Annotated in this window: 43 protein-coding genes and 3 pseudogenes (2 of these 46 cut by a window edge); 14 read left to right on the top strand and 32 right to left on the bottom strand. The window is 72.7% G+C overall.

The genetic code is table 11. The annotated features are described in order from the left end of the window. The 16 genes and pseudogenes from ACIQHQ_RS35555 to ACIQHQ_RS35480 all read right to left on the bottom strand — a co-directional run. Positions 1-1,096, bottom strand: partial view of an ABC transporter substrate-binding protein gene (locus tag ACIQHQ_RS35555; protein ID WP_402620370.1) — the 5' portion only. It extends 179 nt beyond the left edge of the window; only the first 1,096 of its 1,275 coding nucleotides appear in the window; the start codon lies at positions 1,094-1,096; the stop codon falls past the left edge of the window. Further along, positions 1,093-2,220, bottom strand: coding sequence for a branched-chain amino acid ABC transporter permease (locus tag ACIQHQ_RS35550; protein WP_402620368.1), 1,128 nt, complete (start codon positions 2,218-2,220; stop codon positions 1,093-1,095). Before ACIQHQ_RS35550 ends, ACIQHQ_RS35555 begins: the two co-directional genes overlap by 4 nt. Next, positions 2,213-3,112 (bottom strand): branched-chain amino acid ABC transporter permease, encoded by a 900-nt coding sequence (locus tag ACIQHQ_RS35545; protein WP_402620365.1) that lies wholly within the window; start codon positions 3,110-3,112, stop codon positions 2,213-2,215. The genes ACIQHQ_RS35550 and ACIQHQ_RS35545 overlap by 8 nt, the downstream gene beginning before the upstream one ends. Beyond that, on the bottom strand, positions 3,109-3,909 hold the full coding sequence (locus ACIQHQ_RS35540) for an ABC transporter ATP-binding protein (RefSeq protein ID WP_402620362.1): 801 nt from the start codon (positions 3,907-3,909) through the stop codon (positions 3,109-3,111). The genes ACIQHQ_RS35545 and ACIQHQ_RS35540 overlap by 4 nt, the downstream gene beginning before the upstream one ends. Next, positions 3,906-4,727 carry an ABC transporter ATP-binding protein gene (locus ACIQHQ_RS35535; protein ID WP_402620359.1) on the bottom strand — a complete coding sequence of 274 codons (822 nt, stop codon included), beginning with the start codon at positions 4,725-4,727 and terminating at the stop codon, positions 3,906-3,908. Before ACIQHQ_RS35535 ends, ACIQHQ_RS35540 begins: the two co-directional genes overlap by 4 nt. Before the next feature lie 275 nt (positions 4,728-5,002). Then, positions 5,003-6,271, bottom strand: a complete 1,269-nt coding sequence (locus ACIQHQ_RS35530; protein ID WP_402620356.1) for a PucR family transcriptional regulator — start codon at positions 6,269-6,271, stop codon at positions 5,003-5,005. A 181-nt stretch (positions 6,272-6,452) separates the two neighbouring features. Further along, a pseudogene (locus ACIQHQ_RS35525) lies at positions 6,453-8,063 on the bottom strand (LuxR C-terminal-related transcriptional regulator); the annotation flags it as partial. Between the two features lie 218 nt (positions 8,064-8,281). Further along, positions 8,282-9,211, bottom strand: a complete 930-nt coding sequence (locus ACIQHQ_RS35520) for an alpha/beta hydrolase (protein ID WP_402620353.1) — start codon at positions 9,209-9,211, stop codon at positions 8,282-8,284. A gap of 919 nt (positions 9,212-10,130) precedes the next feature. Then, entirely contained in the window at positions 10,131-10,682 is a 552-nt protein-coding gene (locus ACIQHQ_RS35515; RefSeq protein WP_402620350.1) for a snapalysin family zinc-dependent metalloprotease, read from the bottom strand. A 315-nt stretch (positions 10,683-10,997) separates the two neighbouring features. Continuing rightward, positions 10,998-11,228, bottom strand: coding sequence for a hypothetical protein (locus tag ACIQHQ_RS35510; protein WP_402620347.1), 231 nt, complete (start codon positions 11,226-11,228; stop codon positions 10,998-11,000). Between the two features lie 63 nt (positions 11,229-11,291). After that, complete coding sequence (locus ACIQHQ_RS35505; protein ID WP_402620345.1) at positions 11,292-12,635, bottom strand: M1 family metallopeptidase; 1,344 nt, start codon at positions 12,633-12,635, stop codon at positions 11,292-11,294. Positions 12,636-12,712: 77 nt separating this feature from the next. Continuing rightward, positions 12,713-16,579: a Pls/PosA family non-ribosomal peptide synthetase gene (locus ACIQHQ_RS35500; RefSeq protein WP_402620342.1), complete on the bottom strand. Its 3,867-nt coding sequence runs from the start codon at positions 16,577-16,579 to the stop codon at positions 12,713-12,715. A 490-nt stretch (positions 16,580-17,069) separates the two neighbouring features. After that, positions 17,070-18,554 (bottom strand): cytochrome P450, encoded by a 1,485-nt coding sequence (locus tag ACIQHQ_RS35495; protein ID WP_402620339.1) that lies wholly within the window; start codon positions 18,552-18,554, stop codon positions 17,070-17,072. 210 nt (positions 18,555-18,764) lie between these two features. Then, positions 18,765-19,769 carry a trypsin-like serine peptidase gene (locus tag ACIQHQ_RS35490; RefSeq protein ID WP_402620336.1) on the bottom strand — a complete coding sequence of 335 codons (1,005 nt, stop codon included), beginning with the start codon at positions 19,767-19,769 and terminating at the stop codon, positions 18,765-18,767. Positions 19,770-20,004: 235 nt separating this feature from the next. Next, a complete protein-coding gene (locus ACIQHQ_RS35485) occupies positions 20,005-20,490 on the bottom strand; it encodes an SRPBCC family protein (protein WP_402620334.1) in 486 nt (161 codons plus the stop codon). 564 nt (positions 20,491-21,054) lie between these two features. Beyond that, a complete protein-coding gene (locus ACIQHQ_RS35480) occupies positions 21,055-21,342 on the bottom strand; it encodes a zinc-ribbon domain-containing protein (protein WP_402620331.1) in 288 nt (95 codons plus the stop codon). Between the two features lie 254 nt (positions 21,343-21,596). Here ACIQHQ_RS35480 and ACIQHQ_RS35475 point away from each other — a divergent pair. Beyond that, positions 21,597-21,989, top strand: a pseudogene (locus tag ACIQHQ_RS35475) (DUF5949 family protein); the annotation flags it as partial. A gap of 54 nt (positions 21,990-22,043) precedes the next feature. Here the strand turns inward: ACIQHQ_RS35475 and pgm are convergent. Together pgm and ACIQHQ_RS35465 are read right to left on the bottom strand one after the other, a co-directional pair. Further along, a complete protein-coding gene (gene pgm, locus ACIQHQ_RS35470; RefSeq protein ID WP_402620329.1) occupies positions 22,044-23,684 on the bottom strand; it encodes a phosphoglucomutase (alpha-D-glucose-1,6-bisphosphate-dependent) in 1,641 nt (546 codons plus the stop codon). Positions 23,685-23,909: 225 nt separating this feature from the next. Then, positions 23,910-24,338 (bottom strand): hypothetical protein, encoded by a 429-nt coding sequence (locus ACIQHQ_RS35465; RefSeq protein ID WP_402620326.1) that lies wholly within the window; start codon positions 24,336-24,338, stop codon positions 23,910-23,912. 138 nt (positions 24,339-24,476) lie between these two features. Between ACIQHQ_RS35465 and ACIQHQ_RS35460 the strand changes: the two genes are divergently transcribed. Both ACIQHQ_RS35460 and ACIQHQ_RS35455 read left to right on the top strand, forming a co-directional pair. After that, positions 24,477-24,626 carry a hypothetical protein gene (locus tag ACIQHQ_RS35460; RefSeq protein ID WP_167345921.1) on the top strand — a complete coding sequence of 50 codons (150 nt, stop codon included), beginning with the start codon at positions 24,477-24,479 and terminating at the stop codon, positions 24,624-24,626. Between the two features lie 106 nt (positions 24,627-24,732). Next, positions 24,733-25,599, top strand: a complete 867-nt coding sequence (locus ACIQHQ_RS35455; protein ID WP_402620323.1) for a hypothetical protein — start codon at positions 24,733-24,735, stop codon at positions 25,597-25,599. Between the two features lie 7 nt (positions 25,600-25,606). Here ACIQHQ_RS35455 and ACIQHQ_RS35450 read toward each other — a convergent pair whose 3' ends face one another. Continuing rightward, positions 25,607-26,557, bottom strand: a complete 951-nt coding sequence (locus ACIQHQ_RS35450) for a DUF1731 domain-containing protein (RefSeq protein WP_402620320.1) — start codon at positions 26,555-26,557, stop codon at positions 25,607-25,609. Positions 26,558-26,673: 116 nt separating this feature from the next. Between ACIQHQ_RS35450 and ACIQHQ_RS35445 the strand changes: the two genes are divergently transcribed. Continuing rightward, positions 26,674-27,000: an antibiotic biosynthesis monooxygenase gene (locus tag ACIQHQ_RS35445; protein WP_033311730.1), complete on the top strand. Its 327-nt coding sequence runs from the start codon at positions 26,674-26,676 to the stop codon at positions 26,998-27,000. A gap of 73 nt (positions 27,001-27,073) precedes the next feature. On the opposite strand, the gene ACIQHQ_RS35440 is transcribed toward ACIQHQ_RS35445, so the two are convergent. Continuing rightward, on the bottom strand, positions 27,074-28,426 hold the full coding sequence (locus ACIQHQ_RS35440; protein ID WP_402620316.1) for a diacylglycerol/lipid kinase family protein: 1,353 nt from the start codon (positions 28,424-28,426) through the stop codon (positions 27,074-27,076). 1,238 nt (positions 28,427-29,664) lie between these two features. Between ACIQHQ_RS35440 and ACIQHQ_RS35435 the strand changes: the two genes are divergently transcribed. Continuing rightward, complete coding sequence (locus tag ACIQHQ_RS35435) at positions 29,665-30,768, top strand: GNAT family N-acetyltransferase (protein WP_402620393.1); 1,104 nt, start codon at positions 29,665-29,667, stop codon at positions 30,766-30,768. Positions 30,769-30,842: 74 nt separating this feature from the next. On the opposite strand, the gene ACIQHQ_RS35430 is transcribed toward ACIQHQ_RS35435, so the two are convergent. Beyond that, positions 30,843-31,430 (bottom strand): hypothetical protein, encoded by a 588-nt coding sequence (locus tag ACIQHQ_RS35430; protein ID WP_402620313.1) that lies wholly within the window; start codon positions 31,428-31,430, stop codon positions 30,843-30,845. Between the two features lie 148 nt (positions 31,431-31,578). Here ACIQHQ_RS35430 and ACIQHQ_RS35425 point away from each other — a divergent pair, with 148 nt between their 5' ends. Both ACIQHQ_RS35425 and ACIQHQ_RS35420 read left to right on the top strand, forming a co-directional pair. Then, positions 31,579-34,152: a SpoIIE family protein phosphatase gene (locus tag ACIQHQ_RS35425; RefSeq protein ID WP_402620310.1), complete on the top strand. Its 2,574-nt coding sequence runs from the start codon at positions 31,579-31,581 to the stop codon at positions 34,150-34,152. Between the two features lie 113 nt (positions 34,153-34,265). Then, positions 34,266-34,961: a GAF and ANTAR domain-containing protein gene (locus ACIQHQ_RS35420; RefSeq protein ID WP_402620307.1), complete on the top strand. Its 696-nt coding sequence runs from the start codon at positions 34,266-34,268 to the stop codon at positions 34,959-34,961. A gap of 24 nt (positions 34,962-34,985) precedes the next feature. Here the strand turns inward: ACIQHQ_RS35420 and ACIQHQ_RS35415 are convergent, their stop codons facing one another. Together ACIQHQ_RS35415 and ACIQHQ_RS35410 are read right to left on the bottom strand one after the other, a co-directional pair. After that, the gene (locus ACIQHQ_RS35415) at positions 34,986-37,118 is read right to left on the bottom strand and encodes a SpoIIE family protein phosphatase (RefSeq protein WP_402620304.1); all 2,133 of its coding nucleotides are present in this window, start codon (positions 37,116-37,118) and stop codon (positions 34,986-34,988) included. Between the two features lie 1,219 nt (positions 37,119-38,337). Continuing rightward, positions 38,338-38,520: a hypothetical protein gene (locus tag ACIQHQ_RS35410; protein ID WP_402620301.1), complete on the bottom strand. Its 183-nt coding sequence runs from the start codon at positions 38,518-38,520 to the stop codon at positions 38,338-38,340. 271 nt (positions 38,521-38,791) lie between these two features. On the opposite strand from ACIQHQ_RS35410, the pseudogene ACIQHQ_RS35405 reads away from it, so the two are divergent. The 3 genes and pseudogenes from ACIQHQ_RS35405 to ACIQHQ_RS35395 all read left to right on the top strand — a co-directional run. Continuing rightward, positions 38,792-38,923 (top strand): annotated as a pseudogene (locus tag ACIQHQ_RS35405) (chitosanase); the annotation flags it as partial. Positions 38,924-39,011: 88 nt separating this feature from the next. Next, the gene (locus ACIQHQ_RS35400) at positions 39,012-39,986 is read left to right on the top strand and encodes a DMT family transporter (RefSeq protein WP_402620298.1); all 975 of its coding nucleotides are present in this window, start codon (positions 39,012-39,014) and stop codon (positions 39,984-39,986) included. 60 nt (positions 39,987-40,046) lie between these two features. After that, positions 40,047-42,308, top strand: coding sequence for an MMPL family transporter (locus ACIQHQ_RS35395; protein WP_402620295.1), 2,262 nt, complete (start codon positions 40,047-40,049; stop codon positions 42,306-42,308). Positions 42,309-42,313: 5 nt separating this feature from the next. On the opposite strand, the gene ACIQHQ_RS35390 is transcribed toward ACIQHQ_RS35395, so the two are convergent. From ACIQHQ_RS35390 to ACIQHQ_RS35375, 4 genes are all read right to left on the bottom strand, one after another. Further along, positions 42,314-43,078 carry a sulfite exporter TauE/SafE family protein gene (locus ACIQHQ_RS35390; protein WP_402620293.1) on the bottom strand — a complete coding sequence of 255 codons (765 nt, stop codon included), beginning with the start codon at positions 43,076-43,078 and terminating at the stop codon, positions 42,314-42,316. A gap of 176 nt (positions 43,079-43,254) precedes the next feature. Beyond that, positions 43,255-45,315: a DUF1996 domain-containing protein gene (locus ACIQHQ_RS35385; RefSeq protein ID WP_402620290.1), complete on the bottom strand. Its 2,061-nt coding sequence runs from the start codon at positions 45,313-45,315 to the stop codon at positions 43,255-43,257. Between the two features lie 252 nt (positions 45,316-45,567). After that, on the bottom strand, positions 45,568-46,248 hold the full coding sequence (locus ACIQHQ_RS35380) for a lytic polysaccharide monooxygenase (protein WP_402620287.1): 681 nt from the start codon (positions 46,246-46,248) through the stop codon (positions 45,568-45,570). 222 nt (positions 46,249-46,470) lie between these two features. Continuing rightward, positions 46,471-47,103 carry a GNAT family N-acetyltransferase gene (locus ACIQHQ_RS35375; protein WP_402620284.1) on the bottom strand — a complete coding sequence of 211 codons (633 nt, stop codon included), beginning with the start codon at positions 47,101-47,103 and terminating at the stop codon, positions 46,471-46,473. Positions 47,104-47,215: 112 nt separating this feature from the next. Here ACIQHQ_RS35375 and ACIQHQ_RS35370 point away from each other — a divergent pair, with 112 nt between their 5' ends. Beyond that, positions 47,216-48,397 (top strand): YhjD/YihY/BrkB family envelope integrity protein, encoded by a 1,182-nt coding sequence (locus tag ACIQHQ_RS35370; RefSeq protein WP_402620281.1) that lies wholly within the window; start codon positions 47,216-47,218, stop codon positions 48,395-48,397. Positions 48,398-48,412: 15 nt separating this feature from the next. Here ACIQHQ_RS35370 and ACIQHQ_RS35365 read toward each other — a convergent pair whose 3' ends face one another. The 3 genes from ACIQHQ_RS35365 to ACIQHQ_RS35355 all read right to left on the bottom strand — a co-directional run bounded on the left by ACIQHQ_RS35365 (position 48,413) and on the right by ACIQHQ_RS35355 (position 49,807). Beyond that, positions 48,413-48,865, bottom strand: a complete 453-nt coding sequence (locus ACIQHQ_RS35365; protein ID WP_402620279.1) for a flavodoxin family protein — start codon at positions 48,863-48,865, stop codon at positions 48,413-48,415. 70 nt (positions 48,866-48,935) lie between these two features. After that, complete coding sequence (locus ACIQHQ_RS35360) at positions 48,936-49,367, bottom strand: DUF3618 domain-containing protein (protein ID WP_390988525.1); 432 nt, start codon at positions 49,365-49,367, stop codon at positions 48,936-48,938. Next, a complete protein-coding gene (locus ACIQHQ_RS35355) occupies positions 49,364-49,807 on the bottom strand; it encodes a phage holin family protein (protein ID WP_402620275.1) in 444 nt (147 codons plus the stop codon). The genes ACIQHQ_RS35360 and ACIQHQ_RS35355 overlap by 4 nt, the downstream gene beginning before the upstream one ends. Positions 49,808-49,955: 148 nt before the next feature. On the opposite strand from ACIQHQ_RS35355, the gene ACIQHQ_RS35350 reads away from it, so the two are divergent. Next, complete coding sequence (locus ACIQHQ_RS35350) at positions 49,956-50,405, top strand: SRPBCC family protein (RefSeq protein ID WP_381036160.1); 450 nt, start codon at positions 49,956-49,958, stop codon at positions 50,403-50,405. A gap of 60 nt (positions 50,406-50,465) precedes the next feature. Here ACIQHQ_RS35350 and ACIQHQ_RS35345 read toward each other — a convergent pair whose 3' ends face one another. Further along, on the bottom strand, positions 50,466-54,797 hold the full coding sequence (locus ACIQHQ_RS35345) for a cation-translocating P-type ATPase (protein WP_402620271.1): 4,332 nt from the start codon (positions 54,795-54,797) through the stop codon (positions 50,466-50,468). A 16-nt stretch (positions 54,798-54,813) separates the two neighbouring features. Continuing rightward, positions 54,814-55,407 carry a hypothetical protein gene (locus ACIQHQ_RS35340; protein ID WP_402620269.1) on the bottom strand — a complete coding sequence of 198 codons (594 nt, stop codon included), beginning with the start codon at positions 55,405-55,407 and terminating at the stop codon, positions 54,814-54,816. 725 nt (positions 55,408-56,132) lie between these two features. Between ACIQHQ_RS35340 and ACIQHQ_RS35335 the strand changes: the two genes are divergently transcribed. Beyond that, a complete protein-coding gene (locus ACIQHQ_RS35335) occupies positions 56,133-56,810 on the top strand; it encodes a nucleotidyltransferase family protein (protein ID WP_402620267.1) in 678 nt (225 codons plus the stop codon). A gap of 10 nt (positions 56,811-56,820) precedes the next feature. Beyond that, positions 56,821-56,995: the 5' portion of a BON domain-containing protein gene (locus ACIQHQ_RS35330; RefSeq protein ID WP_402620264.1), read on the top strand. Its footprint extends 113 nt past the window's final position; the window shows 175 of its 288 coding nt (coding positions 1-175); its start codon is at positions 56,821-56,823; its stop codon lies off the right edge, out of view.

The raw sequence follows: 56,995 nt of genomic DNA, 5'->3' as shown, positions 1-56,995 counted from the left end.
AGCGGTGGGCCTTGACCACGTCCTCGCGGGTGAGGCTGCCGTTCTCGCAGGCCTTCTTCAGGTCGGTGCCCATCAACTGAGCGGCGTTGTAGCCGGACAGCACGCCGGAGTCGACAAGGGAGTCCGGGTACTTCTTCTTGTAGGAGGCGACCATCTTGCGCACCCCGGCCAGGTCGGAGCTCACCGCGGGCGCGGCGCTGACCACGTTCAGCATGGCCGCGAGGGCGGGTGCGGCCGGTGTCTTCATGAGCTGAGGGGCGTAGCCGGGGGCGCTGCTGACGACGGGCACCTTCAGACCGCGGGAGGCCGCGACGCCGACCAGCGACGCGGTCTGGGCCGGCCCTGCGCTGATCAGGATGGCCTTCACGCCTTCCTTGCGCAGTGCGGAGACCTGCGCGGACAGGTCGGTGTCGGTCGCCTTGATCTTCTGGCCGACGACCTTCACGCCGGCTTTCTTCGCGGCCCACCGGGAGCCTTCGAGGGCGTTGGCGCCGTAGTCGCCCTCGAAATAGACGTGGCCGATGGTGTCGCCCTTGGCCAGGCCCTTGGTGCGGGTGAGGAAGTCGACCGCGGCGATCATGTCGATGTCGTAGGTGGTGCCCAGGACCTGGACCGCGTCCCGGTCCAGCAGGGAGGCGGCCCATGCCTGTGGGAAGGTGAGCACCTTGTCGCGCTCGATGTCGTCGAGCAGGGCGGCCATCACGGGTGAGCCGATGACCTGAGGCAGCGCCACGACGTCCGCGGAGAGGTCGGCGTAGGCGGTGACGGCCTTCTGGACGTCGTAGCCATGGTCCTTGACGACGATCTCGATGCGCCGGTCGCAGATGCCGCCGCGGGCGTTGACCTCGTCCGCCCACATCTGCTGGGCCTGCACGATGCTCTTGCCGAGGGTGGCGTAGGGGCCGGTGAGATCTGTGAGGGCGCCGAGTCTGATGACCTTGTCGGTCACTCCGGGCCCGGTCTTGACGCCGTCGGCGCCGTCGCCGGTGCTGCCGGAGGAGTCAGCCTTGGAACTGCATCCGGTGACCGCGAGCAGCAGGGCCGCCAGGGCAGTGGCCAGAAGCGTGCTGGTGCGTGGTGCGGTGTGGTGCTTCACGGGGTGGGCTCCTTGGCTCGTGCGGCGGGCGCGTACGGTCGGGACGGAGAGGTGGTGTTCGCCCGTGGTGAGGCGGTCCGGCGGGCGCGCAGCCGGCGGACCAGGCCGTGCAGTCCGTCGGGCGCGAACAGCAGGATCAGGACGATCGCCGCTCCGTAGAGGTAGCGGGCGGCCTCGGTGGGGCCGACCGTGCCGTCGGTGGTGCCGGGGGCGGCCACGAGGGGCAGTTGGTCGGCATAACGGGTCATCAGCAGGGGCAGCGCGGTGACGAAGACGGCGCCGGCGGTGGCTCCGGCCACCGACCCCAGCCCACCGATGACGATCATGGCGAGGTAGTCGACGGACAGCACCAGGCCGAAGTAGTCGGGCACCACGCGGCGGAAGGACAGGGCGAGCATCACCCCTGCCAGCCCGGCGTACATCGACGAGACGACGAAGGCCGCCGAGCGGTAGCGGGAGACGTCCACGCCCATCACCGCGGCCGCGGTCTCGCTGTCGCGCAGCGCCACCAGGGCGCGTCCGGGACGGCCCCGGAGCAGTCCGCGGGCGGTGAACCAGGTGAGCGCGAACAGTGCCAGCCCCAGGTACCACAGCCGTTCCTCGGCGCCGAACGGCACACCCAGCAGGGTCAGTTCGGAATCCGCGGAGAAGGAGAAGCCGCCCAGCTCCAGCGGTGGCACCGAGCGGCCGTTGAAACCGCCGGTGACGGAGTCCGCCGTGAGCAGGACGTGATGCCCGAGGAAGACCAGGGCCAGGGTGGCGACGCCCAGGTAGATGCCGCGCACCCGGCCGGCGACGGGGCTGAAGAGTCCGCCGGCCGCCCCGGCGAGCAGGACCGCGAGCACGGCGGCAACGGCGCTCGGGAGGCCGGGTCCGGGCTCACCGGCCAGCCACACGTAGCCGTAGGCGCCCACGGCGAGGAAGAAGGCGTGGCCGAGGGAGAGCTGGCCCGCCGTTCCGGACAGCAGGCCGAGGCCGACGGCGCCGACGGCGGCCGCCATCGAGAACAGTCCGATGCGCAGCCAGAACGCGTCGAGGTAGAAGGGCAGGGCGCACAGGACGGTGACGGCCGCGAGGGTCGGGACCAGGCGGATCGCACGGGTGCGGGAGAGTCGCTCAGACACGGACCGCCGCCTTCGCGCCGAACAGGCCGGTGGGCCTGACCAGTAGCACCAGCACCATCACCGCGTAGGGGGCGACGTCACCGAACCCCTCACCCAGGACGTGCAGATCGGACTGGTAGCCCGCCACGAGCGCCTCGGTCATGCCGATCAGCAGGCTGCCCGCGAGGGCGCCGGGCGGCGAGGCCATCCCGCCGAGGATCGCCGCCGGGAACGCCTTCAGGGCGATCTGCCCGGTGGTGCGCTCCAGTCCGGGTGCGGGGAACGCGGCGAGGAAGACCGCCGCCAGGGCGGCCAGCGCTCCGGCGAGGCACCAGGCGAGCATGCGTATGCGCACCAGTCGCACGCCCATCAGGGAGGCCGCCTCCACGTCCTCGGCCGCGGCACGCAGCGACAGGCCCCACGAGGTGTGGCGGAACAGGGCGAAGACGCCTGCGATGACCACGCCGGAGACCACGATCGCGGCGATCCGGCTGTCCGCGACGGTCACCGGCCCGAGCCCGCTGACCGAATCGCCCCAGGGGTCACCGAGTGAGAGCAGGTCGCCGCCGATACGCCGCGACAGGTCGGTGAGGATGAGGATGTCGACGCCGATGGTGACGATGGTCTGCACGTGGGCGGTGTGCGGGTCCGCTCCCCCGCCGGCCTGGAGCAGGAAGCGGTCCATGGCACCGGCCACGGCCGCCGTGATGAGCACCGCCAGCGCGAGGGCACCGGCGAAGCCGAGGGCGTCGTGGAGTACGGCGGTGAGGTAGCCGCCGAGCAGCAGCAGGGAGCCGTGGGCGAAGTTCATGACGCCGGAGGCCTTGAAGATGATGACGAAGCCGAGGGCGACCAGGGCGTAGACCGCGCCGAGGGCGAGGCCGTTGAAGACGTTGTCCAGGAGGGTGGTCATGCCGCGTCCTCCTGCTCGGCGCCGGTACCGAGGTAGGCGCGCAGCACCTCGGGGTCGCGGCGGACCTCGTCCGGGGTGCCGTGGGCGATGACACGGCCGAAGTCGAGCACCGTGACCTCGTCGGCGAGCCGCATGACCAGGCCCATGTCGTGCTCCACGAGGACGACCGACAGGCCGAGTTCGGCTCGGACGGTGTGCACGACCTCCACCATGCGGACGCGTTCGGCCGCGTTCATGCCGGCGACCGGCTCGTCGAGCAGCAGGACGCTCGGCTCCAGGCACAGGGCGCGGGCGAACTCCACGCGCTTGCGGTCGCCGTAGGGGAGCAGGGCCACCGGGCTGTCGAAGTGCGCTGCCAGACCGGTCAGTTCGGCGATCTCGCGAGCCCGGTCGAGGTGTGCGCGTTGTTCGCGCCGGGCGTGCGGCAGGCGCAGCGCGCTGGCGGTGAACCCGGCTCGGGTCAGGGCGTGGCGGCCGAGCATGAGGTTGTCGGCGACCGTGCCCTGAGTGGTGACGATGTTCTGGAAGGTGCGGGCGACGCCGAGGGCGGCGATGCGGTGCGGTGCGAGCCGGGTGAGGTCGGCGTCGCCGAGTCGTACGGTGCCCGTGGCCGGGCGGCACAGCCCCGACAGCACGTTGAAGCAGGTGGACTTGCCTGCTCCGTTGGGCCCGATGAGTGCGTGGACGGAGCCCGGGGAGACGGTGAAGGACACCGTGTCGAGAGCGGTGAGTCCCGCGAAGCGGACGGTCACGTCCGTCACGGCCAGTTCGGGCGGTGCGGTGGTGCGGACGGTCATGCGGCTCCCTGCCCCTCGGTGGTTCCGGCTCTCGGCGCGGACTCGGCGCCCTCTTCGGTGGTCTCGCCCAGGTAGAGCCGCTTCACGGCGTCGGTGCGGGCAAGTTCGTCCGCGGGCCCGGAGAGCCGGACCTCGCCGACCTCCAGGACGTGGGCGGTGTCGGCGAGGGACAGCGCCATGCCCGCGTTCTGCTCGACGAGCAGGACGGCGGTGCCCTGGGCGTTGATCTCGCGGACGACCTCGGCGATCCGGTAGACCATCTGGGGGGCGAGGCCCAGGGAGGGCTCGTCGAGCAGGAGGAGGCGTGGCGCGGCCATGAGGGCCCGGCCGATGGCGAGCATCTGCTGTTCGCCGCCGGACAGCAGCCCCGCCGCCTGCCGGGTACGTTCGGCGAGGCGCGGAAACAGGGCGAAGACCCGGTCGCGGACCTCGGCGACCTGGTCCGGTCGGCGTCGTCCGAGGCCGAGGCCGCCGGAGCGTAGGTTCTCGTCGACGGTGAGTCCGGCGAAGACCCGGCGTCCCTCGGGGACCTGCACGACTCCCGCGCGTACCGCGGCCACCGGGTCGCGGCCGTCGAGTCGCGTGGCGCCGTAGCGGATGCGGCCTGCCGTGATCGCGCCGTGGTGCAGGCGCAAGGTGCCCGACACCGCCCGCAGCAGAGTCGTCTTGCCCGCGCCGTTGGCGCCGAGCAGGGCGACGACCGTGCCGTGTGGGACGGTCAGGGACACGGAACGAAGGGCGGACAGGGCGCGGCCGTAGGTCACGTCGAGGCCCTCGACGTGCAGGGCGGGCTCTTCGTCCGGTGGTGCTTCGGGCATCACGGCTCCTCGGATCCGTGCCGTCGGGCACGGATGCTTCGGGGGAAGGGCAGCTCACGACAGCACGTGCGCGGGCGGGCGGTACAGGCGTTCGGGCCGGGTGGCTGCGCGGTCCCAACGCGGGTCGGCGGGGATTGTGCGGCTGCCCAGGGGTGGCGACCGGCCGGCGGCCCCGGGCACTCCAAAAGCTCCGGAGATCCGGGAACGTACGCGCTGCCCTGGACGTGCGTGCCGAGTCGCTTCCCTCGCGCAGGCCGGCGTGGGCGGAGCGCCCGTCAGCCGCGCAGCAGCCGGCGCGCCGTCAGCGCGAGGCCGATCTCCACCACGTCGTGCGGACGCGCCAGGGAGCGGCCGATGAGCTGCTCGCAGCGGCGCAGCCGGTTCAGGACGGTGTTGCGGTGGCAGTACAGCCGTTCACCGGCTCGCTGCGCGGACCCCTCGCAGGCGAACCAGGCGACCAGGGTGTCCAGCAGCACGTCCCGGTCGGCCGGTTCGAGCCGCAGCAGCGGGCCGAGCACCCGCTCGGTGAGGGTCGCGCCGAGCTCCGCGCAGGAGACGACCAGCGCCTCGGGCAGGTGCTCGGCGAGCCGGACGGTGCCGCCCTCGGGCGGGCAGATGCTCAGGGCCAGGTCCGCCAGCCGCCGGGCGTCCCGGACGGCGGCGAGTCCCGTCACGGCGCCTCCGACGCCGATCCGGCACCCGGCCCTGCCGTCGGTGGGCAGGCCCAGGGCCACCACGGGGTCCCGGCCGGTCTCCTCGTCCCCCTCGTCGCCGAGCAGGACGATGCCGTAGTCCACCTCCACTCCCGCGTGCCGGTAGACGCTCCCCCCGGGCGCGGGGTCCTGCGGGCGGCCGCCGGCGGCCGCGACGACGACGTACCGGCCGTGTTCCGGCAGGCACAGTCGCTCGGCGGTCTCGGGCAGGTCGGCGATCCGGCTCGTGCCGTCCAGGAGGGCCGCCGCCAGCAGACGCACCCGGTTCTCGCGCCGCCAGGCGAGCTGCCGCTCGGCCTGCCGGTAGGCGTCCGCCACGAGGGTGCAGTGCTCGTCGACGAAGTTCCACACGTCGGTGGCCACGTGCACGAGGAGCCGGATGTCCTCCGGTTCCGAGCGGGTGGTCTCCTCGACCAGCCGCTGCCACACCAGCGACCCGCCCAGCCGGAACGCGTGCAGCAGGGCGTCCAGCGGCAGCCCCTGCTCGGCCCGGGCGACACCGATCCTCCAGGTGCAGCGGTGGGCGGCCTCGCGGGTGCCGCGCGGGTCGAGCAGCGAGGTCACGCTGTGCCGCAACGAGTGGTAGGCCTCTTGCCGGGTGGCGGCAGGGTCGTTCTCCAGTGCGGTCCGGTACGCCGGTTCCTGCTCGCGCAGGACCGCCAGCAGCCGGTCGGTCAGCTCCGGCAGGTCGTCGAGCAGGACGCGGGCCGCACGGTGCAGGACGCGCAGCGCGTCGGCGTCGATCAGCGAGCGGATCCGTCGTGTCCGCGGCTGCGGAACCGGGGCCGGCCCGGTGCGCAGCGTCGTGCGTGTGCGTGCGGCAGGATGCATCGCGGTCCTCCCCCGACTTCGGCCTTACGGCAGGGCCCGGCGCCGGCCGGGCTCGCGGCGGCCGGCGGGTGTGCTGCGCGTTCGGCCGTCGTCACCCAATAGTCCTGACTCGAAGAATGACATACCGTCCGGTCGGTCCCCAGAGTCGTGCGGCGGTCTTCTCGAGTCGCGGGGGTGTATCTCAGCGGCTCTCCTGGTCGACCAGGCGGGCCAGCTCGACGCGAGAGCGCACGCCGAGAGCCGCGAAGACGTTGCGCAGGTGGTAGTCGACCGTACGGGTGCTGACGGCCAGCCGCTGGGCCACTTCCCTGTTGGTGGCGCCCTCGGCCACGTGGCGCGCGATCCGCAGCTGCTGCGGCGTCAGCCGTGAGAGCCCTGCGCTCGGCTCCGTACCGGACGCGGCTCCGTTGGCGCGCAGCTCACCACGCGCCTGGTCGGCCCAGGCGCCGGCGCCGCAGCGTTCGAAGGCGACCAGGGCGGCTGTGAGCCTGCCACGGGCCTCCCGCAGCCGACGGCGCCGCCGCAGCCACCGGCCGTGGAGAAGCTCGGTGCGCGCACGCTCGAAGTCGCCGCCCGACTCGTCGTGCAGGGTGAGCGCCCTCAGGTAGAGCTCGTCGGCCTCACCGTCCTCGGCGGTCAGCAGGGCACGGCAGCGGGCGAGCTGGGCGGGCGCGTGCGGATCGGCCCCGAAGGCCGCCCACCGGGCGAGATCGTCGACCACTCCTCGCGCGTCCTCCGGCTGCCCGGCGAGCACCGCGGCCTCCACGAAGCAGGGCACGGCCAGCATCCACACCGCGAAGTGACCACGCCGGGGACCGGCCCCGACGAGCGGGCCGAGCCGGTCGGCGGCGTCCAGGGGGCGACCGCGGGCCAGGTCGGCGCGGGCGATGGCCCACTCCGCCAGGGTCGCGACCTGCGCCAGGCCATGGCGACGAGCGGTGTTCAGGGCGGCCGTGGCGTGGCCCGCGACCGCGACGGTGTCGCCCTCGATCGAAGCGGCCAGGGCGAGCATCGCGTGGTGGCTCGCCGCGGTGTTGCGGTGGCCGGCCAGCAGTGCCGCACGCACGCCCTCCTCCGCGTGGGCGCGGGCCTGCGCATGGCGGCCTGCGCGCAGTTCCCCGTACGCCAGGTACTCCAGGGCCCGTGCTTCGTACGCGGCGTTTTCCACGTGGCGGGCGGCCGCGAGGGCGCGTGAGCCGGCGGCGCGAGCCGCCCGGACGTCCCCGAGCAGCAGGGCTGCCGCCGCCGCGCGCAGCAGCCGCTCCGGCCGGCCGTCGATGTACGCCTGGTCCAGCACGCGCCGCAGCGGCCCGGCAGCGTGCTCCGGCCGGCGGGCCAGCAGAGCCCGCATGCCGTCGCGGTAGTCCCGGAGGAAGGGGTCCCGGGCCCGTTCCGGCCCCGGCCCCGACGGCCCACCCCCAGGAACGGTCCCGGGTGCCGCGGTGTCCTGTACGGCGTACTGCACGGCCCGCGCCGGGTTCTCCATGCCGTCGAGGACGGCCAGACAGGCCGGGGCGTCACCCGAGGCCCATGCGGCGTCCGCCGCGCAGAGGCAGGCGGCCTCGGCCGTCTCGGGGGCGTGAGCGGCCAGCAGGGATGCGGCCAGCAACAGGGACTCGCGCGCGTCACCCACCGGCCCGTCGAACAACTGCCGTCTGCCGCGCGCGAGTTCGGCACCACCGCGGTCCTCGGCGGCCCACCGGGCGGCGTCCCGCCCGTTCCGGCTCCCGGTGCGGGGAGCCGTCCGCGCCCTGCTGCTGTCTCCGGTCATCCCACGGAGGTTACTTGCGCGTAAAGAAGACCGGAAGGCTGACGTCCGGGTGTCCCAGCATCCAAACCGCAGCTCAACCCGCATCTCGACCGAGCCCCGGCCGGGGGACGGATTGTGCCGCTGCCCAACGGCCGGCCCTCCCGGCCGTGCCCCGGCACGCCGCCGGTAGCGGACACGTGTGACGCGTCCGCCGCCGGTTCCCCCTCCCCGCCGTCTTCCGCAGCCCGGGGCGCGGGACGTCAGGAGCGGTGCGGGCAGTTGCCCCGGTACTCCTCGATGGTCAGGCTCGGCCGGGGCAGCGGGCACAGGAACTGCTCGTAGCGGGTGTCGTTGTCGATGAACCGCTTGAGCCAGGAAATGCTGTACTTCGCGATCGTCGTGTTCGACGAGTTGGGCGTGAAGTGCGTCGCCGAGTTCAGCTCCAGATAGCCCCGGTCCAGCGACGAGGACAGGCTCGAATAGAAGGGCTCGGCGTGGGAGGCGACCGGGGCGATGGTGTCCCCGTCGGCTCCGAAGATCAGGGTCGGCGTGGTGACCTCGGGCCAGGTCTTGTCGAGGTTCCACGGGGTCAGCGGGATCGCCGCCTGGAGGGCCGGGCGCGCCTTGGCGGCCTCCAGGCTGCCGCCGCCGCCCATCGAGTGGCCCATCACGCCGAGGCGAGAGGCATCGACGCGGCCGCGCACCGCACTGCGCTCGGTGAGGTAGTCCAGGGCGGCCAGGAGCTGGCGGCCGCGCGAGTCGGGCTGGTCGAGCGTGGTGAGTGTGTCGATGGTGAACACCACGAAGCCCTGCGAGGCCAGGCGCGGCCCGAGCCAGGAGATGGACGACTCGTAGGCGGTGTAGCCGGGCGAGACGGCCACCGCGCCGAAGGTGCCGTCACTGGTGCTCGTCGGGTAGTAGATGGTGCCGCCCCCGAATCCGGTGACGGACAGCGAGGAGACGGATGTCTGCGACACGGCGTACGGGCCGCGCAGCGCCTCGATGCTGGAGGTGGTGGGGGCCGGGCCGCGCTCGTAGGGGTTGTCCGCGGCGTGGGCGCCAGGGCCGGCCAGGGGTCCCAGGCCGACGACGACGGCGAGCGCCGCCCCGGCGGCGGCCAGTCGCCCGGCCCGGCGCCCGCGTGAGCCACGGGCGCCAGGGGGTGAATCGGTGTGGGGATGGAGTCGCACGACGAGTCGTCCTTTCTGTCGTGGCGGTCGGCCGTTCACGGGCACGCGGGACCTGGGGCGTCCGCAGCGTGCCCCCGACGGGCACCGCCCTCGGGCTGGCCCTGACACTGTCAGGGACCGGCCACCGCGCGCGGACCGGCAATGTCACCGGTCTCGTGACGCCGACGGACGCTGATCGACCGCACCGGGCGTACCGGGACTCCCCGGCCGACCTGGCCGCACACCCCTGCCGGATCGCAAGGCGGCGCGCTCGGCCGGATCGCCCGGAGTGCCGCGAGGCCTTGGCATGGGTCGAGAGAAGGTGACCGCCGAACCCGGCCGGTGCCAGATCACCCCGGCCTCGCGCGCACGCTCCACGAGCGCGGCCTCACCGCGCCGTCCGGAGCGGCGCCGACGGCCTGACTGCCCATGCACACACCGGGCATCGACCGGGACGGGCTGGAAGGCGTCCGCGCCGGTGATCGGCGGGGCCTGCAGGCCGGCTTCGCCGGTGACGGTACGGCCCCGGATGCGACCGTGTGCGGTCCGACTGAGCCGGCACGCACCCGCCCCGTTCGGCGGCGACCAGCAGATCGTCACGGAGTCGGCCCCTGCCTGCTCTCGGGGCCGGCTTCATCGTCGCCTGCGTCGAACACGCCAGGACGGCGGGCAGCGGCCCTCGCGATCACTCAGCCGGTGCGCGGGGCGTGGCGCGTACGGTGTTCCCGCCGGACTCCCGGCGGCCCTGCGTGTCGCGGCTCACCACCTCATCCCGGGGAGAGGGCTCAGGCGGGACAGGACATCGCGGGTTGGCTCCGGAAGGCCCGCTCAGGCGAAGCGGCCGTGCGCGCGATCCGGTGACCGCGTGCCCGGCCGCGACGGCCTGGTGAGGGATGCCCGCAATCCGCCGGGCATCCCTCTCGGGTGTAGGCGCGATGTGTCAGTCCACGATCACGCCGGCTCGCACCGCCGGGGCCCGTCCGGCGAGTGCGCCGCCGAAGTTCCCCTCCACCTCCTCCTTCTCCGCCGCGTTGGGATACGGGTTCGTGCACGAAGTACCCGCGCTGGAACCGGACATCAGGCTGGAGCACGGTCCGGGCTTGCGGTCCGGCAGGCCCAGGATGTGTCCGAGTTCGTGCGCGGAGATGCGGATCGTGTGGTAGCCCTGGTCGACGGCTTGGCGCCCGATGTACACGGTCCCGTTGCCCAGGGTGGTAGGCAGGGCGCGCGGCCAGCCGTTGTCCGCGAGGACCCGGATGTTCGCGCGTTGTCCGGCGGCGACGGGCCGCAGCTCGACGGCGTCGACACTCTCGTTCCAGATCGCGGCGCCGCGATCGACGGCGCTCCTGAACTCCGCGGAGCCGGCGGCGTCATAGGTCAGGACCCGGGCGGCCGGCGCATCGGGCGCGGCGGTGGCGACCTGGCCACCCGTCAGGGACATGGACACCAGACAGGCGGCAGCCAGGCCGCCGGTCAGCAAGCGGACGTGCATGATCGACCTCCTTGTGGGGGAAGGGCAGTCGTGCTCATGACATTCTTTAGCCCCTTGCCCAGCGGGGTCACCCCCGAATCCGTCGACCGGAATACGCCCACCGCCTGCCGGACCGTCAGGCGACGGCCGCGACCGTGCTCCCCGCCCGTTGGCACCTCCAGGTACCCGGGCGCCGAGGCGGCGGCCTCGCCGGGTACCCCCGTGCGGGCGGCCCGGACAGCCCCGCTGCCGGAACGAGGGGTGATCAGCGTCCGGTCGAGCGTGATCACGCCGTTGACCGCGCAGACGGGGCAGAGCACAATCCGCGGGCCCGCGTCACTGCCGGCGAACCGGGGGAACCATGTGCGCCAGGTGTGCTCGTCGCAAGCCGATCGATGCCATCGGGCACGGGTACGCCGCAGCGCCGCAAGCTACGGCGAGCAGGACCACGCCGAACACCCACTGCCCGACGAGGTGCACCCCGACCCGGCCGGACACCGCCGCGTCGGCGAGGACTTCGGGCGGCTCGCGTTCGGCGAAGGCGGCCCGTTTCGCGACCGGGACCACCAGCGATCCTGGCCTCGCGGCCCTGCAGGCCCACAACCCGACCGGCCGCAAGGCGGGTGGGGCCTAATCCGCCGCACGCCTCCCGGCCTGCGGCAGCGGCGGCAGCGTCGCCCCCTGCACCCACGCCCGGAGCAGTTCGTCCACCGGCTCGGACGCGAAGCGGGCCACGTGCGAGGTGAAGGCGGCGGTCGTGACGGTGCCGCCCCGGTGCGACTGCCCCCAGGCGCGCAGCATGCGGAAGAAGGCGATGTCGCCCAGGGCGCAGCGCACCGCGTGCAGCACGAGCCCTCCGCGTTCGTACAGCCGGTCGTCGAACATCGACTTGCGACCCGGGTCCGCCAGCCGCAGGTCCTGCGGCAGCGACGAGAGCAACCGGTGGGCCGCTGATGCGAGTTGCTCCGCCGTGCGTCCGCCCGACCGTTCCGACCACAGCCACTCCGCGTACTTCGCGAACCCCTCGTTCAGCCAGATGTGCCGCCAGTCGGCGATGGACACGCTGTTGCCGAACCACTGGTGCGCCAGCTCGTGCGCCACCAGCCGCTCCGAACCCCGCGCCCCGTCCACGTGGTTGGCGCCGAACAGGGACAGCCCCTGTGCCTCGACGGGCACGTCCAGCTCCTCCTCGGTCACCACGACGGCGTACTCGTCGAACGGGTACGGCCCGAACAGATCCTGGAACACCTCCATCATCCGCGGCTGACGCGCGAAGTCCCGCGAGAAGTCACCCAGCAGCTGCGCGGGGATGTGCCCGTGCTGCGGGACTCCGCCCGGCCCCGGGTCGCCCAGCAGCACCGTCTGGTACTTGCCGATCGCCAGGCCCACCAGATAGCTGGACGTCGGCGCCGACTGCTCGTACACCCAGGTGGTGGTGCTCGCCTTCGTCGTCCGGGTCAGCAGGCGTCCGCCCGCCACCACCGCGTACGCCGACGGCGTGGTGATGGAGAGCTGGTACGACGCCTTGTCTGCGGGCCGGTCGTTGCACGGGTACCACGACGGCGCCCCGATCGGCTGGCTGGCCACCAGCGCCCCGTCCTCCAGCTCCTCCCAGCCGAGCCCGCCCCAGGGGCTGTTCACCGGCTCGGGGTTGCCCGACCAGTGCACCTCGACCGTGAACGGCGCCCCGGCGCGGACCGGCTTGGCCGGGCGGACGCGCAGCCTGCCGCCGCGGTGCGTGTAGTGGGGCTGCCGTCCGTCGAGCCGCACCCGACCGATCTTGTAGTCGGCCAGGTTCAGCACGAACTCGGTGAGCGGCGCCCGCCCCGCTATGGCGTTGATGCGGGCCGTCCCGGACAGCCGGTTCGGGCCCGGACGGTAGTCCAGCGCCAGTTCGTACCGGTGCACCCGGTAGCGGGGGTCGCCGTGCTCCGGGAAGTACGGGTCCGCGCCCGCCGCCTGCTGGACTGCCACTGCCGTCTGCTCTCCCTGCGCTGCGCCGCTGCCACTGCCTGCCGGTCCGTCGCCCTCCGGCTCCGGGTGGCCCGCGCTCAGGGGCGCCATGCCTCGATCGGGTTGCCGAGCCAGCGGGTGTCGTCGGGGACGGACTCCGCGGCCATGACGAGCGACGCGGGACCCAGCGTGGTGCGGGCCCCGATCGTGCTGCCGGGCAGGACGATCCCGCCAGGGCCCAGCGTCGCGCCCTCACGGAGGACCACAGTATCCGTCCGCAAGATCCGGTCGTGGAAGAGGTGCGTCTGAAGCACACAGCCCCGGTTCACGGTGGACGCGTCCTGGAGCGTCACCAGATCGGTCTCCGGCAGCCAGTAGCTCTCCACCCACACGCCCCGGCCGATCCGTGCGCCCAGGCCCCGCAACCAGGCCGTCATCACCGGCGTGCCCGGTACCGCGCCGGCCAGCCACGGCACGGCCAGCACCTCGACGAAGGTGTCCGCCAGCTCGTTGCGCCACACGAAGGACGACCACAGCGGGTGCTCCCCACTGTGATGCCGCCCCACGAGCGCCCACTTGGCGGCGATCGAGACGAGGGCCGCGCACCCTCCCGCCGCGAGCAGCACCAGGCCCGACAGCAGCGGCGCCCACTCCCCCAGCGCACACAACGCGGCGATCGTCAGCACCGCCAGCCCGGCCGAGCAGAAGACCGGCACGATCCGGCACAGCTCCACCAGAGCGCGTGCCCACAGCAGCCGGGCCGGCGGTTCGTAGGTGCGGCTCTGGTCGCCGTCGGCGGCGGCGCGCGGCAGCTTGACCGGCGGCAGCCCCAGATAGGAGGTGCCCTTCTTGGCCTTCTTCGGCGTCGCCGACAGCACGCCGACCAGCCCGCCGTCCGGCACGCTCCGCCCCAAAGCCGTCATCCCCGAGTTCCCGAGGAAGGCCCGCCGCCCGATCTGGGCCCGCCCGATCCGCACCCAGCCACCGCCGAGCTCGTAGGGCGCGGTCAGGGTGTCGTCGGCCAGGAACGCGCCCTCGCCGACCGTCGTCAGACTGGGCAGTGCCAGGACGGTCGAGACCTCGGCGCCGCGCCCGATCCGCATCCCGAGCAGCCGCAGCCACACCGGTGTGACCAGCCCGGCGTACAGCGGGAACAGCATCTCCCGCGACCGGTCCATCAACTGCGTGACCGTCCACGCCTGCCACCCGACCCGGCTGTGCGTCGGATGCGTTCCCTCGCGCAGGCCGAGGCTCAGCAGCCGAACGGCGATGAGGATCAGCGCGGCGTACGCCAGCCCGAAGGCGAGCGTCGCCGGGACGAGGGCCAGGGCGGCGCCCGTCAGGGGCGAGTCCGGCGTGAAGAAGACCCGGGCGACGCAGAACGCGGCCCCGCCCGCCAGCACGGGCAGCATCGTCAGCGCGAAGCCGGTGAGGCCGTACATCACGCTCCAGTGCGTCCCGCGCGGGGGCCGTTCCTCTGGCCAGTTGCGCTTGGCCTTGCCCAGTTTGACCGCGGGCGCCCCCGCCCACCGCTGACCGGTGGGAACCTGTCCGGTGACGGCCGAACCGGGCGCCACCTCTGCCCGCTTGCCCACCCGGGCGCCGGGGAACAGCACGCTGCGGGTACCGACGACGGCGTGCGCGCCCACCTTCAGCGCGCCGACCTCCAGACGGTCCCCGTCCAGCCAGTACCCCGACAGATCCACTTCGGACTCCACGGCCGCGCCCCGCCCCAGCTTGAGCATCCCGGTGACCGGGGGCAGCGAGTGCAGATCGACGTCCGGGCCGACCTTGGCGCCCAGCGCCCGCGCGTACCGCTCCAGCCAGGACCCGGTCAGTGATGTCGCGCCGCTGAACTCGGCCAGCCGCTCGGCGGCCCACAGCCGCAGATGGACGCCGCCTCCACGCGCGTACCTGCCGGGTTTCACCCCGCGCAGCAGCAGCCGCGCGCCACCGGCGGCCAGGGCGAGTCGCCCCGGCGGGCTGAACAGGACGGCGGCCCCGACGGCGAGAAGCCACCAAGGGGCCGTCGGAAGCCAGGTGCAGGCGGGCAGCAGATTGCCGAGCGCGGCCAGCGCCACGATCCAGCGCAGACCGAGCAGGGTGAACAACGGGCCGAGGATGAGCAGCTGGACGGCCTGGGCGCGCCTGGGCACCGGGGCGATCGTGCGCCGGGTCTCGTCGTCCCGAACCGACTTCTCCAGGCGCCGGGCGAGCTTGCGCAGCACCGGTTGCTGGTAGATGTCCAGGACGGCAGCGCGCGGGTAGCGGCCGCGCAGCCGGGTGGTCAGCTGGGCGGCGGACAGGCTGCCGCCGCCGATCGCGAAGAAGTCGTCGGAGGCACTGGTGACCGGGATGCCGAGCACCTCGGTCCACTGTTCGGCGAGCCAGGCCTCGGTGCCGTAGAGCTGCTCCGCCGGGCCGCCTGTCTCCAGGTCCTCCAGCGGCCAGGGCAGCGCGTCGCGGTCCACCTTGCCCGACGTGCGCGTCGGCAGCTCCCCGACCGGCGCGAGCAACGGCACGAGCGCGGCGGGCAGTTCGGCGCGGAGCCTTTCGAAGGCGACGGTGTGGTCCCACCCGTCCTGGGTGACGACGTATCCGACGAGGAGCTGATTGCCGCCGCGGGCAGTCCGTACGGCGGCCGCCGCGCCGGCGACTCCGGGCAGGCCCTGGAGCGCGGCGTCGACCTCGCCCAGCTCGATGCGCCGTCCGCCGAGTTTGATCTGCTCGTCGGCGCGTCCGAGGAAGACCAGCCCTTCGGGGTCCGCCCGGACGAGATCGCCGCTGCGGTACGCCCGCTCCCATCCGAGGGACTTCAGGGGCGCGTACTTCTCCGCGTCCTTCTCGGCGTCGAGATACCGGGCCAGCCCGACCCCGCCGATCACCAGCTGCCCGCTGCCGCCCATCGGCACGGGCTCGCCGGCCTCGTCGACGACGGCCAGTTCCCAGCCGTCCAGCGGCAGTCCGATCCGGATCGGCTCCTGACCGCTCATCAGCGAGGCGCAGGCCACCACGGTCGCCTCGGTGGGGCCGTAGGTGTTCCAGACTTCGCGTCCCTCGGTCACCAGCCGTTGGGCCAGTTCGGGGGGGCATGCCTCACCGCCGAAGATCAGCAGCCGGACGTCGCTGAGGGTCTCCGGCTCCCACAGGGCGGCGAGCGTGGGCACCGTCGACACGATGGTGATCTCCTGCTCGACCAGCCAGGGCCCGAGATCGGCACCGCTTCTGACCTGCGAGCGCGGCACCGGCACCAGACAGGCGCCGTACCGCCACGCCAGCCACATCTCCTCGCAGGAGGCGTCGAACGCCACGGACAGCCCCGCCATGACCCGGTCGCCGGGCCCGATCGGCTCGTCGGTGAGGAACAGCGCGGCCTCGGCGTCCACGAACGCGGCGGCGCTGCGGTGCGAGACGGCGACGCCCTTGGGCTTCCCGGTGGAGCCGGAGGTGAAGATGATCCACGCGTCGTGCTCGATGCCGGGGCGCGCCGCGGGAGCCTTTCCGGCACCGTGCAGGGTGATCTCGTGCCCGGCCCCGATGACGGCCCGCACGTCCGCCTCCCCGAACACCAACCCGGCCCGCTCGTCCGGGTCCTCGGCGTCGACGGGCACGTACGCGGCACCGGCCGCGAGCACGGCGAGGATCGCGATGTAGAGCTCGTTGGTGCCGGACGGAACCCGGACGCCCACCCGGTCTCCGAGCCCGACCCCGACGGAACCGAGCCGCCACCGCAGTCGCTCCACCTCCGCAGCCAGCGCGCGGTAGGTGAGGCTGCTCGTGCCGTCGTCCAGGGCGGGCTCGTCGGGATACGACCGTACGGACGCGTCGAAGACGTCGACGAGCGTGCGTGGCGAGGCGGCCGGGCGCCCCGGGAAGCGGGCCGCGTCTCCGAACTGCTGCCGGCTCTCCGCGTCGAGCTCTTCGCCGAGCAGGCCGAGAGCGTCGCTCTCCTGTATGGCTGCCATCCGGTCCTCGCGTTGAGAGCCCGGATGCCTCCGGGGCGCTGGCGGGCCCGCAGGTGTGCCTGGGGTTGTCCGGCTCCAGCTCGGTAACAAGCCGGAAATCTTAGTACGAAGCTAGTTTTGGGCGCTTGGCCACGCCACCCGGATCGGCCTTCCGAGGGTGGGGCGGGCCCGGCAAGACCACTCTGACCTGGAGATCCTCGAACGAACGAGACTTCGCCCACACCGATGTCAGGGCACGCCGCACCGGTCAGGGGAGAACCGGTCCAGCCCCGCCAGGACCCGGGCCACGCCGTGCTTCTCGGCCGGCCAGCGGGCCGACTCCCGTGCACGGCTGCGAAGGTGGGGGGTCGTCCGTGACGCGGAGCAGGGCGGGGCGAGGGTGTCCGCGGTGAGGTGCCGCAGGAGGACGGCGTCCGGAGCCGTCCCCCGGGGGGCCCAGGCGCGCCACCCAGGGGAAGCCGTCGAACGGCACCGGCACCTCGGTCGTGGATCAACCGGCGGACGGCGAGGGCTTCGTGCCCGGATCAGGGGCCGTCGCGGTGCGGGGCCGGGTGTCACTCGCATGCCGGGCCGGGGACGCCTGCCGGTGGAATTCCATGGTCATGCGGTCCGGCTTGACCGTCACCACGGCCTGGGGCCGCGGCGCACGGGACGTGAGCCGGAAGGACGGCCAGGTCCGCAGGATGGTCGCCAGGATGATCTGGAGTTCGGCCCAGGCGAAGTTCTCGCCGATGCACTTGCGGCGACCGTCGCCGAAGGCGAGGAACGAACCTCGGGTGGCCGACACGTTCTCGGGTGTCCAGCGGTCCGGGTCGAAGGCGTCGGGGTCGGCGAACACGTCGGGGTCGTGCTGGTGCAGGTAGGGGCTCCAGACCACGTCGGCACCCTCGGGAACGTGATGCCCGCCGAGGTCGAGGTCGCGGGTGGCGGTCCGGGTCACCAGCCAGGCCGGGCCGTACTTGCGGATGGCCTCCCGCAACACCCGGCGTGCGTACGGGAGACGATCGAGGTCGCCGTAGGTCAAGGGCCGGTCCGCGCACACCGTGGCGAGTTCCTCGCGCAGCCGCTGCTCGACCCGCGGGTGCCGGGTGATCTCGTAGAGGGTCCAGGCCAGGGTGGTGCCGGTGGTCTCGATGGCTCCGGTCAGCAGGGTGATGGCCTCGTCCTGGAGCTGCCGGCGGGACAGCGATTCCTCGGCGGTCAGCAGCGTGTCGAAGAGGCCGGTCCGCTGCTCCCGGGCGGCCGCCGCGTGCGGGCATCCCGTTTCGGCCGCCGCGGCTCCGGCGTCGGCGGGAGGCCCGGCCGGCCGGCTCACACGGTGGTCGATGGCCTGGTCGACGAGGGCACGCAGGCGGGCGACGCGCTGCGCGTGCGCCCGGTTGACGGGAAGCGGCAGCCGGGTCGCCCAGGGCGGGAGGATCGTCTGCCGAATCGTTCCTTTCATGATCTCCGGCATCAACGCGGTGAACTCACCCGCCAGGTGCTCGGGCAGGTCCGCGCCGAACAGGGCGACGAGGAAGGCCGCGAGGGTGACCTCGTTCATGTCGTCGTACACCGCGCGCGGCTGTCCTTCGGGCCACGCGCCGACCGTCGCGGCGACCTGTTCGATCATGGCGTCACCCCGGTCGGCGATGTGCGCCTTGTTGAACATGGGCTGCATCAGGCGTCGGTTGCGCAGGTGGGCGTCGCCGTCGGCGATGGTGGCCAGGCCGTCTCCGAAGAACACACGCAGGGCGTCGATGATCCTGCCGCCCTTGGCGTAGTGCGCGGCGTCGGTCACGAGGACCTTGCGGGTCAGGGCGGGGTCGGTGACGACGTAGGCGGGCGTGGGGCCGATGTGTATGCGCACGACGGGGCCGTGGTCGCGCAGGGAGCTGATGAAAGGCAAGGGATCGCGGGCGAGCCGGAGGCCGTGGCCGATCAGGGGGAGCCCTCCGGGGGCGGTGCGGGTGGGCGACGTCGCGGGAGCGCGCATGGCCGGTTTCACTCCTTGTGGGGGCGTCGGCAAACGATCGATGCATGCCCAACGCGTCCCCGCGCAATTCCGGCCGTCCGTGCTCTCTGTGTCACACCCGACCGGCGCCGGCCTGCCGTCGAGGGGCCGGGGAAGTGGTCGCGCCGACGCCGGGAAGCCGGGTCCTTCGCCCTGGTTCGGCGCAGGACCCGGCTTCCGGTCGGGGTCGGATCAGGACGACTGGGCGCTCTGGTAGAGGTTCTGGGCGTCCGCGCCGAAGTACGGGCCGTACATGGCGTTCGGCAAGAAGTTGTACTTGAAGCTGTTCACCGAGGACTGCAGGCCGGTTCCGGTGGCTTCGTTGAACTGGGTGAACCACGGTCCGCCGCTGGAGCCGCCCGTCATGTTGCAGGTCAGGCCGTGGTCCTTGGACAGCAGGAAGTCCCGGGTGGTGGTGCCGCTGCAGTAGATGAACTTCTCGCCGTCGTACGGCGCGGCGGCCGGGTAGCCGAAGGAGTACATGGCCTTGTTGTAGCCGGTGTTGAAGGCCAGGCCCTGACCGCCGACGACATCGGTCAGCTTCTTCCCGTCCAGCGGGGCGACCACGGCCGCGCCGATGTCGTAGTTGATGTCCTCACTGGCCGTCCACTGCGGTGTGGACAGGGTCTTGGACGCGGTCCAGGTGCCGTACGGGCGCTGCCCGTCGTGGTAGCCGGGTACGAACACCCAGTTGGTGTGCCAGGCTCCCTGCAGCTTCACGCAGTGGCCCGCGGTCAGCACGGTGCTCTTGTTGGCGCTGGTGACCGCGTTGCCGGAGCAGGACGCGGTGCGGCCCTGGTGGGTGAAGAACACCCGTCCGGCCGTCTTGGTCACCGCTCCCCCGCCGGACCAGGGGCCGCCCCCGTGCGGGAAGGCCAGCGGGCCCACGGCGGAGGCGGGAGCACTGGGGGCCACGACGGTGGCCTTGCCCTTGCGGAGTGCCGGTGATCGCACGTCGGAGCGGTCGACGGTCAGGACGTCGAGCGGGGTGGCCTCGCGCATCCGCTGCGGGGTCCAGAAGGCCAGGGCGCGTTCCTGTGCCGAGGGGGTCATCAGGCCGGGGTCCGGTGCGGCGCTCGCCGGTGCGGCGGTGACGCCGGTGGCGAGGAGCGCGGCGACGCCGGCGAGCGTGCCGAGGACGCAGCGGCGGGCGCGGGTGGTGCCGCCGGTGGAGGGACGTCTGCGGGGTTCGCCCATCACGCGGTCTCCTTCTGCTGTGGGGGCCGGACGACGGAGAGCCCGTCACCCGGTCAGGCAGGGGGTGTCACTGCGGACAGTCAGGAGGCAGCGTGCCACTCGGAGACCGATATGGACAGGTGCATGACATGGCGATGGCCAAAACTTCACATCCTCCCCGCGCGGAACGGGACATGCGGGCACAGAAGAACCCGGCCTCGCGTGGAGGCCGGGTTCGGGGAGCGCGCGGCTGGTGTCAGAGAATGGGGCCGGAGCCGCTGGGGCCGCCCGGCTGGACGCGGCCGCGCCAGGCGCCGGATTCGACTCCGCGCTCCTCGATGTACTGCTTGAAGCGCTTCATGTCGCCCTTGATCCGGCGGTCGATCGTGCCCATCATGTCCGCGGCCTTCTCCACGGCTCCGCTGGGCTCGACATCCATCACGAGCTCCACCCTGGTGTGGGTGTCGTCGAGGCGCTCGAAGCGGACCGAGCCCCTCTGGTGCGTGTCTCCGCTGGTCGTGCGCCACGTGACCCGTTCGTCGGCCAGTTGGTCGACGATCTCGGTGTCGAACTCGCGCCGCACCCCGCCGATCTTGGTGATCCAGTGGTTGTGGCGGTCGTCCAGTTGCCTGACCTCTTCGACGCCCTCCATGAAGTTCGGGAATTCCTCGAACTGCGTCCACTGGTTGTAGGCGGTATGGACGGGGACGTCGACTTCGACGGTTTCCTTGATGGTGCTCATCCGTATGCCTCCGTATTCACTGATCGACTGCAGGAGGCCCATCGGCCCACACGGGTCCGGGCCCGCGAAGGCCGAGTACCCGGGATGCCGCGGTTGCCACATCGGATGCGATCAGCGCATCAGGCGCGGGGGTGATGGTCCTCGGCGTCCGCGAGCGGAGGCCGTTGGCCGGGCTCGCCGGCTCGGAGGTCCTGACAGAAGGTGTTGATCAGTGACCGTCGGCCGTTCTGCTCGTGGTGAAGTCGTGGGATAGCGTCAGTCGCGGCCGTGGATCGTGCCGGATGAACTGTGGTCGCTGGCCGAGCCGTTGCTGCCCGAGCCGGGGCCGAGGCCGGCGGCGTCCGGCCGCGTGAGGACGACCGGGCCGTGCCCGAGCAGAAGGCCGACGGCACATGGATCCGCGCTCGGGCAGCGTGAGGGCGGAGTCGTCAGCGACGAGCAGCGTCCGTGGCCGACCGTGACAGAGGTGGGGACGGAGTTGCTGTGATCTGATACACGCCCGTGATCCGAGGCACGCACCGGCGACCGGTGTACGGACGCTCACCGCAGCGGCCCGGCCCCGTATCAGAACCGGTCGTGCTGCTGCGGCTGCCCGTACGCCTGGCCGCTCGGGCCGTTCGCGCTCTGGGTCTGCAGTTGCTCCGCCTGTTCCTTGGTCACCTTCTGTTCCGCGCCGCAGAAGGTGCACTGCGTCAGGTACTTCGTGGAGACAGGGAACAGCGGGACGAAGAACAGGGTGAACTTCGTGACGCGCTTGCGAAGCGTGTGGGCGGCGGGATTTCCGCATTGGCCGCACACCAGCGTCAGTATCGCCAGCTGGTACAGGTATCCCTTGGTGCCGAAGATGATCACGTGTCGGTCCTTCCCGGGTCGGATCTTCACCCAGTGTCCTGTATCGCGGGCACACCGGCGGCGTGAGCCCCTCGTTCGTGCGGAGAGCCGGGCCGGCGCCGGTCCACTCGGGTGACGGCGGACCGGGTGTCTCCCGGGGCGCCCATACGGTTCCGCGGTAACCACGATCTCACCCGCAACGCAGTCCGCGCCCGCCGACGCCCTGGGATCCCTCGTCGTCCAGTCCTGACGGGGCACGACCCCGACGGGGACGTCCCTGGCTCCTGGCCGGTTCCCTCGGAGACGGTGCGAACGGTCCGCAGGGCACCTCGAAGGCCATCGAGCAGCTGTTGCTGAGCGCCGGGCTCCCTCCGGGCGAGGGACTCGTCCACCCGGTCCGGCTGCCCGGCCTGCCCATGAGTCCGCTCGTCGTGCCCGGGTCGGCCCTCCTCACCGTGCGGCACCTCCGGTCCCAGTCCGGCCCGCCGGAGACCTGGCTGGAGGCGGTGGGCGAACTCGGCTTCGCCGACCACGTCTTCATCACCCGGCCCCGGCCGCAGGGCGGCGAGCCCGGTGCCGTCGAGACGCTCGCCGCCTTCACCTCCGACGAGGACGCGACGGCCTCGGGGACGCATGCCGTCCTGCCCGCGCGCAGGCTGCGCGGCTGACCGGCGGCGGGGTCCGGGCCACGTGCGGCGGCCCGGGCCGTGCCGTGCTCGTGGTCAGGCGGCCAGGGCCGACAGCACCACTGACTTGGCCTCCTCCTGGACCCGGCCGAGGTGGTCGGGGCCGAGGAACGACTCGGCATAGATCTTGTAGACGTCCTCGGTGCCCGAGGGGCGGGCCGCGAACCAGGCGTTGTCGGTGGTCACCTTGATGCCGCCGATGGCAGCCCCGTTCCCGGGGGCCTCGGTGAGCACCGCGGTGACCGCGTCCCCGGCCAGCGTGTCCGCGCTGACCTGGGCCGGAGAGAGCTTGGCGAGCAGGGCCTTCTCCTCGCGGGTCGCGGGAGCGTCGATGCGCGCGTAGGCCGGTTCGCCGAAGCGGGCGGTCAGCCCCGCGTAGTGCTCGGAGGGGGTCTTGCCGGTCACCGCCGTGATCTCGGAGGCGAGCAACGCGAGGAGGATGCCGTCCTTGTCGGTGGTCCACACGGAGCCGTCCCGGCGCAGGAAGGACGCCCCGGCGGACTCCTCCCCGCCGAATCCGATGGTGCCGCCCGCCAGTCCGTCCACGAACCACTTGAAGCCGACGGGCACCTCGACCAGCTCGCGGCCCAGGTCGGCGGCGACCCGGTCGATCATGGCGGAGGAGACCAGGGTCTTGCCGATGCCGGTGGTGGCCGGCCAGCGATCGCGGTGGGCGTAGAGGTAGGAGATGGCGACGGCCAGGTAGTGGTTGGGGTTCATCAGGCCCGCGTCCGGGGTGACGATGCCGTGCCGGTCGGCGTCGGCGTCGTTGCCGGTGGAGATCTGGAAGCGGTCGCGCTGCTCGATGAGCGAGGCCATCGCGTACGGCGACGAGCAGTCCATGCGGATCTTGCCGTCCCAGTCCAGCGTCATGAACCGCCAGGTGGGGTCGGTGTGCGGGTTGACGACGGTCAGGTCCAGACCGTGCTGTTCGGCGATGCGGCCCCAGTAGGCGACCGACGCCCCGCCGAGCGGGTCGGCTCCGATACGGACGCCGGCCGAGCGGATCGCGTCCAGATCGAGCACGCCGGGCAGGTCGGCGACGTAGGTGCCGAGGAAGTCGTACCGGCCGGTGGTGGGGGCGGCGAGGGCGCGGGCGCAGGAGACGCGCCGTACGTCCTTCAGGCCGCTCCGGATGATCTCGTTCGCCCGGTCCTGGATCCAGGAGGTCGCGTCGGAGGCGGCGGGGCCCCCGCTGGGCGGGTTGTACTTGAACCCGCCGTCGGCGGGCGGGTTGTGGGAGGGCGTGACGACGACGCCGTCCGCGAGGCCGGTGGTGCGTCCCCGGTTGTGGGTGAGGATGGCGTGCGAGACGGCCGGGGTCGGCGTGTAGCCGTCCGCCGCGTCGATCAGCACGGTCACCTCGTTGGCGGCGAACACCTCCAGGGCGGTCACGCGCGCGGGCTCCGACAGGGCATGCGTGTCGGCGCCCAGGAAGAGGGGGCCGTCGATGCCCTGACCGGCGCGGTACTCGCAGATGGCCTGGCTGGTCGCCGCGATGTGGTCGTCGTTGAACGCGCTCGCCAGTGACGATCCGCGGTGTCCGGAGGTCCCGAACGTGACGCGCTGCCCCGGGTCGTCCAGGTCGGGGTGAAGCGCGTAGTACGCGGTGACCAGCCGAGCGACATCGACGAGATCTTCGGGTCCGGCCGGACTTCCCGCTCGCTCGTGCTGCATGGGCCCGCTCCTCCGCATGGGTTGATCCTTCGCTTGCGCTCTCATCCTTCCTCTTCACAGCGGTGCCGCGCGAGGGGGGCGCCCCGGTGAGGGCCGGATGTGCGCCACACCACGCGGGGGACGGCACGCGCACGGGGAGGCGGCGCTACGGACCACCGGAAGAGCCGGTGGTCCGTCGCGCCGCCTGCTTCCCTCGTGCCGGCGCATCCATCGCGCCGTCCGTCCTCAGATGCGTCCGCCGGTGAGCCGGGTGAGGGGGCCGTGCGCGCCGCGTTCGGCGCGGCGTCCGACGGCGTAGGACGCCGCGCTCAGCGCGGTCAGCCCCGCTCCGACGCCCGCCGCCACGACCTTGCGATGGGCGATGACCGTCCAGGCCGTCTTCGCCGTGGAGGCGACATGGCCCGAGGCCGTGACGACCGCCTGGCGGCCCGCCTCGACGCCCTTGGCCGCGGTCTGTGCGGCCGACTTCGCCGTCTCGGCGGAGCGCTCCGCGCCGGACTTGCCCGCTGACGCCGCCTCACCGGCCTTGTCCGCCGCGCCCTTCGCCGCCTGGGAGGCCGACGCGGTGGTCTTTTCCGCCGTGCGGCGGGTCTTGGACTCGGCGGTCCGTACGGTGGCCGGCTTCTGATTCGTGCGCTTGTTCTCTTCAGTCATGGACACCGACTTGCCTCTGACTCCGGCGGCAAACACGTTCGGTCGCGGACCGTCCGGGCAGGAGGGTGCCTGTACCCCTCACCCGAGGGGTAGACGAGTGACAGGCAACCGACGTCGGATCAGGAAGGAAGGTGTGTCATGGCCGGAATGCTGAATCGCATCAAGGAGTTCGCCAAGAGCCCCCAGGGACGGCGGGCAGCGGAGCAGGCACGGCGGGCAGCGGCCGACCCCCGCAAGCGGGCCCAGGCCCAGCGTCTGCTCGGCAAACTCAGGGGCCGCGGACACTGACCGGACCGCCGGTTCCTCCCGGTATCCAACTCCTTGGGCGCACAGGTGTGTTCATGTCCGGCTGGGGCACTTGCGTCGCAGCACACACCTGAGAGGGGATGGTCCGATGGGCAGGGCAGGTAACGGCACGCGGGTCTGTGCCTTAGGTGTCGCCGGAGTCCTGGCGGGGACGGTGCTGGTCGGCTGCGGCGACTCCGGCGGCGACGCGCGGGGATCGTCGGCGAAGACCAGCGCCGGCGCCCGGGAGCAGGGCACACAGGCGGTGCGGTCGGCCTACGACAGGACGGCCGAGGAGGACACCGCCAAGGTGAAGCTGAAGGTGCGGACCTCCGCGCAGGGCACCTCGCAGACCGCGAACGGGCAGGGCGCGGTCGACCTGGACGACGGCGACAGCGTCATGACGCTCACGGTGCAGGGGCAGCAGATCGAGCAACGGGTGATCGACCAGGTCCTCTACCAGAGGATGCCCAAGGGGCGGGCTCCCGGCGGCAAGCCCTGGATCAAGATCGACCTCGGGAAGGTCGCCGCCCGGCAGGGCGCGGGCGACCAGTCCATGAGTGACCCGGCGCAGTCCGCCGCGTACGCCAAGGCGATCACCGACAAGGACGTGACCGCGAAGGGCACGGCCACGATCGACGGCGTGAAGACCACGCACTACCGCGTCTTGGTCGACGTCGCCGAACTGCCCAACGGCGACACCCTGCGCAAGCAGGTCGGTCCGACCCTGCCGATGGACGTCTGGCTGGACGACGAGGGCCGGATGCGCCGCCAGCAGATCGACATGACCGTCAAGGCTCCGGCGGGGACGCAGCGGTCCTCCACCGACACCTCGCCCGCGCCCGAGAAGATCACGGTGCGCACGGTCATGGACTTCACCGACTTCGGCACCGAGGTGGAGGCGGACGCGCCCCCGGCCGGGCAGGTCACCGACATGACCGGCAAGGCCTTGGAGCAGGGCGAGCGGCAGAGCTGACCCGGGGTCACCCCGCCGTCCGGCCGCGGAGGCGTCCCACGAGGTCCTCCGCGGCCGTCGGCCATGCCGGATGGTCGAAGGCGAAGCCCGCTTCGAGCAGGCGGCCGGGGACGACGCGGCGGCTCTTCAGCAGCAGTTCGGTGTCCGAACGCAGGACGAAGGCGCCGATCTCCGCCATCCAGCGCGTCGCGGGCAGGCCCACCGGGACGCCCCACGCGGTACGCAGAGCACGCATGAAGGCGCGTTGCGGCAGGGGCCCGGGAGCAGCGAGGTTGACCGGGCCCTCGATGTCGTCCCGGGCCACGAGGAACTCGATCGCCCGGGCGAAGTCCCGGTCGTGGATCCAGGACACGTACTGGCCGCCACCGGCGACGGGGCCGCCGAGCCCGAACCGGGCCAGCCTCGACAGGACGTCGAAGACGCCGCCTCGATCCGGGCTCATCACCATGGCGGCGCGCAGGGCCACCTTGCGGGTGTGCGGGGTGTCGGCGCTCTGCTGCTCGCGCTCCCAGGCCTTGGCGATGTCGACGCTGTATCCCCAGTAGCTGGGCACGCCGGGTTCGGCGCCGCCGATCACGCCGCCGGTCTCGTCGTGGGGTGCGTCGAAACGGTGGGCGTAGACGGTCGCGGTACTCATCTGCAGCCAGACCGCGGGCGGCCGGGCGGCCGCGGCGATGGCCTCGCCCACGACCCGGGCGGAGTGGACCCGTGAGTCCATCATCTCCCGCAGGTTGGCGGGCGTGTAGCGGCAGTTCACGCTCCGGCCGGCCAGGTTGACCACGACATCGCTGCCGTCGATCTCCGCCGCCCACGGCCCGAGGCTCGCGCCGTCCCAGTGGACTTCGTCCGGTCCGGCGGGGTGCCTGCTGAGCACCACGACGTCATGCCCCGCCGCGTCCAGGGCGCGCTTCAGGATCGCACCGACCTGTCCGGTCCCGCCGGGTATCACGAACTTCATGAAGGTCTCCCCCTCGACGTGTCGCAGCGACCCTAGCTCACATTTGAACGCGTTCAAAACTCCTGGGGGTGTAGGGCACGACCCTGCGCGGATGCGCCGTGGGGCAAGATGGGCCCATGAGCGTAGTCAAGATCAACGTGCTGACCGTGCCGGCCGAGCAGCGGGAGACGCTGGAGAAGCGCTTCGCCTCCCGGGCGCACGCCGTGGAGAACTCCGACGGATTCGAGTGGTTCGAGCTCCTGCGCCCGGTGGAGGGCACCGACACCTACCTCGTCTACACGCGGTGGCGCGACGAGGAGTCGTTCCAGGCCTGGATGGAGGGGCCGATGAAGACCGCGCACCAGGGCGGCGGCGAGGGCGGCGAGCGGCCGAAGCCCGCGGCGAGCGGCTCGACGCTGTGGTCCTTCGAGGTGGTGCAGCAGGCCGGACCCAAGGAGGCCTGACCGGCGGCGCACGCACGAGGTCCCCCATGCCGTGACGCATGGGGGACCTCGTGCGTGGTCTCGTGACCGGCGCTCAGATGCGGCGGGAGCGTGTGGGTGCGGCGGTGCGGCCGACCGCGGCGGCCAGCTTGCGCAACCGGCGCCAGTCGAGCCGCGGGGGCGCCTCGGGGACTCCCGGGCGGTTGCGGGGCACCCGGACGCGCAGGGCGCGGCGTGCGATGCGGCAGTGGACGGGGGCGGACATCGTGAGCGCCTCACCGTCGAGCCCGACCTCCAGTTGCGGTTCGTCGGCGTCGACGACGACGTGCTGCGCGGTGAGCACGGTGAGCCCTTCCGGGCGCGGCGACAGCAGGAGTTCGGCCGCTTCCACGGCGCTGTCCACGCGTACGGCCAGCACCCCCAGGCGCCCGGAGTTGAGCCGCTCACGCCGGCCGAAACCGAAGGGGTCGTCCATGCGGTACGCGTTGTTGCTCACCAGGATCGCCTGCGGGTCGGCGACGGTGGTGCCGTCGGCGGTGGCCGTCAGGCGCGGACCGCTCTGCCGGGTGAGCAGGTCGGGCAGACGCTCCAGAGCCGCGCCCACCTTGTCCTCCCGATAGCCGGGGCTCTGGACGACCGCCCCGTACACGCCGAACGACGCGTTGTTGACGAACGGATGGTGGTCGGCGAACCCGAGGTCGACCCGGAGTTCGACACCGTCGGTCAGGGCGTCGAGGCAGGTGGCGGGGTCGTCCCGGTCCAGGCCCAAGTCCATGGCGAAGTGGTTGCGGGTGCCGGCGGCGATGACGAGGAACGGCAGGCCGTGCTCCGCGGCGACGGCGGCCACCAGGGCCTGGGTGCCGTCGCCGCCCGCTACGCCCAGCAGGTCGGCTCCGTCGGCCACGGCGGCCTTGGCCAGGGCCGTGACGTCCTGGTGCTGGTCCGGGTCGAGCAGGACGACCTGGGCGCCCAGCGACTCGGCCTTCTCCCGCAGGTTGAACTTCTCCACCTTGCCGCCACCGGAACGCGGGTTGAGCAGCAGGAAGGGCCGCAGCGGCGGCGGTGTGCGGTACTCCTTGACCCGTACGGACCGCAGGCCCGTGCTGCGCAGGGCGTAGCGGCCGCTCCAGACCGCCCCGCACCACAGGAGCAGGGAGAGGAAGACCACCCACAGGAGATTGGCGGTGGCGAAGAGAGTGATGAGGCCGACGGGCGCGACGACGACCAGCGCGGCCGCGGCGACGCGGGCCGCTCCCCGCCGGGACAGGACCCACCACAGCGCGGCCGCGGTCAGGGCGAGGCCCGCGAGGGCCGTCACGAGCAGCAGCAGCCCTCGCAGACCACCGGAGACGAGGGGCAGCAGGGCCGCGAGAGCAGCCGCGGCCAGGGCACCCCTGGCGGCCCATCTCTGCCGGCGGTGAAACCGCTCGTTCATCGCCGATCCCATCTCGTCCCTCCACTCGAAGGCAGGCGCGGGCGGACTCTCGAGACCGCGCCGGCCGTGACCATGGTGCCTGCCGACGCCTCGGCTCTGCCACTGCCGTCCATGGATGGCTCCCCCTCCGCCGGGCACGTCAGCCGCGAAGATCCCTGGAGACGGAGCCATGGGTAGCGTACGCGGCTCTCCGGGCGCGGTTCCGCGCACCGGTGCATATCGGCACGCACACGCATTCCCCTTTCCGCTTCCCGCCCGTGACCTGGTGAGTCTTATGACGCAACTCTGCGGCCCGAGTCCCAGTCCGACGAGGAGGGCCGGTACACGATGCAGCGGACGGGTGCACGGTACGCGGATCAACCGACGGTCGAGGTGACGATGTCGGTCGCCGCCGCCGCCCCGAGAACGGCGGGGAGCACACCACGATGTCGTTCAGCGGCTTCGACGAACCGCTCGACGTGCGGTGCCCCAGGCCGGTGAGGTGGCTGAGCTTGGGCGGCGCGACCTGAACCGGTCAGGACGCCACCGCGAGCAGCTCGTTTTCCCGGTAGCGCTTTCCGTTGGCTTTCCGGTGGGAACCGGTCGAGTGGGGCGAATCAGCTCGCCGGGCTTGACGGGGCGGGACGGGGGTCGGCCTACTGGAAGGCGCAGTCGGCCGGGGCGGGGGCCCGGCCCGGTGCCGGCCCTGGGGCTCGATGCTTCCGTACTCCCCCGCCGAGGCGCAGGTCAGGGGTCTGATGGTGCGGCGACGATGGGCGGCGGCGGGTCTGGTGGCCTGCCTGTTGCTGCTGCATCTCGCTGTTTCGGGGCTCGCGGCCGAGGGGCGCGCAACCATCACGGTCGCCGCGGATGCGTGGGAGCCGGGCGCGATGGAGCCGGGCGCGGCTTCGCGTGGCGGAGCCGAGGAATTCAGAGCGGCCGAAGGACCCGGCGAGGCCGAAGAACCGTGTCCCCGTGAGGACGAACCGTCCGGGCGGCAGCTCGCGGCGCGGACACCGCGGGTCGCGGGAGCGGCCGGTGCGGGCCCGGTGGTGACCGGGGCGGCCGCGGTGGACCGGGGCGGTACGGACGTCCACGCGGCGCGAACGGGCTCGTGTACCGGAGCGGCCGGATCCGCCCCGAGCGCCGCCCGGTTGCAGACGTTTCGCTGCTGAGTGACGGCAGTACCGACCTGGGCCTGCGCCGTGCGGCCCGAGTACTGCCTGGTGCCGGTACGCGGTGATGCGCAGGTCTTCGTGTGTCCCACGCCCATGACACAGGAGGCGGAGTTGCCTGGTAAGCGCGTTCTCGTCCTGAGGCCGGACGAACTGAGTCCGAACGACCAGAAGATGTGGCGCGAGATCCGGACGGAGTCCGGCGCCCCGGCCAATCCCTTTCTCGACCCGGGGTTCACCGTGGCGGTGGGGCGGGTCAGGCCGGGCGCCAGGGTGGCGGTGTTGCAGGACAACGGTTCCCCGGTGGGGTTCTTCCCGTACGAGGCGGGGATGTTGGGGCGGGGCCGGGCCATCGGGCTGGGGGTGTCCGACAGCCAGGGGGCCGTGCTGCGTCCCGGGATCCGGCTGGACGCTCGCCGGTTGTTACGGGTCTGCGGGCTGTCGTCCTGGGAGTTCGACAATTTGGAGGCCGGTCAGGGGACGTTCGTGCCGCACGCGGCCGAGGAGCTTGCGTCACCGGTCGTCGACATCGGCAGGGGGTTCGAGGCGTACGCGGAGCGGCTACGGGCGAAGTCGCCGGGGTTCCTCAGACAGACGCTGGCGAAGGAGCGCAAGCTGGCGCGGCAGGTCGGGACGGTGCGGTTCGCGTACGACACCGCGGATCCCGGGGCGCTGCGGACGCTGATGCGGTGGAAGTCGGCGCAGTACCGGCGGACCGGCCGCAGGGACCGGTTCGCGCAGGAGTGGATCACCCGGCTGGTGGGACTGCTCGGGGCGAGCGAGGACGCTGAGTGCCGGGGGGTGCTGTCCGTGCTGTACGCCGGGGACCGGCCCGTGGCAGCGCACTTCGGGCTGCGCTCGCGCTCGGTGCTGTCCTGGTGGTTCCCGGCGTACGACCGCGCGTACGGCAAGTACTCGCCCGGCCTCGTGCTGCAGCTGAGGATGCTGGAGGCCGCGGCGGCCGACGGGGTCGAGACGGTGGACCTGGGGAGCGGTTCGGCCCGCTACAAAAATTCACTCAAGACCCGTGACCTGCGGGTGTACGAAGGGGCGGTGATACGGCCGGTGCCGGGCGGGGCCGCCCACTGGCTGGGCCGGGAGCCCGCACGGGCCGCCCGTCGCTTCGTCCGCGACCGGCCCCGCCTGGCCGGTGCGGCGGCACGGACCCTTGAGGAACTGAGCCGGTTGCGGGGCGGCTGAGGCCGGGCCGCCAGGCTCCGGGCCGGCTGATCGAGACCCGGGTGCCCGGCCCCTGGGGGCCGGGCACCGCGGGGTCATCCCGTGGCGGTCCAGCTGTGGGCGACGTCCACGATGACGCGGTCGTCCAGCTGCTGCACCCGGAAGGGCAGCCGGGCGCGGACGCCCAGGCCGATCTGGGTGTCCCCCTCGAAGCTGCCCGCGAACCGGGTGTCCCGGAAGGTGCGGTAGCCGGTGAGGTCGACGCCCGGCAACGGACGCGCCGGACGAGCGGGATACGTGGCCGCGCCGGTCTCCGGGTCGTACGCGGGAGCGGCCACACGCACCTCGAGGACGGCGCCGCCGGCCACCGGGATGTGCCGGCCCGAGCCGTCCTGATAGAGCCGGTCGACGTACTGGACGGTGTAGCCGACGCCGCTGCCGCCGCCGGGCACGTCGATGACCATCCGGTCGAAGCAGGTGTGGCGGCCGGTCCTGATGTTCGTCACCGATGCGAGCGTGGCGCCGGCGTCGGTCTTGGCGAGGCTTCCCCAGCCGGTCGGGCACGTGGCCTGTGCGGTGGACCGCTGGGCGGCGGCCGGTGCGGCGCCGGCCGGAACGGTCGCCACGGCCACCGTGGCGCCCACGAGTGCGAGAGTCGCGCATGCTGTTCTGATTCTTACCATTGCCGCCCCCAGGCTTGCATGTGGCTGATGCCGGGTGAGACGACCGGGCCGACCGAAAGGTTGCACTTACCGTGCCGGACCGCCGGTGATGGCACATCCTGGTGGGAAGCGATTGGTGTCCGGTGCGTCCGTACCGGGAGGACGCGACATGGATGAGGCAGCCGCCGTACCGGACAGGCCACGGCCGGCCGGTGGCCGGAGCCGGGACGGGGCTGGCGGCCGGGTCCCGAACGGGGACACGGGCCGGCTCGAGGATGCCCTGACGACCCCGCTGGTCGCGGCCGTGCGGGACCTCGACGGCTACGGCGGACTGGTCTACCTGCGCTCCCGCGACCGGCGCTCGCTGGTCCTCGCGATGGTCACCGGCGTGCCCCGGTCACTGCTCAGGAGCTGGTGGCGGGTGCCGGTGGGCGGTGCCCTGCCCATGGCGGAGGCCTACCGGCGCGACGAGACGCTGTGGCTGCCGGACGAGCGGGCCAGCATGGTGCGCTTCCCGCACTTCACCGCCGGGCTGCCCTACTCCTTCGGCTCCGCCTACCAGCCCGTGCGGGCCGGCGGCGAGACCGTGGGCGTCCTCGTCGTGCTGCGCTCTGCGGCCCGGACGCCGGTCGACGCGGAGGCGGTGGATCTCGCGCTGCGACCCGCCGAGCGGGCCATGGAGGAGCGCCTCGACCGTCTCGCCGCGAGGCGGTCCGGCTCGGGCTCGGCCGGGTACCGGGTCGAGTACGACGACGACCCGGTCAGCGTGCGGCTGCCCACCTCCGCCGCCCGTCCGGTCAGGGTCGGGCTCATCGACTGGGACCTGGACAGCGACCGGTGCACGGCGGACGACGAGGCCCTCGAACTGCTGGGCGTCGACCGGGTGGACTACGGCGGCACCATCGCGGACATCGAGGCCCGGGTCAGCCCCGACGACCTGCACGAACTGCGGGAGAGCCGGCACGACGCGCTGGCCGGCGGCCGGGTCAGGTCCCGGCACTTCCGGCTGCGGGACGAGTCCCGGGGCGAGGAGAAGATCAGCTACCGGCCGGTCGAGCTGTGGGGCCACCTCGTGCACGGCGGCGCCGGCTCCGGGCGGATCCTGGTGGGCGCCCTCGTCGACGCGGCCGGCGGCGTCACCGCGGCCGAGGCGGCCGAGCGGCTGCCCGACGGGCTGTTCTCCCTGGACCAGGACGGCCGCCTGACGTACGCCAACCGCCGCTGCGAGGAACTGCTGGGATCAGGCCGGGAAGAGCTCTTCGGGCGTTACCCGTGGGAGGTGGTCACCTGGCTCCGCGATCCCGCCTACGAGGACCGCTACCGGGCGGCGATGCTGTCGCAGGAGCAGGTGTCCTTCCTCGTGCGGCATCCCGAGGGGAACTGGCTGAGCTTCGTGCTGTATCCGGACGTGCACGGGCTGACCGGCCGGGTCTTTCCGACCGGACCGCCCACGGGGGCCGAAGCGGGAGCGGGAGCGGAAGCCGCTTCCGGCGCCGGCCCCGGCATCAGCGCCGTCGCCCCGCCGCCGGGGCCGGTCGCCGCCGCGCGTGCCGGGGCGCTGTACCACGTGGTGCAGATGGCGAGCGTGCTCACCGAGGCGGTCACCGTGCAGGACGTCTGCCGGGCGGTATCGGAGCAGCTGCTGCCCGCCTTCGGTGCCCGGGAGCTGGCCCTGTACACCGTCCGCGAGGGCCGGATGTACCTGCTGTGGGAGTCGGGTTACCCGGAGGGGTTCCTCACCCCGTTCGAAGGGGTCACCCTCGACACGCAACTGCCCGGCGTCCACGCGCTGACCACGCGGCTCCCCCTGTTCTTCGAGTCGCCCGAAGACCTCTCCCTCGCCTATCCGGGCATCGTCCTGGACCGGATGAACGCCTGGTCGTTCCTGCCGCTGATCGCCTCCGGGCATTCGGTCGGCTCGTGCATTCTCGGCTGGGACACCCCGCACCGGTTCACCCCCGACGAGCGATCGGCCCTCACCGCGCTCAGCGGCCTGGCCGCCCAGGCGATGGAGCGGGCGCGGCTCTACGACTCGGAGTCCGCCGTCGCCCGCGGCCTCCAGGAGGGGCTGCTGCCGCACCGGCTGCCCGCCGTCGAGGGACTGCGCACCACCGGCCGCTATCTGCCCGGCACGCAGGGCATGGCGATCGGCGGCGACTGGTACGACGTGATCACCACCGGGCGTGGAGTGGCGCTGGTCATCGGGGACGTCGAGGGCCACAGCGTGGGGGCCGCCGCGGTGATGGGACAGTTGCGCAGCGCCGTGCACGCCTTCGCCGCGAGCGAGCGCCCGCCGCAGGAGGTCATCACGCACACCAACCGGCTGCTGACCGAGCTGGAGTCGGACGTCTTCGCCACCTGCTGCTACATCGAACTCGACCCGGCCACCGGGCGCGCTCTCGCCGTGCGGGCCGGCCATCCCCCGCCGCTGCTGCGTCATCCCGACGGGCGGGCCGAGACGCTGGACCTCGTGGGCGGCGTCATGCTGGGCGTGCAGCCCGACTCGGTCTATCCCGTCACCGCGCTCACGCTCGCCCCCGGCAGCGTTCTCGCCCTGTACACCGACGGGCTGGTGGAGCGGCCCGGCAGCGACATCGAGACGGGCATCGACGCGGTCCGCCGGCGTCTGTCCGAGACCCCGGCGGACTCGGTGGAACATCTCGCCGACCGGCTGGTGGGGACCGCCCGGCAGGCCCGGGAGCGGCCGGACGACGTGGCGCTGCTGCTCACGGCGTACCGGTGATTGCGGCGCTCTGTGCCGGGCATGCTGCCCGGACGCCCGGCAGCGGGTGAACAGCCGCGCGAAAGGTGTGCGGAGTAGCGTGGGCGGGACCGGCGAGCAAGGCGGTGGTGACGGTGGACTGGCAGCGGTACGCCGAGCAGATGGCGCTGCTCGCCCGTGATCTGGTCGCGGCGGATTCAGTTCAGGCGACGCTGGACACGATCGTGGCAGCGGCGGTGAAGCTGGTCGAGGGGTGCGACGCGGCGGGGATCCTGACCGTTTCGAAGGGCCGGTCCGTGACGCTGGCGGTGTGCGGTGACGTGGTCGAGGAGTCGGACCGGCTCCAGGGCGAGCTGGGCGAGGGGCCGTGCTTCGACGCCGCGCGCCGCGTGGACGGCGAGCGGCTGTTCCGTATCGCCGACATGACCCTGCCGCAGCCGTCCTGGCCGCGGTACAGCCAGGCGGCCCGCGAACTCGGTATCGGCAGTATGACCGGTGTCCTGCTGTACACCGACCGGCAGGACTTCGGCGCGCTGAACCTCTACTCCTACCGCCCGGGGGCGTTCGGCAAGGACACCGAGGCAGCGGGGTGGCTGCTGGCCTCACACGCCGCGGTGGCATTGGCCACGGCCCGCACCGTCGACCAGCTCGAGAACGCCATGGAGACCCGGCACGCCATAGGAGAGGCCATGGGGATCCTGATGGAGCGGCATCAGCTGGGCGAGGACGAGGCCTTCGGCGTGCTGCGGCGCATCTCCCAGAACCACAACCTCAAGTTGCGCGACGTTGCGCGGCGGGTCCGGGCCGGCCATCCTCCCGATCCGGCCTGACGGGCCGGATCGGGACGGCCGGCCTCACACCGCTCCGCCCCGGAGGCGGGAGACGCGCATGAGGAGTACGGCGATGTCGTCGGTGTGCCGTCCGGTGGGTGTGGTGTGGCGGACGAGCCGGTCGATGAGCCGTTCCAGATCGTGGCCGTCGGCGCCGTCCAGGTGCCCGGCGAGGTCGGCCGTGGTGCGGGTGGCGTCGGTGCCGGGGAGTTCGACCAGGCCGTCGGTGTAGAGGGCGAGGGTGGTGCCGGGCAGCAGCGGTACGGTCGTGACCGGGTAGTGGGCGCCGGTGTCGATGCCCAGGAGGGGGCCGGGCTCGACGTCGAGGACGCCGGCCGGGTGCCGGGCGTGGCGCAGCAGCGGCGGCACGTGCCCCGCGCTGGCGAAGGAGGCCTGCCGGCCCGCCAGGTCGAGGTGGACGTAGAGGCAGGAGACGAGCAGTTCCGAGTCCAGGTCGGCCAGGAGCCGGTTGGTGCGGGCGAGGACCTCGCCGGGTGCGGCGCCGACGGTGGCGTGGGCGTGGATGGCGGTACGGACCTGGCCCATCAGGGCGGCGGCGGCGATGCTGTGGCCTTCCACGTCACCGATGACGGCGGCCGCGGTCGTGTCGTTCAGGCGCAGGACGTCGAAGAAGTCCCCGCCGACCTCGGTGCCGTGGCCGGCGGGCAGGTAGCGGGCGGCGATGTCGAGGCCGGGCAGGCGGGGCAGGGCCCGGGGCAGCAGGGCGCGCTGCAGTTCGTGCACGAGCCGGTGTTTGGTGTCGTAGAGGCGGGCGCGGTCGAGGGCCTGGGCGATGAGGCCGGACAGCGAGGTGAGGACGGCGCGTTCGTCGGCGGTGAAGGTGTGCGGCCGGGCGTAGGACAGGATGCAGCAGCCGACCGGCCGGCCGGAGATGATCAGGGGGAGGAACGCCCAGGCCTCCTTGCCGCTGATCTGGGGTGCTCTGGGGTAGCTGGCGGCCAGTTCGGCGGGGTGGGCGAAGAAGGCCGGGGCGCCGTCGGCGAGGACCCGGCCGGCGGGGGTGAGGTCGGTGTCCAGGGCCAGGGCGTCGAGCCGCTCCATGACGTCGTCCGGGTAGCCGTGGTGGCCGGTGATCTTCAGCCGGCCGGCCTCGACGCCGGACAGGACGAGGCCCTGGGCGCCGAAGGCGGGCAGAATCTGGTGGGCGATCAGCGCGACGAGGTCGCTCACGGTCACCGTCTCGGTGAGGGCGGCCGCGAGGTGCACGAGTTGGTAGAGGCGTCCCGTCGGTGCCGCGACGGCCGGGCGCGCCGGGGCGGGCGGCGGGTCCTCGGTCTGCCGGGCGCTCGCGCTCACCCGCACACTGATGCCGCTGGTGTCGGGATAGAGCTGGAAGGTCAGCGGCTGGTCCGGTGGTCGCAGCGCGGTGAAGGACACGGGGGCGCGGCTGACGAGCGCGGTGCGGTAGTGGTCCTCGTAGACGGGGTCGTCGAGCCAGGGCAGGGAGTGCCAGGGCCGGGTTCCGAGGAGCCGGTCGGCACCGCGGCCGAGCAGGCGGGCCGCGGTGGCGGTGACGAAGGTGACGCGGCCCTCCAGGTCGAGGGCCAGGGCGCCTTCGGGGAGGCGTTCGAGGTAGTCGGCGGCGGCCAGGCCGGTCTGCGCCGGGTGGCGTGAGGCGTCGACGGGGACGACGCGCGGCACGTCGGGCAGGTGCGGCGCCCGGGTGGCGTCGTCCAGCAGGCGGGCGATGCGGCGGGCGCTGGAGGTGAGGTGCCCGTGTTCGCGGGGTGTGATCCTTCGGGGCCGCCCGGCGGGCCACATCAGCACGAGGCCGCCCCAGGAACGCCGTACGCCGGTCAGCGGGACGGCGGCCAGGGCGAACGGGTAGGGCAGGACGGCGGCGGCCCTGGGGTAGCGGCGGGCCATCTCGTCCTGTCCGGTGACGCTGACCAGGGTGTCGTCATGGATGGCGTCGGTGACCGGGACGGGTGCGGTCAGGGGCAGTCGCTGCCACGGGACGGTGAAGGCCGCCGGCAGACCGCACTGGGCCACCAGGCGCAGCACCGGCTCCGCCTCCTCGATCAGGTAGAGGCCGCCGATCGAGGCGCCGGTACCGCGCACGGTGTCGGCCAGGGCCGCTCCCAGTGCGTCGTCCAGCGATCCGGCGCCTCCGGCTTGTTCGTCGCTCCCGGGCATGGTGTCCTCCCGCTCCTACCCGGACGCTACGCCTGGCGAGGCCTGCGGGCATGTCGTCGGCACGGACGCCCGCCTTCGACACCGAGATGTACAGGCCGGGGGCGCTGCCGGGGACGGTGGTCCGGCGTTTCGCCCGAGCGGCTGTGCGGGCGGTGCAAGCCGGGGACGGTGCTCCGTCCGATTCACCCGAGCGGCTGTGAGGACGGTGCAAACCGAGGGACGGTAACCCGTCCGATTCACCCGAGCGGCTGTGCGGACGGTGCAAGCCGAGGGACGGTAACCCGTCCGATTCGCCCGAGCGGCTGTGCGGACGAACGCCCGCCGAGAATGCAGGCCGCTGGCTGGCGGCCCTGGCGCTTCCGCATGTCCAACGACGTCTGGGGCACCCCTTCCGGCGGTGCGGCCGGGGCCGGGGGCGCGGCGACGGCGGGGCCCACAGCGGGGTCTGGACGGCATCGGGAGGCCGACATGCTGACGCCGACATCGCAGGACCCGTCGGCCGGGGCCGTCACGGAGGCGATCCGGACGGGGGATCTGCCCGGGCTGAGGCGGCTGCTCGCCGACCACCCCGGTCTCGCCGCCGCACGCGTCACCGAGCACGGTGGGGACGGCAGGGGCACGGGCACGCGCAGTCCGCTGCGCATCGCGACCGACCGGCCCGGTCACTTCCCCCGCGGTCCCGGAGTGATCGCGATCCTGGTCGCCGCCGGGGCCGACCCCGGCGTCCGCTTCGGCGGAGCGCACGCGGAGACGCCGCTGCACTGGGCCGCCCGCAACGACGATGCGCCGTCCGGACGCGCTCATCGCGGCCGGGGCCCGCATCGACGCGCCCGGGGCGGTGATCGGCGGTTGCACCCCGCTCGCCGACGCCGGGAGTTCGGCCGGTGGCGCGCCGCGCGCCGGCTCGTCGAGCATGGCACCCACGTCACCCTCCAGGCCGTCGCCACGCTCGGCCTGCTGGACCGGGTGCGGGCGTGCGCCGGGGCGGACGAGCCGCCCTCGGCGGAGGAGATCACCGGCGCGTTCCTGGGCGCCTGCCACGGCGGGCACCCGCCCACCGCGCGGTACCTCCACGAACGCGGCGCCGACCCCCACTGCCGCGGCTACGACGGCAGGGCCCCGCTCGACATCGCCCGCGCCCGGGACGCCGACGACGTCGTGCGGTGGCTGCACGGCCTGGACGAGCAGCGCGGCTCTCAGGGCCTGTCGGGCGGGCGGCTCACAGGCAGTAGCGCACGAGCCATTCGTCCTGGTTGTACGCGGTGCGCGCCGGGTCGAGCACGCTGGCCGCCCGCTCCTCGACCATGTCCTCCACGCGCACCGGTTCCGGGAGTGTCCCGAAACGGTTCCGGCGGGCGGCTGTCTCCGCCTCGCTCCCCTGCTGCGACGTCGCCTCGTCCACGGCGGTTCCCCTCTCCGGCTGGTCGGATCGACCGTTGGGCCCTTGCTGGGCAAAGAGTTGACGTGCGGGAGCGGTTCGTGGTTCCCGTGGCGGCGCTCAGCCGTGGAAGTCGCGCTGCCACCGGTGCCGGGCGAGGGTGGCCGGCCGTCGCTCAGGGCGGTGTTGCGCTCGACGTTGCGGACGCTGCGCCTGCCGGGGATGACGGTCGAGACGGCGGGGGCGCTCAGGACGAAGCGCGTGGACTGTTCCCGGTGGCGCCGACCCAGGCGGAAAGCAGGAGGAGGCACACAGCGACACGACCCGGGTCGACACGGCACAGCGCGTGTTCCTGCGCCAGCGCAACCCCGACCTGAACCCGCCACTGGACTGGAAGGTCTACGGCGACAGCCACCACATCGGCTGACGACCACGGCCCGGGCGGGAAGTGGTCCATCGAGCAGGCACGCGAGTGGACTCCTTCCCGGGCCGCCCGGCTGCCTAGCGTCATCCGCATGAACGCCACGACCACGCGCGGTGCCCTGCTCGCCGCGCTCGCCTGCGTCCTCGTCGGAGGATCCTTCACCGCCAACAGCGTGCTGGGCGACTACCCGTACGCGGGCGGCCAGTTCCTGCGCTACGGGCTGGCCTGCCTGCTGCTGGTCCCGGCGGCGGGGAAGGGCGCCGCCGACCGGCTGCGCGCACTCACACCGCGACGGTGGGGGCGTCTCGCCCTGCTCGCGGCGGTCGGCATGGTCGGTTTCAACCTGGCCGTCATCGCCGCGGAACGCACGGCGGAACCGGCGGTTCCCGGCGTCTTCGTGGGCTGCGCGCCGGTGGCCGTCGCCGTGCTCGTGCCCCTCCTGGACGGGCGCAGGCCCAGGCGGACGGTGCTGTACGGGGCGTCGCTCGTGGCCGTCGGCGCCTTCACGGTCCAGGGGTGGGGGCGCACGGACGGCGTGGGCATCGCCTTCTCCGTGTGCGCCCTTGCGGGGGAGGTCGGGTTCGCCGTGCTCGCCGTACCCCTGCTGCGGCCGCTCGGTCCCCGGCTGCTGTCCGCCACGGTGTGCGCGCTCGCCGCGGTGGAGTCGGCGGCGATCGGGCTGTGGGTCGACGAGGGCTCCTGGCTGCGACGGCCGGACGGCGTCGAGACGGCCGCGCTGCTGTGGCAGGCGGTGGTGGTCACCGTGGTCGGCTTCGTGTGCTGGTACATGGGTGTGCAGCGGATCGGCGCGGAACACGCCACCCTGTTCTCCGGGCTCATCCCGGTCGCGGCGGCCGGCACCGCACCGCTCGTCGGCACGGGCTCCTACGGTCCGGCGCAGGTGGCGGGCAGCGCGCTGGTGGGGCTCGGGGTGGCGCTCGGGGTGGCGCTCGGGTCGGGAGCGCTGCGACGGGTGGGGCGCGAGCGCCGGTCACGGAGTCGGGCCTTTCGGGCGAACGGCCGCCTGAAGTCCCGGGCAGTCCGCGTGCCTGAAACGCCGGAGTGATCCCGCGCGCATCTAATGGACGGCACCGAACGCCCCGGTCCGACCCAGGAGACGACGCCCATGCCGCACACCCGCACCGGTGAAGGGGCCCGGAAGGCCGCGCGCGAGAGTGTGCTGCGGCGGCTGGGCGAGTGGTGCGCCCGTCACTTCGGGATCGTCATCGGTGCCTGGCTCGTGGCGCTGGTGGCTCTTCAGGTCGTCAACCACGTCGCCGGCGGTACGTACTCCGACAACTTCTCCCTTCCCCAGGCCCAGTCGCAGAAGGGGCTGGACGTGCTGAAGCGGCACGATCCGCAGGCCGGGGGCTACAGCAGCCAGATCGTGCTGCACGACGACCGGCAGGCCCTGACCGCACTGAGCTCCCAGATGTCCACCACGGTCGCCGACCTGGAGAAGCTGCCACACGTCCTGTCGGCGCAGAACCCCCTGACCACGCAGGGGTCGGCCTCGGGGCAGTCACAGCAGCAGAACGTCGGACCGCTGTCGGACGACAAGAAGACGGCCTACATCACCGTCCGCTTCGACCAGCAGCCCTCGACACTCGGCGACGGCTACCTGAACGGGGTCGACGACGCCGTGCAGCCACTGCGGTCGGCCGGAGCGGAAGTCGAGTACGGCGGACCGCTCGGCGAACTCGCCCGGCCGGACGCCGACGACCGGATCAGCGAACTGATCGGTTTCGGCGTGGCCGTCGTGGTGCTGCTGGTCGGGTTCGGGAGCGTCATCGCCGCCGGTGTCCCCCTGCTCACCGCGCTGATCAGCGTCGTGGGCGGTCTCGCCCTCCTCGGGCTGCTGGCCGTCGCGTTCACCTTCGCGACGGTCTCACCCACCCTCGCCACGATGATCGGGCTCGGGGTCGGCATCGACTACGCCCTGTTCCTGATCACCCGTCACCGGCAGAACCTCATCGACGGCATGGACCCCGTGCGCGCCGCCGGCCAGGCCGCCGGCACCAGCGGCCACGCCGTCCTCGTCTCCGGCTGCACGGTGATCATCGCGCTCGCGGGCCTGTCCGCGTCCGGGGTCTCCTTCATCGCCCTGCTCGGGCTCGCCGCCGCCGTCACCGTGGTCTCGGCCGTCGTCGGCGCGCTCACCCTCGTGCCCGCGCTGCTCGGTCTCCTCGGGCGGCACATCGACCGCTTCACGGTGCGCCGTCCCGTCGCCGAGACCGGCACCGACGAGGGCGAGGCAGCACAAGGTACCTGGCACCGGTACGCGCAGCGGGTGGAGCGCAGGCCCCTGTGGTTCCTGACGGCGGGTGTCGCCGCGGTCGTGGTGCTCGCGATCCCCGTGTTCTCCATCCAGCTCGGCCACATCGGCGACGGCGCCGACCCGACCTCGTTCACCGACCGGCGGGCCTACGACCTGATGACCGACGCGTTCGGGCCGGGTTCCAACGGCCCCCTCACCGTCGTCATCGACCAGACGAACGTGCCCTCCTCGCAGCGTTCCGGTCTGGCCTCGAAGGCCCAGCAAACCCTCGGCTCGGTCCAGGGCGCCGCCGTCGTCACCCCTCTGGTGCCCACGCAGGACGGCGATGTCCTCATCGGCACCGTCTACTCGACCCGGTCGCCGCAGAGCGCCACCACCACCGACCTGTCCAACCGGCTGGTCGACGACACGCTGCCGGACGCGGTCAAGGGCACGGATGCCAAGGGCTATGTCACCGGTACGACGGCGGCCCAGGTCGACTTCCGCGACATCGTCGCCTCCCGGCTGCCCCTGATCATCCTCGTCGTGGTCGCACTGGCCTTCCTGATCATCCTGGCCGTGTTCCGGGGACTGCTCGTCGCCGTCAAGGCGGCCGTCCTGAACGTCCTGTCGATCGCCGCCTCGTACGGCGTGGTCGTGGCCGTGTTCCAGTGGGGCTGGGGCGGTCCCGCACTCGGCGTCAACGGCACGGTTCCCATCGAGAGCTACGTGCCGATGATGATGTTCGCCATCATCTTCGGCCTCAGCATGGACTACGAGATCTTCCTGCTCTCCCGTGTCCACGAGGCGTGGCAGCGCACCGGGGACGCGAAGGCCTCCGTGGCCCACGCCCTGGAGATCACGGCCCGCGTCATCACCTGTGCCGCGCTGATCATGGTGAGCGTGTTCGCGGCGTTCATCGTCAGCGACAACATCGTGGTGAAGATGCTCGGGCTGGGGCTGGCCGTCAGCGTGCTCATCGACGCGACCGTCGTACGGCTGCTCATGGTGCCAGCCGTGATGACGCTGCTCGGACGTCACGCCTGGTGGACGCCGCGATGGCTGGACCGGGTGCTGCCGCACATCGACGCCGAGGGGGCGACGCGGGCGGACGCGCGTCCGGCGCCCTAGGAGCGTCAGTGCAGGATCAGGTGGACGAGAGCGACGGTGCCGACCGAGACGATCAGGGTGCGCAGGACGGCGGGGCTGAAGCGGCGGCCCGTTCTGGCTCCGACCAGGCCGCCCAGCGCGGAGCCGGCGGCGATGAGCACGACCGCCGTCCAGTCGAAGTCGGCGAAGAAGACGAACAACAGGGCGGCGACGGTGTTGACGACGGCCGCCAGCACGTTCTTGACGGCGTTGAGCCGCTGCAGCGTCTCGTCGAGCAGCATCCCCATCAGGGAGACGTAGATGACGCCCTGCGCGGCGGAGAAGTAGCCGCCGTAGACGCTGGCGAGAGTCAGGCCGGTGAAGAGCAGGGGGCCGCCGTCACGGCGGACGGGCCTGCCCGACTCGCGTCGGCGGCGCACTCGCTTCGCGATCCAGGGCTGGCAGGCGACCAGGACGAGGGCGAGGCCCACCAGGACCGGCACGATCCGCTCGAACGCCGACGCGGGCAGGGTCAGCAGCAGCACGGCTCCGGCGAGGCCGCCCAGCACGGCTCCGGTGCCCAGCAGGAGGACGCGCCTGCCCTGGCCGCGCAGTTCCTCGCGGTAGCCCACGGCCGCGGTGATGGAGCCGGGGACCAGGCCCAGCCCGTTGGACACCGTGGCGGTGACCGGAGGCAGTCCGGCGGCCAGCAGGACCGGGAAGGTGATCAGCGTTCCCGAGCCGACGACGGCGTTGACGGCCCCCGCGCCGGTTCCGGCGGCGAGCACGGCGGCCATCTCCCACGGTGTCACGTGGTCACTCCGTCGCGTGCGCCGTTCCGCGTGAGGTTCATGCGGTCACGGTAGAGGGTGCCTCTTTCGGCGGTCGTCGCAGGATGCCGGCCGCGGCCTCGGCCGGGCGCACGGAACGGCGGCGTGATCCGGTGGGATCCCGCCGCCGTTCGTGGGTCTGTGCCCGGGCGTGACTCCTAGCCGCGCCGCACCCGGCGCAGGACCACGAAGCCCGCGATGACCAGGACTGCGCCCGCCGCGGCCGGCCACAGCTGGGCGCCGGTTTCCGCCAGGCCGCCCCCGCCGACCGCCTGCGGCTCCGTCTGCGAGGGAGCCGACGGGGTCGGAGCGGCACTGGTCGCCGTGCCGACGGCCTGGGAGTCGCCGAGTCCGTCCGATTCCTCATCGGAGGCGTCTTTCGAACCGCCGCCCTGCTCGGCGGCGTTGCCGCCACCGGCCGTGGAGGTCGCCTTCACCTCGGGCTCGGCCCGGCCGGGGGCCGTGGACGCGTCTTTGGACTCCGGTTCGGGTGCCGGCTCGTCCGCCGGGGGCTTCGAAGCCTCACCCTTGCCGTCGTCAACGCCGTCGCCCTTGTCACCGGGCTTGCCGGCGTCGTTCCCGCCCTGCGGGGCACCGGGCGTGCGGGTGGGCTGCTCCTGCGGGGCCTCGGGCGTCTTCGTCGGCTCCTCCTGCGGGGCCTCGGGCGCCTTGGTCGGCTCCTCCTGCGGGGCCTCGGGCGCCTTGGTCGGCTCCTCCTGCGGGGCCTCGGGCGCCTTGGTCGGCTCCTCCTGCGGGGCCTCGGTCGGCTCCGGGTTCTGCCCGTCGTCCGCTCCGGCTCCGCACGTACGGCCGTCGTTGATGCAGTCGACCATCTCCCCCATCAGATCCTCGTCGAAGATGTTGATGAAGTCGCCGTGGTCCGTGACCGGCTTGTGCAGCTGCTCCGGGAAGGAGTCGACCGCGAACAGCGGTGTCGTACGGCCGCCGTCCTGCAGGCTCGGCGCGTCGATGTCGTAGACGATGCGCTGGACCAGCTGCGGGATGGGGCGGAAGCCGGACGGGCAGTTGCCGGCGGCGTCCGCGAACGCCACGTGGGTGCGGTGGTTGGCGCTGTCGATGTTGCGCCCGTCCCAGCAGCTCTGGAACTTGAAGGTCCGTACGACGTCGCTGCCCTGGGGGCACAGCGGGTACTTGTCCTTCAGCTGCCGGTCCTCGAAGCCCGTGCAGCTCCAGGAGGCGTTGGCGTTGGCGGGGCCGTTGACGAACGACTTGGCGTCGCCGGTGATGATGCGCAGCAGCCGCGGCATGGCCGTGACCTTCTCGCGCGGGTTGCCGACGAACGTCAGCGTGACCTGCTTCGGCGTGACGATCTCGCCGGCGTTGCCCTCGATACCGCCGCCGGGCTTGTCGGCGTCCTGCTCCCGGGCGCCGTTCTGCAGACGCACGACGGGCCAGTAGTAGGACGACTTGTCGCCCTGGTCGGCACAGCTGGTCTCCGCCTTGGCGAGGTCCTGGTCGCTGGCGAAGGCGTTGTTGGACTGGTTTCCGACGTAGTCGTGGAAGTGGTGGGCGCCGTTGGTCACGCCCGGGGCGGCGATGATGTTGTCGGAGTTGAACAGGCCGTTCTCGTTCACGCCGCAGCTGGTGGCGAAGGAGCCTCGGGACGCGTCGCCCTGCGGGTCGGGGTTGTTCACGTTGGGCTGGACGCTCTTGATGTCCGCGAAGTCGGCGGCGACGGGGCCGTTGCCCGCCTGCCCGCCGTTGGCGCCCTGGCCTTGGCCGCTCCCCTGCTCCGGACCGGTCCCGCCCTGGCCGGGCTGCCCGGCTCCGGCGCCGTCCTCGCCTTCGCCCTGCGCGGGAGCCTGGTTGCCGTCCTCCACGGTGCAGGCGGCGAGGGCCTCCAGCCCCTCGGGGCGGTCCCCTACCCGGTCGATGGCGATCGCGATGCGCTCCAGGGTCGCGGCCCGCTTCTCCTTCAGCGGGTTCACGACCGCGTTGTCGGCGAAACCGGGATCCTGCTGCACCTGCTGCGCCGATTCACTCAGCCGCTGATAGGCCTTGGCGATCTGCTCGTCCAGGAGGGCGAGTTCCTTGTCGACCTCCCCTCGGGCCGGTTCGGGGACCGAGGTCAGCTTGCTGCCGACGTCCGGGCAGTCGATCGTGGCGCCCGCGGTCCGAACCCCCGTGCCGGACCGCGTCTGGGCGGAGTCGCCGCCCGAACCCCCGTCCGTGGCCGAGGCGTAGACGTTCGCGGCCATCAGGCCGCCTCCGCCCAGGATCAGTGCGAATGCGGCGAAGCTCGCGCGTCGTGGGCCGGTAGGGCGTCTTCGCGTGTTGCGTCCCAAGGGTGCTCTCCTGCGCTTGTGGCGTACCGGGCATGAAAATCCCCTCGCCCCATACGTACGGGAACACCGGTGTGTTCACTCACCCCCGAAAACTTTCGGAGAACTCTCCTGGAGCACGGCCCGGCCCGAGCCCCGCCGGACGCACCGTCCGGCGGGGAGGCGCAGTCAGCGGAAGTTCACGTCACTGCACAGGAAGTAGGTCTGGTCCAGGTGCGAGGCCTGCCAGATCGTGTACACGACGTGGCGGCCGCTCAGCCCCGAAGTACTCACCGGAATCTCGTAGTTCTGGCTGGGCGCGTACCTGCCGGTGCGCTTGACGAGCTGGAGGTCGTCCCAGGTCAGCGGGCGCGTGGTGGGGTCGAATCCCTGCCGCGTGACGTACACCAGGAAGTAGTCGGCGCCATGACTGGCCTGGTCGTACAGCTTCACCGTGAAGTTGCCGGTGATGTCCGTGGTCTTCCAGGCGCCGACGGCGTCGAGGGAGTTGTACCGGCCCCCCTCGGTCCGGCCGCCGCTGCACAGCTGGCCGTTGGGGACGACGGCCTGGAAGTTCCCGCCGGAGCCGTTGCGGTACAGGCCGTTCCAGTTCCACATGGCATTGGGATTGGCCTGCCACGCCTGCCAGCACATGGGGTCGAGACGGGCCATCTCGGGGTTCTGGAAGTCGCTCCCCCACCGCAGCCAGCAACCGTAGTTGCGGGAGGCCGGGTCCACGACCGATCCGTGGGCGACGGCGGTGCCGCTCCAGGGGATGAGGCCGAGCACTGCCGCGACGAGCGCGCTCAGGGCGAGTGTCAGACGGGACCTGAGCCCGGGGAGGCGCACATCATGGCCATGACAATTCATGATCTCCTTCTTTCGGGTGTGGGGGGTTCGTACCTTCGACCGCGCTTCTTCCCGGTTTCGACCATGTTTCGAAACGTGGGGAGTGCGAGGCGTGGGAGCGCTCCCGCACCGCACAGGGTGCGCTCGACGGCACGGGTCGGCAACACCCGTTTGCGCCACTTCCCCGCCTCCTGGCGCATTCGACGCTTTCGATACGTTCGATTCGATCGATGAGGAGGACCGTCAGAGCCGGTCCAGTTCCTTCGTGGTGCGTCCGAGGTAGCAGACCTCGTCCGGCGCGGGGATACCGATCTCCTCGAAGCCCATGCGGTCGTAGAAGGCCCTTGCCCGGGTGTTGGCGGTCGACATGGCCAGATGGACGGCCGGCACTCCCCTGTCCTGGAGAGCCCGCAGGAACGTCCGCATCAGGCGGCGGCCGTGCCCCCGGCCCTGCCGGTCGGGCAGCAGGTCGATGTGCAGATGCGCGGGGTGGGCGGCCAGCCCGGGCAGCACCATCCGTTCGGGATCGTGCAGCAGGCCCGCCATCACCTCGTCCGGGGTGCGCGGCGGCCGGGGCGGATCCGGGTAACGGTCGGCCACCAGGGGCAGCCACGTGGTGCGGAAGGCCTCGGCGAAACGGGGTGTGTCGGCCGTGCCGAGGATGTACCCGACCGCCTGCCCCCGCCCGTCGTCCAGCACGAAGGCCAGGTCCGGCTCCAGATGGACGTACGGCGCCGCGAAGGCCGCCGGAAAGATGCCCGGGTCCGCGTAGTGGGGGCGGCTGTCCTCGCCGTGGTGGGCGGTGCGGATGCAGATGTCGTCGAGGGCCGGGCGATCCTCGGGGCGGTACGGCCGGATGACGGGCGACGTTGTCATGACGGCATCGTGCACGCCGTGGGAGCGCTCCCTCAACCCTCTTGTGACACACCTTGAGCCCGGCTTGGACGAGCACGGCTTTAAGGGCCCCGCCAGGGGTTACCCGGCTCACATGGTGAAGCTGCATATTCCAGGACGAAAAGAACACCACGCGGGCGAGGCCCCGCCACAGGAGAGCCCGCGCCCGGGCCCCGAGGCGGAAGGCCGAGAGCCTGCCGAGGCCGAACGCCGAGACCCAGCCGAGGCCGAGACCGAACGCCGAGGAACGGCCGAGACCGAACGCCGGGAGACGTCCGCCCCCGTGTCCGAGGAGCCCGGGCCGAGCCCCGAAGTGGAGCGTGCGGCGCCCGACACGCCGGGGGACCTTCCCCGGAAGTCATGGGGCGCGGTACTGAAAGGAAGCCTGCGGGAGTTCAAGGACGACGAGCTGACCGACCGGGCGGCCGCGCTGACGTATTACGGCGTGCTGGCGCTGTTCCCCGCGCTGCTGGTACTGGTGTCCATGCTGGGCCTCACCGGGAAGTCGACCACGGACAAGGTGCTGGAGAACGTCCAGAAGCTGGCCCCCGGTTCGGCCCGCGACATCATCACCCGTGCCGTCGAGCAGTTGCAGGGCAACGCCGGCATCGGCTCGCTGATGGCGATCGTCGGCCTCGTCCTGGCGGTCTGGTCGGCCTCCGGCTACGTGGCCGCGTTCATCCGCTCGGCCAACGCCGTCTACGACATGCCCGAGGGCAGGCCGGTCTGGAAGCTGCTGCCGGTGCGCGTGGCTGTGACGGTGGTGCTGATGGTGATGGCCGTGATCAGCGCGCTGATCGTGGTCTTCACCGGCGGGCTGGCCCAGCAGGCCGGAACGACCCTGGGGATCGGCGACACCGCCCTGACGGTGTGGTCGATCGCCAAGTGGCCCGTCCTGGTCCTGCTGGTCACGACCATGATCGCGATCCTGTACTGGGCGACCCCGAACGCCAAGGTGAAGGGCTTCCGCTGGATCACGCCCGGCAGTCTGCTGGCCCTGCTGATCTGGATGATCGCGTCCGGCGGGTTCGCGTTCTACGTGGCCAACTTCGCCTCGTACAACAAGACGTACGGCACGATGGCGGGTGTCATCGTGTTCCTGGTGTGGCTGTGGATCACCAACCTGGCGATCCTGCTGGGCCTGGAGTTCGACGCGGAGACGGTGCGGCAGCGGGCCATCGCCGGTGGTCACCCGCCGGAGGCCGAGCCCTACACGCAGCCCCGTGACACCCGGACATGGGACGAGCAGGACCGGCGCCGGCTGGAAGAGACCTGACGGGGGCCGGACGGTTCAGCCCGTGAGTCCGGCGGCGACCGTCGCGCCCAGTTCCCAGCACCGCCCGAGGTCGCCCTTGTCCGGCTCGCCGGTCACGGTGACGGCCTCGGCGGTGCGGCGCCAGCCGAGGCCCTTCGTGACCGACTCGATGCCGCGCACGGCTCCGGTGACGTCGTTGCCGCCGTGCACCCAGTAGCCGAAGGGGCGTCCGCGGGTGGCGTCCAGACATGGGTAATAGACCTGGTCGAAGAAGTGCTTGAGGGCCCCGGACATGTAGCCGAGGTTCGCCGGGGTGCCGAGGAGGAAGCCGTCGGCGGTAAGGACGTCGGAGGCGGTGGCCGACAGCGCGGGCACACGGACGACCCTGACGTTCTCGATCTCGGGGTCCGTCGCACCGGACAGGACGGCTTCGAACATCGCCTGGCAGTGGGGCGAGGGCGTGTGATGGACGATCAGCAAGGTGGCCACAGCACCCGACCATGCCGTCCGGCCCCCGCCACCGCAAGCGGTGACGGGGGCCGGATGTCGGTGTCGAGGCTCAGCGGTTGCCGCGACGGCGGATCAGCAGGACGGCCACCAGGACGGCACCGGCGCCCGCCAGCAGGGCGGCCCGGTGGTCGCGCACCTGCTGCGGAGCCTTGTCCTGCCAGACCTGCTCGGCCTGCGCGGCCTTCTCCTTGGCGCCCTGAGCGGCGGCGGCGCCCTTCTGCTTCACCGGCTCGGGCAGCTTCTCCTCCACCGTGTGGGCGACGTGCGCGGCCTTGGCCCTGGCCTGCCCGCTCCATTCCTGCGCCTTGGCCCCGGCCTGCTCCTTGACCGCGACGGCCTTCTCGCGGGCGCGGGTCTTGACGTCGGCACGGTCGGCGAGTGCCTGAACGGTGTCGCCGAGCTCGTGCCGGGTGTGCTCGACCTGTTCGCGCAACTCCTCCTGGCTGCGGGCGGTCGGCTCGTCGTGGGGAGGCTGGGTCATCGCTGTGCACTCTCCTTGATCTCGGCCACATCGGCCTTCACGCTGTCGATGGTCCGCTGCGGGGCGGGCGGGGCGGCACTGCGCACCTGCTTGCGTCCGGCCAGTGCCGTCAGGCCTGTGGCGAGAGCCAGGACGCCCGTGACGATCAGCGCCGCGGCCCACACGGGCAGCGGTACGGCCAGGGCGGCGATCACCGTGGCGACCAGGGCCTGCAGGGTGACGAAACCGAGTACGCCGGCTCCGCCGAACAGGCCGCCACCCTTGCCGTAGCGTTTGCCCTTCTCGGTCATCTCCGCCCGCGCGAGGCGCATTTCGCCGCGCACGAGGTCGGTCAGCTGCTCGGTGGCCCGTTGCACCAGCTCGCCCACCGGTTCTTCCCCGGCCGCCTGCGCGCTTCCCGTGCGGGGAGCGGCGGGGGCCGTGCGGTGCGTGTCCGTCATGGCGATCACCTCCCGGTCCGTAGTTCCCGGACGGGTACCAGCGAGGGCGGAAAGAACACCTGGTCGGACAACTTTTACTGACGATGAGTGAGCGGCGCGAAATCCGGTACCCGTCGGTCGCTCACGTACGAGAAAGGGAGGTTTCGCCTTGTCGCAGGTAGAGGAATCCATCGAGGTCCGTGTGCCGGTGCACACCGCGTACAACCAGTGGACGCAGTTCGAGTCCTTCCCCGAGTTCATGGACGGTGTGGAGCGCATCGAGCAGCGCACCGACACCCTCACGCATTGGGTGACGAAGGTCGGCGGACAGGCGCGGGAGTTCGACGCGGAGATCACCGAGCAGGTCCCGGACGAGCGCGTCGCGTGGACCACCGTGGGCGGCGAGGCACGGCAGGCCGGTGTGGTGACCTTCCACCGCATCCAGGACGACACGACCAAGGTCATGCTGCAGATGGACTTCGACCCCAGTGGTGTGGCCGAGACCGTGGGCGACAAGCTCGGATTCGTGAAGCGGCAGGTCTCCGGTGACCTCAAGCGGTTCAAGGAGTTCATGGAGGCCCGCGGAGCGGAGACGGGCGCTTGGCGCGGCGAGGTCTGATGCCGCACGAGGAGGCCGCCACCACCGCACGTGGTGGCGGCCTCCTGCTGTGCCCGCCCGTCATGCCGCCACCGGTCCGGCGATGCCGCTCTGGAAGAACTGCCGGGCCTGCCGGCTCAGGTCGCCCAGGCGCAGGGCGAGTCGGGCCGCCCCGTCGTAGAGGGCGTGGACGGCCCGGAGGCGTTCCAGGCGGGGGGCCAGGGCCGACAGGGCGATGGCCAGGGCGACGCCGGCCCAGGCGACGGGGCCGAGCGGGGTACAGCCGAAGAAGTGGCTGACCCCGGGGGTCTGGACGAGGGCGGCGAGGACGGCGGCCGAGCCGAGGGCGGTGACCCACACCAGAGTGCTGTGACGGCGTCCGGAGAGGGTCTGCACGAGCTGGGCGCCGACCACCCCGCACAGGGCCATGGTGGTGGACCGGCGTTCGGTGCCGGGGGTGAGACGGCCGATGAGGTACGCCGTGACCGCGCCGAGACAGGTGGTGATGCCGCGGCGGCGGATGGAGCGCAGCAGGGGCGCGCCGAGGACGTCGAGGCCCATCGGGCCGGTCTCGGCGTTCTGCGCGGTCGAGGGGTCGTCGCTGGGGGTGACCGCGACGGCCATGGCCGGGAACATGTCGGTGAGCAGGTTGACCAGCAGCAGCTGACGGGTCGACAGGGGTGAGGCGCCGGCGAGCAGGGTGCCGAGGACGCTGAAGCCGACCTCGCCGGCGTTGCCGCCGATGAGGATGCTCACCGCGTCGGCGACGCTGCGCCACAGGGCGCGGCCCTCGGCGACCGCGTCCACCAGGACGGACAGGTCACCGGTGGTGAGCACGAGGTCGGCGGCGTTGCGGGCGGCCGCGGAGCCGCGGGACTCGACGCCGACTCCGACGTCGGCGGCGCGGATGGCGGCGGCGTCGTTGGCGCCGTCACCGGCCATCGCCACGACCCGCCCGGCCTGTTGCAGGGCCTCGACGACGTGCAGCTTCTGCTCGGGTGCGACCCGGGCGATGACACCCGCGCCGTGCAGGACCCGGACGCGTTCGCGACGCTCCATGGCGACGAGTTCGTCACCGGTCACCGCCTCGGTCTCCTCCGGCCAGCCCAGTTGCAGGGCGATGGCGCGGGCGGTCTCCGGGTGGTCTCCGGTGAGCATGACGGGCAGGATGCCGGAGCGGCGCAGCTCCGCGAGCAGGGCGTGCGAGGTGTCGCGCGGGACGTCGGCGAGCGCGATGAAACCGCTGAACTCCAACTCGGCGAGAGCCGTGTCGAGTTCCTGTTCGGCGTCGTCGGCCCGGCACGGGCGGCGGGCGACGGCGAGAACACGCAGACCCTGTCCGGCCAGATCGTGCGCGGTGTCCCAGGCGTGGCCGGGCAGGTCCCGGCAGGCGGGCAGGATCGTCTCGGGGGCGCCCTTGACGACGAGCTGTTCGCCCGTGTCCGGGTCGCCGTCCCGGCCGACCGCCGCAGCGTAACCGCGGCGGGTCTCGAAGGGCAGTTCCCCGGTCGGCGCCCAGTCCTGATCGGGCGGGGCGACGTCGAGGACGGCCTCGTCGGTGGCGTGCGCGATGCGGCGGCCCTGACCCGTCTCCTCCTGTGGGCAGGCGCGGGCGGCCAGCCGCACGATGGGGGTGGCCTCGTCGGTGTCGGTGGCGAGGACGGTGCCGTCGGCGGTGGCGACCCTGACCAGACGCAGCTTGTTCTCGGTGAGGGTTCCGGTCTTGTCGAAGCAGACGGTGTCGACGCGGCCGAGCGCCTCCAGGGTGCGCGGGGTGCGGACCAGGACGCCGCGGCGGGACAGCCGGCGGGCCGCCGCCATCTGCGCGACGGTGGCGACGAGCGGAAGGCCTTCGGGGACGGCGGCGACGGCGACCGCGACGCCACCGCTGACGGCGCGCCGGACGGGGCTGCCGCGCAGCAGCGACAGCCCGGTCACCGCGGCGCCGCCGGTGAAGGTGACCGGCAGGGCCTTGCGGGTGAGCTCCTGGAGCCGGGCCTGCACTCCGGCGGGCGGCGGGGTACGGGCGGCGAGGGTGACGGCCCGGCCGGCCTCGGTCTGGTCGCCGGTGTCCACGACGAGGGCGGTGGCGCGTCCGGCCACGACGGTGGTGCCCTCGAAGACCATGCAGGTGCGCTGGCCCACCGGCAAGCCGGGCGTGGCGTCGACGGACTTGGTCACCGGCAGGGATTCGCCGGTGAGCGCCGACTCGTCGACCTCCAGTCCGTCGACCTCCAGCAGTCGTGCGTCGGCGGGTACGACATCGCCGGCGCCGAGGCTGATCTCGTCGCCGGGCCGCAGCCGGGCGGCGTCGACGGTGACCGTGCGCCGGCGGCTGTCCTGCTTGCGGGCCTTCGGCTGCTGCCGGGCGGCGAGGCGGGCCAGGGCCTGCTCGGCCCGCAGCCGTTGGAGTCCTCCGGTCACGGCGTTGAGGTCCATGGCGCCGACGACGAGCAACGCGTCAACGACCGAGCCGAGCAGCGCGGAGGCGACGGCCCCGGTGGCGAGGACGGGTGTGAGCGGGTCGTCGAGTTCACGGCGGACGGCTCCCGCCGCCTGCCACGTCCAGCGTGCGGGTGCGGCGACGGGATGGCGGGCCAGGCGTGCGGTCTGCTGCCGTGAGCGGTCCGCGAGCAGGGCGAGTCCGCTGGGCTCGCCGTCGCGGTCGGCGCGCCTGAGCCGGTCGCGGGCCTCGTGGGGTTCGAGGGCGTGCCAGGGGATGTGCAGCCGGGGCGGCGGCGGGGTGGCCCGGGCGACACGTGTGGCTTCGAGCCAGCCGGTGATCAGGGCGTTGACGGCGGCGATGTTGACGGGGGCGTGCCGGGAGAGGGGCCACATGAGGTGCCGGCCGGGGGGCTGCCCGCCCCGGGCGACGAGGAGCCCGGAGAGGGCCGCGCCCGCGCGGGCCAGGGTTTGTGAGCGGCGGCCGACGCGCCGGGCCGCCGGGATGGCGGTCAGCAGCCGCCAGACGTCGGCGAGCCCGCCCGGGGCCAGGACGTCGACTCCCCAGGAGACGGCCGCCCGCCCGTCGGTGAGGGCGATCGCCACGTCACCGGCGGGCAGTCCGGCCGCGACGTGCCCGTCGCCGGACTCGTCCAGGCGCGCGACGGTCACCACCACGCGCCCCTCGTCCTGCAGGGCCCGTACGACGTCTCCGAACGGCTTGGCGCTCGGGGCGACCTCGTCGGCGAGCCGGGTGATGTCCTTCAGGTCGGAGCCGCCCGCGATCACGACGTGCAGTCCGGCCCGGCGGGCGGCGTCCAGGACGGCCTCGGCGAAGGGGTGGACCGGGTCGTCGGGCAGGCCGTCGTCGGTGTCGTCCTGCCGCAGGCTGCGCAGGGCGTCGGCGTGCAGGACGAGGGCGTCGGCGATCTCCAGCTGTCGCAGGCGCTCCCCGTTGCGCAGGAGGATCCCGGCGTGGGCGAGGTAGGTGCCGAGGGTCGCGGCGAAGGCGGCCGGTCCGTACCGGGCCGCCTTCGGGGATCCGGCGAGGAGCGCTTCGGCCGCGTCCGTCGCGTTGTGCGTGACGAGGAAGGTGGCGGCGGCGCCGGCGAGGCTGCCGGTGCTGGCGTGGGAGGCGTACTCCGCGGCGGGGGTCACCTTGAGCGGCGGCCTGGTGTCCGGGGGGCAGGCCAGGCTTGTGCGCCCGTGGTGGCAGACGTCGTCGTGGAGCGCCTCGAAGGCCGCGGCCCTGGCCACGGCTTCGGTGAGCTGGTTGCCGCGCAGGATGCCGTCGAGCACGAGAGCCAGCGGGGTCTGGCCGATGCCGTGGGCGGCGGCGTTCGCACCGGCGAGGACGAGTTCCATGCCGGACGTGCCGAACCGCTGCCGGAGCACGGCCCGGAAACGGGGGTTCTCGCGCAGCAGCGTGACGCCGGCGGTGATGATGCGTGAGCCGGGCGGCAGCCGCAGGGACCGGCCGGCCAGGGCACCGGCCGCGCCCGCGGCGTCCAGCAGGATCGCCGCCGCGCTCACGCGCACCTCGGCGGGGTCGCCCGGGTGGCTGGTGTCCCGGAGGTTGGGGTCGACGCCCTCGCCGAGGCCGAAGCGGGCGGCGAGCGCGGTGGCCCGTTCGGTGACCTGATCGGTGGCGGCGTCCTCCGCCACGGTGACGACCAGGCGGGCCAGTCCCCCGTCCCAGTACGCCGTCAGCACGTCCGGGTGCTCGACCAGTTCCTCGGCGACCTTGTGGGCGAGCGCTGCGGCGTCGCCGTCGGGGTGCCGCAGGGCGAGATGGATGCGCTGCCCGGCCGTCCAGTGCCGGCCGCCGGTCAGGGCGTTGCGCGCGACGTTGCGCACGCGCCGCGTGGTGTCGTAGACGGACGTCACCGACTGGGCGGTGCTGCGGGCGGCGCCTGCGGCCGCGCCGGCCACGGCCCCGACGAGCGGGGCGGCGTCGAAGCGTGTGAGCATCTGCTGCCGTCCCGACTCAGCCGGTGGAGTGGCTGTCGTGTCCGGGCCGGGGGGCCTGGTCCGGCTCCTCGCCCTGTGGGTGGTGGGCGGTGGCCTCCGCGACCTGCTTCAGGGCGGAGGCCGTGGCGGTGTCGCCGACCTTGGCGGGCTGTTCGTGGACGTGCTGGTCCGGCCGCTCGCGACGGTAGTGGGACGCGGCGAGTCTGCCGCCGGGGCCGTACGAGGAGGTGTCCTGGTCGTCCTGGGCGGAGCTGAGGTCACCGGTGGTGCCCGTGGGCGTCGTGCCGTTCGGTGACGCGCCGTCGGGCCGTGTGCCCGGGCGCGGCTGGGTCAGCCAGGCGACCGCCGCGCCGGTCACGGCCACCGGCCACTCCACGACTCCGGCTACGCCGAGCACGCCGGCACCGGCGTAGACGGCCATCCGGCGGCCGCGCGGCGAGACCGCGCCGATCCTGTCGAGCGCGTCGGTGGCCACCTTGCCGACCTGCTCCGCACCCGGCAGGTGCCTGAGGCCCGAGGCCACGGCCCGCAACGGTTGCGGAAGATCGGACGAACGTGGTGTCTCCTGGTTCATGTCGACCTCCACAGGCGCGTTGCTCAGCGGCTTCATCCGGTTTCCCTGCTCTTTGCCCCATATTCCGACTTTAGTGAGTTATGCGCTTGTCTTGTTCGGCCGGGTCCGGTGAGAAGGGGAGCGCAGATGACGGTTCCGCCGTCGTGACTGCGCCCATGCAGCGCCTTGGTGCATCCCTGCGTGCCGTCACCCACGGCGCAGATGATGATCGTGCCGCCGCCGGCGACGCACTGGCTCGCGGTGACGTCCGTCGGCAGGGCGGCGGCATGGCATGGCGGGCACGGTGAGCAGGGACCCGGTCACGGCGGTGAGCAGGGCCGTGACGATCTCCGGGAAGCGGGGTCGGCCCGGGACGCGATCGCCTGCTCCCCCGGCGTCGCCGCCGGCCGGGCCTGTGCTGACGGCCCGGAAGAGGCCGCGCCCGGTCCGCACGGGCCCGAGGGTGCGCGGCCGGGGCCTGTTCCGCGCCGAGACCGACGAGGCGCTCGTCGCCGACGGAGTGCGGGGGCACCGCAAGGAGGACTTCGCCCGGTCCCGTCCGGCGGGCGGTGAGATGCACTGCGGGCGGCGAACGCCCTGCGGGACGTCTCCCGGGACCCCCTGGTGACACACCGCCCTGGGATGGCAGGGGTTGGGCCCGCCACTCTTCGGAAGCCGTCCGTGTCGGGGCGGGAGCGCCGGGTACTCAGTGCAGGCAAACAGCCGTCTCGGGTCCGGACACCGCAGGGGAGCGACGTGTCCGGTTCGGCGAAGGAGTGATCATGACGCAGAACGGTGATGACGCGACGCTCGTCCGGCGACCGGGGATCCCCGATCTCCGGACGGCACCGGACGGGGACGAGCCCGCGCCACCACAGGACCCGCAGGCGGACCAGCCGCTGCAGGAACTCCCGCAGGACCGCAACCAGGCCCTCCTGGAGGCGGCCAAGCAGGTCGGCGCCCTGCTGAAGCGCAAAGGGCACCTGTTCGCGCTGGCCGGCAGTGTGGCCGCGTACGCCCACGGCGGCGAGAAGAACCTCCAGCACGACGTGGACTTCGCGATCCGCCCCGAGGACGCGGAAGCGGTGGCGGCCACGCTCCACGAAGCCGGGCTGACGGTGTACACCCCGCCGGAGGACTGGCTGATCAAAGCCACGTGCTTCGGCCAGCCGGTGGACATCATCTTCGAACTGGCGCACCGGCCGGTCGGCGCGGACATGCTGGAGCGGGCGGAGGAGCTGTCGGTGGACTCGGTGCGCATGCCCGTGCTGGCCCCGACCGATCTGCTGTGGAGCCTGACCGCCTCGTTCTCCGAGCACCACTGCGACTTCGGGGCGGCTCTGCCCATCGCACGCGCCCTGCGGGAGAAGGTCGACTGGGAGAAGGTACGGCGTGAGTGCGGGGACGAGCCCATGCCCGCGGCCTTCTTCTTCCTCCTGGAGCGCCTGGACGTCATCTGAAGGAGCACCCATGAGCACCCACGGTCCACAGGACGCGGGCGGCGGACCGCCGGCCGAGAACCTGGAATACCGCATCGCCCATCTCCAGGACCGCCTCGCCTCCGGCGAACTCGGTGAACTGGGGGTACGCGTCGAGGCCCGCGGCCGGACGGTCCTGCTGACCGGCACCGTGCCCTCGACGCCCT

Origin of the sequence: Streptomyces sp. NPDC092370, from assembly GCF_044755265.1 — a bacterium.
Lineage (GTDB): Bacteria > Actinomycetota > Actinomycetes > Streptomycetales > Streptomycetaceae > Streptomyces.
The sequence above is the reverse complement of the archived record's forward strand: the minus strand, read 5'-3'. Positions and strand labels throughout refer to the sequence as shown.

Bases quoted from the DNA above. Each gene is read 5' to 3' on its own strand.
- ACIQHQ_RS35465 (WP_402620326.1), bottom strand. From the start codon at position 24,338: ATGACTGAAGAGAACAAGCGCACGAATCAGAAGCCGGCCACCGTACGG.
- ACIQHQ_RS35445 (WP_033311730.1), top strand. From the start codon at position 26,674: ATGAGCGTAGTCAAGATCAACGTGCTGACCGTGCCGGCCGAGCAGCGG.
- ACIQHQ_RS35535 (WP_402620359.1), bottom strand. From the start codon at position 4,727: ATGCCCGAAGCACCACCGGACGAAGAGCCCGCCCTGCACGTCGAGGGC.
- ACIQHQ_RS35345 (WP_402620271.1), bottom strand. From the start codon at position 54,797: ATGCTCACACGCTTCGACGCCGCCCCGCTCGTCGGGGCCGTGGCCGGC.
- ACIQHQ_RS35485 (WP_402620334.1), bottom strand. From the start codon at position 20,490: ATGAGCACCATCAAGGAAACCGTCGAAGTCGACGTCCCCGTCCATACC.
- ACIQHQ_RS35385 (WP_402620290.1), bottom strand. From the start codon at position 45,315: ATGGCCGCGAACGTCTACGCCTCGGCCACGGACGGGGGTTCGGGCGGC.
- ACIQHQ_RS35435 (WP_402620393.1), top strand. From the start codon at position 29,665: ATGACACAGGAGGCGGAGTTGCCTGGTAAGCGCGTTCTCGTCCTGAGG.
- ACIQHQ_RS35415 (WP_402620304.1), bottom strand. From the start codon at position 37,118: ATGCCCGGGAGCGACGAACAAGCCGGAGGCGCCGGATCGCTGGACGAC.
- ACIQHQ_RS35530 (WP_402620356.1), bottom strand. From the start codon at position 6,271: ATGCATCCTGCCGCACGCACACGCACGACGCTGCGCACCGGGCCGGCC.
- ACIQHQ_RS35425 (WP_402620310.1), top strand. From the start codon at position 31,579: ATGGATGAGGCAGCCGCCGTACCGGACAGGCCACGGCCGGCCGGTGGC.
- ACIQHQ_RS35515 (WP_402620350.1), bottom strand. From the start codon at position 10,682: ATGCACGTCCGCTTGCTGACCGGCGGCCTGGCTGCCGCCTGTCTGGTG.
- ACIQHQ_RS35495 (WP_402620339.1), bottom strand. From the start codon at position 18,554: ATGCGCGCTCCCGCGACGTCGCCCACCCGCACCGCCCCCGGAGGGCTC.
- ACIQHQ_RS35490 (WP_402620336.1), bottom strand. From the start codon at position 19,769: ATGGGCGAACCCCGCAGACGTCCCTCCACCGGCGGCACCACCCGCGCC.
- ACIQHQ_RS35460 (WP_167345921.1), top strand. From the start codon at position 24,477: ATGGCCGGAATGCTGAATCGCATCAAGGAGTTCGCCAAGAGCCCCCAG.
- ACIQHQ_RS35545 (WP_402620365.1), bottom strand. From the start codon at position 3,112: ATGACCACCCTCCTGGACAACGTCTTCAACGGCCTCGCCCTCGGCGCG.
- ACIQHQ_RS35355 (WP_402620275.1), bottom strand. From the start codon at position 49,807: ATGACGGACACGCACCGCACGGCCCCCGCCGCTCCCCGCACGGGAAGC.
- ACIQHQ_RS35360 (WP_390988525.1), bottom strand. From the start codon at position 49,367: ATGACCCAGCCTCCCCACGACGAGCCGACCGCCCGCAGCCAGGAGGAG.
- ACIQHQ_RS35450 (WP_402620320.1), bottom strand. From the start codon at position 26,557: ATGAAGTTCGTGATACCCGGCGGGACCGGACAGGTCGGTGCGATCCTG.
- ACIQHQ_RS35440 (WP_402620316.1), bottom strand. From the start codon at position 28,426: ATGGGATCGGCGATGAACGAGCGGTTTCACCGCCGGCAGAGATGGGCC.
- ACIQHQ_RS35400 (WP_402620298.1), top strand. From the start codon at position 39,012: ATGAACGCCACGACCACGCGCGGTGCCCTGCTCGCCGCGCTCGCCTGC.
- ACIQHQ_RS35370 (WP_402620281.1), top strand. From the start codon at position 47,216: ATGGTGAAGCTGCATATTCCAGGACGAAAAGAACACCACGCGGGCGAG.
- ACIQHQ_RS35380 (WP_402620287.1), bottom strand. From the start codon at position 46,248: ATGAATTGTCATGGCCATGATGTGCGCCTCCCCGGGCTCAGGTCCCGT.
- ACIQHQ_RS35335 (WP_402620267.1), top strand. From the start codon at position 56,133: ATGACGCAGAACGGTGATGACGCGACGCTCGTCCGGCGACCGGGGATC.
- ACIQHQ_RS35500 (WP_402620342.1), bottom strand. From the start codon at position 16,579: ATGGCAGCCATACAGGAGAGCGACGCTCTCGGCCTGCTCGGCGAAGAG.
- pgm (WP_402620329.1), bottom strand. From the start codon at position 23,684: ATGCAGCACGAGCGAGCGGGAAGTCCGGCCGGACCCGAAGATCTCGTC.
- ACIQHQ_RS35430 (WP_402620313.1), bottom strand. From the start codon at position 31,430: ATGGTAAGAATCAGAACAGCATGCGCGACTCTCGCACTCGTGGGCGCC.
- ACIQHQ_RS35455 (WP_402620323.1), top strand. From the start codon at position 24,733: ATGGGCAGGGCAGGTAACGGCACGCGGGTCTGTGCCTTAGGTGTCGCC.
- ACIQHQ_RS35375 (WP_402620284.1), bottom strand. From the start codon at position 47,103: ATGACAACGTCGCCCGTCATCCGGCCGTACCGCCCCGAGGATCGCCCG.
- ACIQHQ_RS35395 (WP_402620295.1), top strand. From the start codon at position 40,047: ATGCCGCACACCCGCACCGGTGAAGGGGCCCGGAAGGCCGCGCGCGAG.
- ACIQHQ_RS35540 (WP_402620362.1), bottom strand. From the start codon at position 3,909: ATGACCGTCCGCACCACCGCACCGCCCGAACTGGCCGTGACGGACGTG.
- ACIQHQ_RS35340 (WP_402620269.1), bottom strand. From the start codon at position 55,407: ATGAAGCCGCTGAGCAACGCGCCTGTGGAGGTCGACATGAACCAGGAG.